The organism is Micromonospora sp. NPDC126480, assembly GCF_040302465.1.
In the GTDB taxonomy this organism is placed as follows: domain Bacteria; phylum Actinomycetota; class Actinomycetes; order Mycobacteriales; family Micromonosporaceae; genus Micromonospora.
Genome location: NZ_JBEORU010000012.1, coordinates 1 through 54,888, shown reverse-complemented (window position 1 = coordinate 54,888; position 54,888 = coordinate 1). Strand labels below are relative to the sequence as shown.

Genomic DNA, 54,888 nt, shown 5'->3' with positions numbered 1-54,888 from the left:
GGACGGCGACTGGTGGTCCCTCGTACCGGCCGACCTGACCGGCATCACCTCGATCCGGTTCCGGGCCGCCTCGGCGACCGACGGCGGTGTCATCGAGGTCCGGGCCGGGGCGGTCGACGGACCGGTGGTCGCCACGGCCACCGTGCCGGGCACCGGCGCCTGGCAGACGTACACCGACGTGACCGCGCCGGTGACCGGCGCGGCGAGCGGAGCGCTCTACTTCGTGGCCCGCGACCCGAGCGGCGGCGCGGGGTCGCTGTTCAACGTCAACTGGGCGGACTTCCTCGGCCGGGGCGTCACCGAGAACGCACCGCCGGTCGTCACCGCCACCGCCACGCCGGCCGCCGGCACCGCGCCGGTCACCGTCGCGTTCGACGGCACCGCCACCGACGCGGAGGGGGACACCCCGCTGACGTACGCGTGGGACTTCGGTGACGGCGCGACGGCGACGACGCTGGACGCCACGCACACCTACCCGACGCCCGGCACGTTCACCGCCACGCTGACGGTGACCGACAGCCGGGGCGCCCGCTCGTACACGTCGCTCCGGGTACGGGTCGACGCGCCGAACACGTCCTGCTTCGGGACACGCTCGGACGACTTCACCGGCACCACACTGGACCGGGACCGGTGGACCAGCGTGGTGCGCGAGAACCAGCTCCTGTCGGTCTCGGACGGGGCGCTGCGCCTGCCCACCGCGGTCGGCGACCTGTACGGCACCCGCAACGACGCCACCAACCTGGTGCTCCAGCCGGCCCCGTCCGGTGCCTGGCAGGCGACCACCCGGGTCACCCTCGCCGCGACGGCCGACTACCAGCAGGCCGGCCTGCTGGTGTACGGCGACGACGAGAACTACGCCAAGCTGGACCTGCTGTACGGCGGCAGCCGGCGGGTGGAGTTCATCCGGGAGACCGCCGGCGCACCCCGCAACGAGGCCGCCGACAGCATCACCGCGCCGGCCGGTGACACCCTGTACCTACGGCTGAACAGCGACGGGACGAACCTGACCGCCGCGGTCTCCACGGACGGGCAGACCTTCACCCCGGTCGGTCGGCCGGCCGCCCTGGCCGGGATCACCGACCCGCGGATCGGCCTGTTCGCGCTCAACGGCGGCACGGCCGCGCCGGTGGTGGAGGCGGCGTTCGACTGGTTCCAGGTCACGCCGGATGCGCCGGACGGGCCGGTCGACCCGTCGGACGAGTTCACCGGTGACGCGCTGGACAAGTGCCGGTGGAACGCGATCCTGCGGGAGGACCCGAGCGGCTACCGGGTCACCGGCGGCGCGCTCCGCATCGACGTGCCCAACGGCGACATCTACGGCTCCGGCAACTCCGGGCCGGCGAACTTCATCCTGCAGACCGCGCCGGCCGGCGACTGGATCCTGGAGACGAAGGTCGACGGCAGCCTGCTGGACGAGCAGTACCAGCAGGCCGGCCTGCTGGTGCACGCCGACGACGACAACTACCTGAAGTTCGACTACATCGTGGACAACCAACCCGGCCAGCCGGTGACACGGCGGATCGAGTTCCGCAGCGAGATCGGCGGCACCGTCCAGGACCCGCAGCCCCAGGCGGCGGACCTCACCGGCTCGGTGTGGCACCTGCGACTGGCCCGCAGCGGCGACACGTTCACCGCGTCGTACTCGGCCGACGGGACCAGCTGGACCGCCCTGCCGGAGCTGACAAGCGCCGCGGTCGGCGCGACCCCGAACGTGGGCGTGTTCACCCTCGGCGGCAACCAGACCGCCTCGAAGACGGCGTCGTTCGACTACTTCCGCCTCACCGCCGGAGCGTCCGACGACACCGCGCCGGTGACCACCGCCGACGTGTCCGGCGCGCCGGTGGAGGGCTGGCACACCGGGCCGGTCACCGTCGCGCTCACCGCCGTCGACGAGGACGGCGGCAGCGGGGTGGCCCGCACCGAGTACCAGCTCGACGCCGCCACCGCCTGGACCGCGTACGCCGCGCCGGTGTCGGTGACCGGGGACGGCGAGCACGAGTTGCGGTTCCGCTCGGTCGACGAGGCCGGCAACGTGGAGACGACGAGGACGCTCGCCGTCCGGATCGACACGACGGCACCGGTGAGCACCGCGGCGTTCGCCCCGGCGAACGACGAGGGCTGGCACGACGGCACCGTCCCGGTGGTGCTCACCTCGACCGACGCCGGCTCCGGGGTGAAGCTGCTGGAGTGGTCGCTGGACGGTGGCGCGTGGACGCCGTACACCGAGCCGGTCGAGATCAGCGGGGACGGGGCCCACGAGCTCCTCTACCGGGCCGGTGACACGGCGGGCAACGCCGAGACGCTGAAGTCGGCGGTGGTGCGGATCGACGGCACGAAGCCGACCCTGCTGGTCTCCGGGATCGCCGACGGCCAACTCTACGGCGACAGCCAGGACGTCCGGGTGTCCTGGCAGGCGGTGGACCCCACCTCGGGCATCGCCACCGTGGTCGGTGAGCTGGGTGGGCGGCCGTACCTGAGTGGCACCCTCCAGGCGATGTACGAGCTGCCGCTGGGCCTGCACGAGCTGACCGTCACGGCGACCGACAAGGCGGGCAACGCCACCGTCACGTCGGTCCGGTTCTTCGTCACCACGTCGTTCCGGGACATGCAGAACCTGCTGGACCGGTTCAAGGCGACGGGGCGGCTCTCGACCAAGGCGCACACGCGGTTGTCCGCCAAGCTCTCCGACGCCCGTACGGCGGAGGCGGCCGGGAAGGACAACCGGGCGATCAAGCAGCTCACCACGTTCCGCGACCTCGCCGGCGACGCCGCGCTGGTCGGCGAGGCGGAGGTACGCGACGTGCTGGTCCGCGACGCCGACGCCATGATCGTCCGGCTCGGCGGCACGGCCAGCACGGACGGCGTACACGCCAACGACGGCGAGCCGGTTACCGGCACCGGCCGGCTCGGCGGCGATCCCACCCGGATCGCTCCCGGCCGTCACCTGTGATCGACGGGGCCCCGTCCGGCACCGGCCGGGCGGGGCTCCTCAGCCCGAGTGGGGAGGCACCTGGAATGCGCATCCGGAAGGCGGTCGCCGCCGCGCTCACCGGCCTGGTCCTGACGATTCTCGCCGGGGCGCCGGCCGCGGCGCACAGCCTGAAGCTCAAGCTCGCGGTGGCCGGCGACGGCGCCGGTGGCGTCACGATCCAGGCGACGTACGCCGACGGCCACCGCCTGGACAAGCTGGTGCGGCTGATCCTCACCGCGGCCGGCTCCGGCGGCCGGACGGTCGGCCCGCTGCAACTGGAACCGGCGGGCGAGGGCCAGGGCTTCTACACCACCGGCCCGATCCTCGCGCCCGGCACCTGGACGGTCCGGGTGGCGGCACCCGCACCGCATTCGGGGACAGCCACCGCGAAGGTGGTGGCGCGGGCGGCGCAGACACCGTCGCTGGCCCCGGTCGCCCGGGACGTGCCGTCGCCACGGGCGGCCCGGTCCGCCTCGGGCGGCGGCACGGCCGGGTGGTGGTGGACGATCTGGGTCGGCGTCGCGGTGCTCGCCGCCGGGGCGCTGACCGTGCCGCTGCTTCGCCGACGCCGGCGCCGGCCGTAGGCCCGGCACCGCGACGGCCGGCATCCGCCGCTTCCGGCGGATGCCGGCCGTCCGGAGCCGGCGAAACCAGGCGGTTCGGCGGCTACCGGTCGAGGACGGCGCGCAGGGCGGCCAGGTCCTCGTCGCTCGGCTGCCAGGCGCCCGCCTCCGCGTTGGCGCGTACCTGCTCGGGCGTGGTCGCGCCGGCGATCACCGAGGTCACCGCCGGTTGGGCGGCGAGCCCGCCGATGGCCACCTGGAGCATCGTGAGCCCCCGCTCGGCGGCGTACGCCTCGATCGCCTCGATCGTGTCCCAGTCGGCGGCGGCGAACCGTGCCGCGTACCGGCCACCGCCGGCGAGGCGGCTGCCGGCCGGTGGCGCCTCGCCGCGCCGGTACTTCCCGGTGAGCAGTCCGTTGGCGAGCGGGAAGAACGGCAGCATGCCGAGCTTGAACCGCTCGCACGCGGGGATCACCTCGACCTCGACGGCGCGCTCCAGGAGCGAGTAGTGGTTCTGCGCGGAGATGAACCTGGTTCGCCCCTGCGAGGTCGCGGTCCAGTCGGCGTCGGCGATCTGCCAGCCGGCGAAGTTGGAGTTGCCGAGGTAGCGGACCTTGCCGGCGGTGACCAGGTCGTCCAGGGCGGCGAGCGTCTCGTCGACCGGGGTGTCCGGGTCCGGCTCGTGCATCTGGTACAGGTCGATGTGGTCGGTGCCCAGCCGGCGCAGCGACGCCTCCACGGCCCGCATGACGTAGCGGCGGGCACCCCGGGCGCCGTGGTCGGGCCCGTTGAGGCCGTGCATGTCCATGCCGAACTTGGTGGCGACCACGACGTCGTCCCGGCGGCCCTTCAACGCCTGACCGAGCAGTTCCTCGGAGCCGCCCTGCGGTTCGCCGTAGATGTCGGCGGTGTCGAAGAAGTTGATCCCGGCGTCGAGTGCCGCCTCCACCACCGCCCGGGTGCCGTCCAGGTCGAGCTTGCGGCCGAAGTTGTTGCAGCCGATGCCGACCACGGACACCACGAGGCCGGAGTCGCCCAACCGGCGGTACGTCATCTCAGTCACGAGATCCACCCTATGCCGGCCGGGATCATCCGACGTCCCAGACCGGCTCCGGCACCTCCACCACCTCGTTGTCACCCCGGAACAGCAGGAACCGGTCGAAGGAGCGGGTGAACCAGCGGTCGTGGGTCACCGCCACCACGGTGCCCTCGAACGCGGCCAGCCCCGCCTCCAGGGCCTCGGCCGAGGCCAGGTCGAGGTTGTCCGTCGGCTCGTCGAGGAGCAGCAGCGTCGCTCCGGACAGCTCCAGCAGCAGCACCAGGAAGCGGGCCTGCTGTCCCCCGGAGAGCGTGCCGAAGCGCTGGTCGCCCTGGCCGGCCAGCTCGTACCGGGACAGTGCCGCCATCGCCGCGTGCCGGTCCATGCCGGCGCGGTGCTCGTCGCCCCGCCAGAGGATGTCGACGAGCGTCCGCTCCATCAGCTCCGGCCGGTCGTGGGTCTGCGAGAAGTGGCCGGGCCGGACCCGGGCGCCGAGCCGGGCCAGCCCGTCGTGCGCGACCGGCACGAGCGCGTGCGCACCGTCCACCGGCCGGTTCGCCGGGTCCGGGTCGGTGCCACCGCGGGCGAGCAGCCGCAGGAAGTGCGACTTGCCGGTCCCGTTCGCCCCCAGCACCGCGACCCGGTCGCCGTACCAGATCTCCAGGTCGAAGGGGTAGGTCAGGCCGTCGAGCTCCAGCCGGTCGCAGATCACCGAACGCTTGCCGGTCCGCCCGCCGGTCAGGCGCATCCGGATGTCCTGGTCCTTCGGGGGTACGGGCGGCGGCCCGGCCTCCTCGAACTTGCGCAACCGGGTCTGCGCGGCCTGGTATCGGGAGGCCATCCCGGAGTTGTACGCGGCCTTCTGCTTGTACATCAGCATCAGCTCGCGCAGCTTCTGGTGCTCCTCGTCCCACCGCCGGCGCTGCTCGTCCAGGCGGTCGTGCCGGGCGAGCCGCGCCTCGTGCCAGCTGGCGAACCCGCCCGGATGCACCCAAGCGCCCCCGCCCTCGACGGCGACCACCCGGTCGGCGGTGTGGGCCAGCAGCTCCCGGTCGTGCGAGACGTAGAGCACCGACTTGCCGGATTCGCGCAGGCACGCCTCCAGCCAGCGCTTTCCGGGCACGTCCAGGAAGTTGTCCGGCTCGTCGAGCAGGAGCACCTCGTCGGGGCCGCGCAGCAGCAGTTCGAGGGCGAAGCGCTTCTGCTGGCCGCCGGAGAGGGTCCGGACGGGACGGTCCCGCGCTGCGTCCCACGGCAGGTCGAGCACGATCGTGGTGACGGTGTCGAAGAGGACCTCCGCGTCGTACCCTCCGGCCTCGCCCCAGGCGGCGAGCGCGTCCGCGTACGCGAGCTGGGCCTTGCCGGCGGCGGTGCTGTACTTGCCGCGTACCTCGGCCTCCCGCATGGCCGTCTCGGTGGCGGCGAGCCGGCGGCCGGCGTCGCGCAGCGTGGGCGGTGCGAGCGAGAGCGCCAGGTCGGCGAGGGTCGACTCGTCGCCGATCATGCCGATGAACTGGCGCATCACGCCGAGCCCACCGATCCGCGCGATCGCGCCGCGCGTGACCGGCAGGTCACCGGCGACCATGCGCAGCAGCGTCGTCTTACCGGCGCCGTTCGGCCCGACGAGCGCGACCTTGGCGCCCTCGCCGACCCGGAACGACACGTCGGCGAAGAGCTCCCGGCCGTCGGGCAGGGTGTGTCCGACCGCTGCCACGTCCACGTATCCCACGCCGGCATCCTGCCGCCAGCAGCGGGCCGGAGCCAAACCGATTACCGGGTGACCCGCAGCACCCGGAAGCCCTTCTGGCTGGCGTGGCGCTCGACCCGCCAGCCCTGCTCGGTCAGCCAACGCTGCAGGGAGTCGCCGCCGAGGTGGCGGGCGACGACCAGCCAGGCCACGCCGTCCGGGGCGAGCCGGGGCAGCCAGCGCAGCAGCAGCTGGTGCAGCTCGTCCTTGCCGATCCGGATCGGCGGGTTGGACCAGATCTGGGTGAAGGTCACCCCGGCCGGTACGCCGTCCGGCGCGACGACGCGCACCCGCTGCGCCGCGCCGACCCGGGCGGCGTTGGCCGCCGTGAGGTCGCGGGCACGCTCGTTGACGTCGACCGCCCAGACGGTGGCGGACGGCGCGCTGCTGGCGAGCACGCAGGTGATCGGCCCGAAGCCGCAGCCGAGGTCGAGCAGGTCGCCGGTGACGCCGGGCGACGGCAGGTCGGCCTTGCGCAACAGCACGGCGGTGCCCGGGTCGAGGCGCGCGGCGGAGAAGACGCCGGCCGAGGAGGCCAGGGTGTATTGGCGTCCGGCGACGTGGAACTCGACCTCGCGCGGCTGGGCGGCAGTCGCGGGTTCGGGGGTGAAGTAGTGGTCGCCGGTCACGCGGCTGATTCTCGCACCGGCCCGTGGCGGGCACGGCGACACCCCGGGTCACTACAATTTCCCATTATTACCCCCTAAAGGGACAATGCCTCCTAGTCTGGGCGACATGGTGTATCGGTACGAGTCCGATGAGGACGCATTCGTGGAGTACCCGGAGCCCGGGTCCGACCTGTCGGTGCTCGGCCCCGGTTCGCCGCCCCAGGCGGGACCCTCCCCGTCCCGCTTCCCCACCCCGTCGCTGCCCCGCGCCACCCGGCGGCCGCTGCCACCACCCGAGCCCGAGCCGGTCCCCGCGGCACCCCACCAGCCGGCCTACCCGCCGCCCGTCCCGCCCGCGGCCGTGGCCGCACCGGTCACGCACGCGTCGGCGGCCGCCGCGACGCCGCCCGCGCCGCCCGCCGCACCTGTGACGCCCGCCGCCGCACCGGTTCCGCCGCCGCGGGGCGGCGGCCGCATGTGGCAGGTGGTGGTCGGGGGCGCCGCGGTGCTGGTCCTGCTCGCCCTCTGCGGGCTCGGCGCGGCAGCCCTGCTCAGCGACCGCGACCTCACCCCGACGACCCCGGCGAACTCGCCGACCGAGCAGCCGGCCGCCGCTGACCGGGGCGGGCCGGAGCCGAGCGACCTCGACTCACGGGACACCGACCAGGCGCCGCTGACCGCCAAGGAGGTCTTCCCCGGCCGGCAGGTCGTGGTCAGCGACGGGCAGCCCGCCTACCAGGTCCTGAAGACGCACTCCAGCGGCAGTTGCGCCGTCGCCGCCACCGGCGAGGTCGCCGACCTGCTGGTGCGGCTCGGCTGCAACCAGGTGATCCGGGCCACGCTGCGCACGGCGGACGGCGACCACCTGGTCACCACCGGCCTGTTCAACCTGACCGACCGCGCGAGCGCCGAGCGCGCCCGCGACCGCATCCGGCAGATGCTCGACGAGCGGCAGGGCCGCTTCCGGGGCCTGGCGGCCGGTGACGACACCGAGGCGATCACCACCGCCCCGGCCCGGGTCGGCTGGCAGGTCCGCGGCCACTACCTGGCGTACGCCCTGGTGACGCGCGCCGACGGTGAGTCGATCCGGTCCGGCGACACGACCGTCCGCGAGATCCTCTTCGACATGATCGAACTGCACCTCAACCAGGGCGTGCTGGAGCGCCGCGCCGACGGCGGCGTGGCCGGCCAACCCACCGCCGGATCCGGCTCCGACACCGAGTCCACCCAGGACTGACACCATCCCGGTCGGTCGTGAGGTCGGCGGGTGGTGTGGCGATCACACCACCCGCCAACCTCATGACCAACGGCGTCAGGCGTCGGGAACCACCCGGAGACGGCGGGTCAGCGTGGCCCGCCGGGCGTACTCGGCCGGATCCTTCGGGTAGCCGACGGCGACCAGGGTCAGACCGTGCGCCGGGGCCACCGTCACCTCGCTGGCCCGCTCGCGGCGGACGAGCAGGCCGGCCGGCCATCCGGCGGGGCGCCGGCCGTCGCCGACGACCAGCATCGCACCGACCAGGCTGCGCACCATCGCCTGACAGAAGGCGTCCGCCTGCACGGTGGCGACGAGGATCCCGTCCGGGTCGCGGCGCCAGTCCAGCCGGGTGACCTCGCGCAACGTCGTGGCGTTCTCCTTACGCCGGCAGTACGCGGCGAAGTCGTGCTCCCCCACCAGCCCGTCCGCCGCGGCGTTGAGCGCCGCCAGGTCGAGCCCCTTCGGCCAGGCCAGGGTGTCGTACCGGCGCAGCGGCTCGGCGCCCCACGGCGCGTCGGTCACCCGGTACTCGTACCGCCGGAAGGTCGCCGAGAACCGGGCGTCGAACTCCGCCGGCACCTCGGTCATCGCCCGTACCCGCACGTCGGCGGGGAGCAGCCGGGCCAACCGCCGCAGCAGCGTGGCGTCGTGCTGCCGCCAGACGGCGGCCGGCAGGTCGAGATGGCAGACCTGGCCGGTGGCGTGCACGCCGGCGTCGGTCCGGCCGGCCACGGTCAGGCCGGTGGCGGTCCCGGCACCGAGCACCAGGTCCAGGGCCTGCACGAGGACCCCGGCGACGGTACGCCGGTCGGGCTGGTGGGCCCAGCCGGAGAAGTCGGTGCCGTCGTACGAGACGTCCAGCCGCAGCCGGATGCCTTCCGCCATCCGTACCCTCCTTCCGCACGCAGCGGGCCCGACACCCCGTGTGGGATGCCGGGCCCGGCAAAGCCTTGTCGATCAGGCCTTGTTCTGCTCGTTGTTCTCCTCGACCGCGAGGTCGCTGTCCTCGCGGGCGGCGGCGGTGTCGCCGGACACCGACACCGGCGGCTCGGCGTCCTGGTCGCCGCTGCCGGAGGCCGGGGCCTCCTCGGCCGGGGCGAGCGCCTCGACCTTGTCCTGCTGGGCGGCCTTGCGGGCGGCGGTCTTCTTGTTGGCCTTCGGCTGCGCGACCTCCAGCTCCTCGACCAACTCGATGATCGCCATCGGCGCGGCGTCACCCTTGCGCGGACCGGTCTTCACGATCCGGGTGTAGCCACCGTTGCGGTTGGCGTACCGCGGCGCGATCTGGTCGAACAGGGCGTAGACCACGTCCTTGTCCTTGACGACGGCGAGCACCCGACGCCGGGAGGCCAGGTCACCGCGCTTGGCCTTGGTGATCAGCTGCTCCGCGAGCGGGCGCAGCCGCCGGGCCTTGGTCTCGGTGGTCTGGATCTTGCCGTGCTGGAACAGCGACGTGGCCAGGTTGGCCAGCATCAGCCGCTCGTGCGCCGGGCTGCCGCCGAGGCGGGGACCCTTGGTGGGCGTGGGCATTCTCGGTGCTCCTCGTTAATCCTCAGCCGCGCTTACAGCTGCTCAGTCTCGCGGTAGTCCTCGGCGTCGTAGTCGGCCTCACCGAAGGCGTCCACGACGTGCGCCGGGTCGAAGTTCGGGGCGGAGTCCTTCAGCCCCAGACCCATCCCGGCGAGCTTCATCTTGACCTCGTCGATCGACTTCTGGCCGAAGTTGCGGATGTCGAGGAGGTCGGCCTCGGTACGCCCGATGAGCTCACCAACGGTGTTGATGCCCTCGCGCTTGAGGCAGTTGTAGGAGCGGACGGTCAGGTCCAGCTCCTCGATCGGCAACGCCAGGTCCGCCGCCAGCTGGGCGTCCTGCGGGGACGGCCCGATGTCGATGCCCTCGGCGGTCTCGTCCAGCTCCCGGGCCAGGCCGAAGAGCTCGACGAGCGTCGAGCCGGCGGAGGCCAGGGCGGTACGCGGACCCATCGACGGCTTGGTCTCGACGTCGATGATGAGCCGGTCGAAGTCGGTCCGCTGCTCGACACGGGTCGCCTCGACGCGGTAGGTGACCTTCAGCACCGGCGAGTAGATCGAGTCGACCGGGATCCGGCCGATCTCGGCGCCCGCCTGCTTGTTCTGCGCAGCCGTCACGTAGCCGCGGCCCCGCTCGACGGTCAGCTCCATGTCGAGCCGGCCCTTGCCGTTGAGGGTGGCGAGCTTCAGGTCCGGGTTGTGCACCGAGACGCCGGCCGGGGGCTGGATGTCACCGGCGGTCACGTCGCCCGGGCCCTGCTTGCGCAGGTACATGCTGACCGGCTCGTCGTGCTCGGAGCTGACGCACAGCTCCTTGATGTTCATGACGAGCTCGACGACGTCCTCCTTGACCCCGGGGATCGTGGTGAACTCGTGCAGCACACCGTCGATTTTGATCGAGGTCACCGCCGCGCCGGGGATGGACGACAGCAGCGTCCGGCGCAGCGAGTTGCCCAGGGTGTAGCCGAAGCCCGGCTCCAGCGGCTCGATGGTGAACCGGGACCGGGTTTCGTTGATCGACTCCTCGGAGAGGGTCGGTCGCTGGGAGATGAGCATGTCTTCTCTTCTCTTCCGGGGCGCCCGCCATATGACGCCCACGACACAAACTGTTCCGGTGGCCCGCCCCGGAGGGCGGGCCACCGCCACGAGCTGCTACTTGGAGTAGAGCTCGACGATCAGCTGCTCCTGGACCTGGGTGTCGATCACCTGGCGGCTCGGGAGCGAGTGCACGAGGATCTTCATCTGGCTCGGGATGGCCTCCAGCCACGCCGGAACGCTCTTGGAGCCGGCCTCGGCCTGCGCCACGATGAACGGGGTGAGCTCCTTGCTCTTGCCCCGGACCTCGATGATGTCGTGCTCCTTGACGCGGTACGACGGGATGTCGACCTTCTTGCCGTTCACCGTGAAGTGACCGTGCTTGACCAGCTGACGGGCCATGTCCCGGGACTTGGCGTAGCCGGCCCGGTAGACCACGTTGTCCAGCCGCGACTCGAGGATCTGCAGGAGGACCTCACCGGTCTTGGCCTGCTTGGCCACGGCCTCCTCGTAGTAACCGCGGAACTGCTTCTCCAGCACGCCGTACACGCGGCGGGCCTTCTGCTTCTCACGGAGCTGGAGCAGGTACTCCGTCTCCTTGGTACGGCCACGGCCGTGCTGCCCGGGCGGGAACGGCCGGGACTCGAACGGGCACTTCGGGCCATCGCACTTGCTGCCCTTGAGGAACAGCTTCATCTTCTCCCGCCGGCAACGGCGGCAGTCAGCACCGGTGTAACGAGCCATCTCTCTCTAACCTCTCAGACCCGGCGACGCTTCGGCGGACGGCACCCGTTGTGCGGCTGCGGGGTCACGTCGGAGATCTGACCGACCTCCAGACCGACGGCCTGCAGCGAACGGATGGCGGTCTCCCGGCCGGAGCCGGGGCCCTTGACGAACACGTCGACCTTGCGCATGCCGTGCTCCATCGCCCGGCGCGCGGCGGCCTCGGCGGCCAGCTGCGCGGCGAACGGGGTCGACTTGCGCGAGCCCTTGAAGCCAACCTGGCCGGCGGAGGCCCAGGAGATGACCGCACCGGTCGGGTCCGTGATGGACACGATGGTGTTGTTGAAGGTGCTCTTGATGTGCGCCTGGCCGTGGGCGACGTTCTTGCGTTCCTTGCGCCGGACCTTCTTGACGGCGGCTCCGGCACGAGCCTTCGGTGGCATAAGTCTGTGCGCTCCTAATTACTTCTTGCCGGGCTTCTTCTTGCCCGCGACGGTCCGCTTCGGGCCCTTGCGGGTGCGGGCGTTGGTCCGCGTCCGCTGGCCGCGCACGGGCAGGCCCCGGCGGTGCCGGATACCCGCGTAGCAGCCGATCTCGACCTTGCGGCGGATGTCGGCGGCGACCTCGCGGCGCAGGTCACCTTCGACCTTGTAGTTGGCCTCGATGTGGTCGCGGAGCTGCACGAGCTCCTCGTCCGTGAGGTCCCGGGCGCGCTTGTCCGGCGAGATGCCGGTGGCGGCGAGCGTCTCCAGGGCGCGGGTGCGACCCACGCCGAAGATGTAGGTGAGCGCGATCTCCATCCGCTTCTCGCGGGGAAGATCCACGCCGGCTAGACGTGCCATGTGCGGGCGTACTCCTCGTGGTGTGGCGGAGGTCTGGACCCGTCCCACCCCGCTACCGACCGGCCCCTGTCCTTCCGGCGCGTCAGCGCCGGCGACCGGGTTCGGTCGTTGCCCGAGCGGGCCCCGGCCTCCGACCGGGGGTCGACCACGATGAGGTACGCGCTGCGCACTCCCGCGGCTGGGACGAGCTCTGTGATGTGTTGTGTCAGGATCTGCGGCCCGGACCGGTCGTCGACCGGCCGCGGTGATCGCGACCGGCCGGAACGGCTCAGCCCTGGCGCTGCTTGTGGCGCGGGTCGGCGCAGATGACGATGACCCGGCCGTGCCGGCGGATCACCTGGCACTTGTTGCAGATCCGCTTGACGCTCGGCTTGACCTTCACGGTTGCCTTACTTCCCATCTGGCCCGGCGACGCGGTGACGCGACTCCGGGCGACGAAGACGGACAGGGACTCCCCCGGCCGTCGTCAGGCTTACTTGTAGCGGTAGACGATGCGCCCTCGGGTCAGGTCGTACGGCGAGAGTTCGACGACGACCCGGTCCTCCGGCAGGATGCGGATGTAGTGCTGCCGCATCTTGCCGCTGATGTGAGCCAGCACCTTGTGACCGTTCGCGAGCTCCACCCGGAACATGGCGTTCGGCAGGGGCTCGATGACCCGGCCCTCGATCTCGATGGCTCCGTCTTTTTTCGGCATGTCCTCCGCTGTCCTGACGTCGGTTGCTCCGGACGGCCCACAACGTCTTACACGGGATGCCTGATCGAGATCAGATGGCCCGCGCCAGCCGCGGCTCCGACGCCCGCCGAAGCGCAGGGCGGGCATGCCGGAGTGGACGCTGTGCGCCGATCAGAAAGTGTACGCCCGCCCGCGCGTAGTCGCCAAACCGACCTCCGATTACCGGCGCGGCAGGCAGGACGGGGCCGGACGTTCAGCCCAATTCGCCAGGAAGTTCCCGGCCGTCCCGCTGGGCGGCCCTCCGCTCCTGCTTACGGGCCCGCTTCTCACGCTTGCGATGCCGCCGGCGTTCCCGCTCGGCCGCCCACCGCGCCGGCTCCCCGGAGGTGATCCCGGACACCGTCCGCACCACAAGCACCGCGCCCCACGGGCCGGCGACCCAGCCGGGCCAGAAGTAGAGAAGATCCGTCGAGAGGAGCGACGTGACGGCCCAGATCGTCACCACGATCGCCACGACCTTCAGCCACGGCTCCCACACCTCGGCGAGCCACCGGGCGGTGACCGCCCGTCCGCCCACCGCCGGCACCCCGGCCACCGCCTCGGGAACGGCCCCGGCCGGGACGGCCAGGCCCGACGCCGCGGGGGCGGCGGGCGCGGGCAGGTCCGCGAGCAGCGAGTCGAGTTCGCCGTACGTCTTGGCGGTGTACGCCCGCTGCAGGCGCTCGTCGTACTCGTGCAGGTCCAGGCGACCCTCGTCGACGGCAGCCCGCAGCCGGTCGGCGACCGCCTGCCGGTCGGCGTCGGCCGCCCGCATTCCGTCGCGTCGCTGCATGCGTTCCAGGATGCCACCGCCTCGCCACCGGCCGCGATCCCGGCGCCACCGGATGTCCGGCCGTTGACCGACTCCCCCGCGGCCGGGGCCGGCTGGCGGGTCAGGCGGCCGGAGCCGGCTGGCGGGCCGTCACCAGGTCGCCGAGGCGCTCCCGGCCGCCGTCCTCGGCGGTCAGCACCCACACCCCGTCCGGCAGCAGTGCCATCGTGTGCTCGACGTGCACCGCCATCGACCCGTCCCGGGTCACCACCGTCCACCCGTCGGCCAACTCCACCGTCCGGGGCGAGCCCATCGTGATCATCGGCTCGATGGCAAGCGCCATGCCCGGCACCAGGCGAGGTCCCTTGCCCGGCCGCCCGTGGTTGAGCACGTGCGGATCCTGGTGCATCTCGGTGCCGATGCCGTGGCCGCCGTACCCGTCGACGATGCCGTACCGGCCACCCTTGCGCACCGCCGTCTCCACGGCGTGCGAGATGTCGGTGAGGCGGCCCTTCCCACTGGCCGCGCCGCGGGCGGCGGCGGCGATGCCGGCCCACATGGCGTCCTCGGCGACGGTCGCCATCCGGAGCAGCGCGGGCTCGACGTCGCCGACGCCCACCGTGATCGCCGCGTCGCCGTGCCAGCCGTCCAGCACCGCCCCGCAGTCGATGGAGATGAGATCGCCGTCGCGGAGCACCTGCGTCGGGGCCGGGATGGCGTGCACCACCTGCTCGTTGACCGAGGAGCAGATCGAGGCGGGGAAACCGTGGTAGCCCTTGAACGACGGGACGGCTCCGGCCTCCCGGATGGTCGACTCGGCGACCGCGTCCAGGTCGGCGGTGCTGACCCCGGGGGCCACCGCCTCCCGCATCCGGCGCAGCGCCTCGGCGACCACCAGCCCCGCAGCCCGCATCTTCTCGATCTGGTCAGGGGTCTTCAGCTGGATGTCCAGCTGGGGACGACGCATCGGTGGTTACCTTTCTCGCCGAAGAGCGGGGCACGTCATCGCGTACCCCGCTCTTCGCACTCTATCCGCCGTGCCGGGCAGCTCAGCCGCCGTACGAACGCAGCGCGTCGATCGCGCGGACGGTGACGTCCTCCACCGGGCCGGTGGCGTCGATCCCCACCAGCTTGCCCTGGGCACCGTAGTAGTCGACAAGCGGCGCGGTCTTGTCCGCGTACTCCCGCAGGCGGGTGGCGATGGTCTCCGGCTTGTCGTCGTCGCGCTGGAACAGCTCGGCGCCGCACCGGTCGCAGATGCCCTCCCGGGTGGTCGGGTCGAACTCGACGTGCCAGATCTTGCCGCAGCCCCGGCAGGTGCGCCGCCCGGAGAGCCGCCGGATCACCTCGTCGTCGTCGACGACCAGCTCCAGCACCAGGTCCAGCGCGGTGCCGAGGTCGGCGAGCAGCTTGTCCAGCGCGGCGGCCTGCGGGGTCGTACGCGGGAAGCCGTCGAGGAGGAAGCCCTCGCTGGCATCCGGCTCGGCGAGCCGGTCCCGCACCATGTTGATGGTCACCTCGTCCGGCACCAGCTCACCGGCGTCCATGTACCGCTTGGCCTCGACCCCGAGCGGGGTGCCCTGCGACACGTTGGAGCGGAAGATGTCCCCGGTCGAGATCTTCGGGACCGCGAGGTGCGCGGCGATGAACTCGGCCTGCGTGCCTTTGCCCGCACCCGGCGGGCCAACCAGAACGAGTCTCATCTACCGCAGGAACCCTTCGTAGTTCCGCTGCATCAGCTGGCTCTCGATCTGCTTCGTGGTCTCCAGACCGACGCCGACCATGATCAGCACAGCGGTGCCGCCGAACGGGAAGTTCAGGTACTGCTGGCGGTCGAGCCAGATGAAGAAGAAGTTCGGCAGGATCGAGACGATGGCCAGGTAGAGCGCACCCGGCAGCGTGATCCGGCTGAGGATGAAGTCCAGGTAGTCGGCGGTCGGCTTGCCGGGGCGGATGCCCGGCACGAAGCCGCCGTACTTCTTCATGTTGTCCGCGACCTCGGTCGGGTTGAACGTGATCGAGACGTAGAAGTACGTGAAGAAGATGATCAGCAGGAAGTAGACCGTGATGTAGATCGGGCTGGTCGGGTCGACCAGGTTGTTCTGGATCCACGCCTGGGTCTTGCCCGGGTCCGTCTGGTCGAAGAACTGAAGCGCCAGCTGCGGCAGGTAGAGCAGCGACGAACCGAAGATGACCGGGATGACGCCGGCCTGGTTCACCTTCAGCGGGATGTAGGTGGAGGTGCCGCCGTACATCCGCCGGCCGATCATCCGCTTGGCGTACTGCACCGGGATCCGGCGCTGCGACTGCTCGATGAAGGTGACCGCGGTGATGATGACCAGGACGAGCGCGATGACCAGGAGGAACTTGCCCCAGCCGCCGGTCTCCTTGATCTGCCAGCCCTCGGCGGGCAGGCGGGCCGCGATCGAGGTGAAGATCAGCACGGACATGCCGTTACCGACACCCCGGTCGGTGATCAGCTCACCGAGCCACATCACCACGCCGGTGCCGGCGGTCATCGTCATGACCAGGATGGTCAGCGTCAGCCAGTCCGGGATGCCGGTCCCCTCGGGAATGATCGGGAACTGGTCGCACTGGTTGTTGAAGAGCTGACCGGAGCGCGCGAGGGCCACGAAGGCCGACGCCTGCAGGACACCCAGCCCCAGGGTCAGGTAGCGGGTGTACTGGGTGATCTTCGCCTGACCGGCCTGGCCCTCCTTGCGGAGCTGCTCCAGCCGGGGGATCACCACGGTCAGCAGCTGCAGGATGATCGACGCGGTGATGTAGGGCATGATGCCCAGCGCGAAGACCGACAGCTGCAGCAGCGCCCCACCCGAGAAGAGGTTGAGCAGGTTCAGCACGCCCGTGGAGCCGTTCTCCAGGGTGTCCAGGCACTTCTGCACGTTGCCGTAGGACACGCCCGGGCTGGGCAGCGTGGCGCCCAGCCGGTAGACGGCGATGATGCCTACCGTGAACAGAATCTTCTTGCGCAGGTCAGGCGTACGGAACGCACTGAGAAAGGCGGACAGCAACTTCTTCCTCCTGCGCGAGGCGGGCCGCCGGTGGTCCCTGGCGGGTCGGGGTGGCCGGGCGAACGCCCGATATCCATGGCTGGGAACGGACTCTAACAGCCCGGTCCCGGTCCGGGCAGGTGTGCCCGGCTACATAAACCGATTCCGATATTACCGGGTGCACACGTCCCAGGTAGACCATGGCGCCCGCCAGTTGACGGACAACTGAACGGGCGCCATGGCGTACATCACTACAGCTCGGTGACCGAGCCGCCGGCAGCGGCGATCTTCTCCTTGGCCGACGCGCTGAACGCGTGCGCCGACACCTGGAGCGCCACCCCACCGAGGTCGCCGGTCCCGAGGACCTTGACCGGCTGGCCCTTGCGGACCGCACCGGCCTCGACCATCTCGACCGGGCCGACCTGGCCGCCGTTCGGGAACAGCTCGGCGAGCCGGTCCAGATTGACGACCTGGAAGGTCACCTTGAACTTGTTCTTGAAGCCCTTCATCTTCGGCAGGCGCATGTGGATGGGCATCTGCCCACCCTCGAACGCCGCCGAGATGTTCTTACGGGCCTTGGAGCCCTTGGTACCGCGACCGGCGGTCTTGCCCTTGGAGCCCTCACCGCGACCCACCCGGGTCTTGGCGGTCTTGGCACCGGGCGCCGGGCGCAGGTGGTGGACCTTGATCGTCATTACTCGACCTCCTCGACCTTCACGAGGTGGTTGACCGTGAAGATCATGCCGCGGATCTCCGGACGGTCCTCCTTGACCACCACGTCGTTGATCCGCTTGAGGCCGAGCGAACGCAGCGAGTCACGCTGGTTCCGCTTGGCCCCGATGTCGGACCGGACCTGGGTGACCTTCAGACGAGCCATCAGGACGCCACCTCCGCCCGCGACGCCAGCATGGCGGCCGGCGCGACGTCCTCGACCGGCAGGCCACGACGGGCCGCGACGGCCTCCGGGGACTCCAGCCCCTTCAGCGCCGCCACCGTGGCGTGCACGATGTTGATCGGGTTGGACGACCCGAGGCTCTTGGAGAGCACGTCGTGGATACCCGCGCACTCCAGCACGGCGCGCACCGGCCCACCGGCGATGACGCCCGTACCGGCCGAGGCCGGCTTGAGCAGCACGACGCCGGCGGCGTCCTCGCCCTGCACCGGGTGCGGGATCGACTGACCGATCCGCGGCACCTTGAAGAAGTGCTTCTTGGCCTCCTCGACACCCTTGGCGATCGCCGCGGGCACCTCCTTGGCCTTTCCGTAGCCCACACCGACGGTGCCGTCGCCGTCGCCCACGATCACCAGGGCGGTGAAGCTGAAGCGACGACCACCCTTCACGACCTTGGCGACGCGGTTGATCGCGACGACCCGCTCGAGGTGCGGGGTCTTCTCGACGGGCGCGTTTCCGCGGCCGCCCTCACGGCGGTTGTCGCGGCGACCACCCTCGTTGCCACCGGACCCGCCGCCACGGCGCTGTTGACCTGGCATCAGCAGCCTTCCTTTTCTCTCGTGACGGGGTTTGTCAGAACTCGAGCCCGGCTTCGCGGGCGGCGTCGGCAAGCGCGGCGACCCGCCCCGCGTACCGGTTGCCACCGCGGTCGAAGACGACCTTGGAGATGCCGGCGGCCTTCGCCCGCTCGGCGATCAGGGCGCCGACCTTGCCGGCCAGGGCGCTCTTGTCGCCCTCGGTGCCCCGCAGCGACGCGTCCAGGGTCGAGGCCGACGCCAGGGTGTGACCCTTGGTGTCGTCCACGATCTGGGCGACGATGTGCCGCAGAGAGCGGGTGACCACCAGGCGGGGACGCTCGGCCGTGCCGCTGATGTTCTTGCGGACGCGGAAGTGCCGGCGCGCACGCCCGACGGCACGCTTGGCGGCGACGCCGCGGCGGCGCTTGAGCAGCGTGGCGCTCACTTCTTACCTGCCTTTCCAGCCTTGCGGCGGATGACCTCGCCCTGGTACTTCACGCCCTTGCCCTTGTAGGGCTCCGGCGGGCGGATCTTCCGGATGTTCGCGGCGACCTCGCCGACCAGCTGCTTGTCGATGCCGGCCACGTGGAACAGCGTCGGCCTCTCCACCGTGAAGGTGATGCCCTCCGGCGCCTGCACCAGGACCGGGTGCGAGAACCCGAGCGCGAACTCCAGGTCCTTGCCCTTGGCGGTGACCCGGTAACCGGTGCCCGCGATCTCCAGGCTCTTGCGGTAGCCCTCGGTGACGCCGACGATCATGTTGGCGACCAGGGTACGGCTCAGGCCGTGCAGTTCCTTGGCCTTGCGCTCGTCGTTCGGGCGGGCGACGTTCAGCTGCCCGTCCTCGGCCTTCTCGATGGTGATCGGCTCGGCCAGGGTGTGCGAGAGCTCGCCCTTGGGGCCCTTGACCTTGACGGTCCGGCCGTCGATCGTGACGTCGACGCCGGCTGGCACCGGGATCGACTTACGTCCAATACGCGACATTTCTACCTGTCTCCCGTTACCAGACGAAGGCGAGGACTTCCCCGCCAACGCTCCGCTTGCGGGCCTGCCGGTCGGTGAGCAGCCCCTGGGACGTCGAAATGATCGCCACGCCCAGCCCGCCGAGCACCCGCGGAAGCTCGCCCGACTTGGCGTACACCCGGAGGCCGGGCTTGGACACGCGCTTGATGCCGGCCAGGCTCCGCTCGCGGTTCTGGCCGTACTTCAGCTCGACGACCAGTCGCTTGCCGACGGCGCCCTCCTCGGGCTCCTCGACCGACCAGGTGGCGATGTAGCCCTCGGACTTGAGGACCTCGGCGATGTTGGCCTTGATCTTCGAGTAGGGCATCGTCACCCGGTCGTGGTACGCCTGGTTGGCGTTACGCAGACGCGTGAGCATGTCTGCGATCGGGTCGGTCATCGTCATTAAACTCGTCAACCTTTCTCGCCGGGGTTCCCGGGCGATCCCGGGCCTACGGCGAAGAGACAGTGCAGCTGACGCGCGGAGCGCGCCGGGCTATTACCAGGAAGCCTTGGACACGCCGGGCAGCTCACCGCGGTGGGCCATCTCCCGGATGCAGACCCGGCAGAGACCGAACTTGCGGTAGACCGCCTTCGGACGCCCGCACCGCTGGCAGCGGGTGTACGCGCGAACCGAGAACTTCGGCTTCGCGGCCGCCTTGAGGATCAGCGCCTTCTTGGCCATCTCAGTTCTCCTTGAACGGGAAGCCCAGGAGCTTGAGCAGCGCCCGGCCCTCGTCGTCGGTCGTGGCGGTGGTGACCACCGTGATGTCCATGCCCCGCTGGCGATCGATCTTGTCCTGGTCGATCTCGTGGAACACCGACTGCTCGGTCAGACCGAACGTGTAGTTGCCGTGCCCGTCGAGCTTGCGCCCGTCGAGGCCGCGGAAGTCGCGGATACGCGGCAGCGCGATCGACAGCAGCCGGTCCAGGAACTCCCACATCCGGTCGCCGCGCAGGGTGACCTTCGCGCCGATCGGCATGCCCTCCCGCAGCTTGAACTGCGCGATGGACTTGGTCGCCCGCCGCACCTGCGGCTTCTGGCCGGTGATGGTCGCCAGATCGCGGACGGCGCCCTCGATCAGCTTGGCGTCCCGGGCGGCCTCGCCGACACCCATGTTGACGACGATCTTGACCAGCCGCGGCACCTGCATCGGGTTGCCGTAGTTGTACTGCTCGCGCAGCTGGGCCACGATCTCGTTGCGGTACCGCTCCTTGAGGCGCGGCATGGTCTTGGTTTCGGTAGCCGTGGTCATCACAGGTCCTTACCGGTGCTACGCGCGATGCGGACCTTCTGGCCGTTCTCGTCGATGCGGTAGCCGACGCGGGTCGGCTTCCCGTCGGAGTCCACGACCATCACGTTCGAGACGTGGATCGGGGCTTCCTGGGTGACGATGCCACCGGTCTTCGCGCCACGCTGGGTGGTGCTGATGCGGGTGTGCTTCTTGACCCGGTTCACGCCCTCGACCAGGACCTTGTCCTGCCGCGGGTAGGCCGCGATGACCTTGCCCTTGGCACCCTTGTCCTTGCCGGCGATGACGACGACCGTGTCGCCCTTCTTGACCTTCACGGTCACAACACCTCCGGCGCGAGAGAAATGATCTTCATGAACCGCTTGTCCCGCAGCTCCCGGCCCACCGGGCCGAAGATACGGGTGCCGCGCGGGTCCCCACCGTCCTTGATGATGACGGCGGCGTTCTCGTCGAAGCGGATGTACGAGCCGTCCGGCCGCCGCTTCTCCTTGGCGGTGCGAACGACGACAGCCTTGACGACGTCGCCCTTCTTCACACCGGCACCCGGGATCGCGTCCTTGACGGTGGCCACGATGACGTCGCCGATGCTCGCGTAGCGCCGACCGGAGCCACCGAGCACCCGGATGCACAGGATCTCCCGGGCACCCGTGTTGTCGGCGACGCGCAGTCGCGACTCCTGCTGAATCACGTCTATCTCCTATGTCTGCCGGTTCTCCGGCCGCACGAGGCGGCCGGAGCCTGGCGGAACCTGCGCCCCCCGGCCTGCGCCGGGTGGGCTTGAGCCTTCGCTACTTGGCCTTCTCGAGGATCTCCACGAGCCGCCACCGCTTCGTGGCCGAGAGCGGCCGGGTCTCCATGATCAGGACCCGGTCGCCGATGCCGGCGGCGTTCTGCTCGTCGTGGACCTTCAGCTTGCTGGTACGGCGCATGATCTTGCCGTACAGCGCGTGCTTGACCCGGTCCTCGACCTCGACGACGACGGTCTTCTCCATCTTGTCGCTGACCACGAGGCCCTCACGCACCTTGCGGCGGGCCCGCGCGCTGGCGGTGGTGTTCTCGCTCATCCTGCAGTCACCTCAGTCGGCGCGGCCGAGAGCCCCAGCTCGCGCTCACGCATGATCGTGTAGATCCTGGCGATCTCCCGACGGATGACCTGCAGCCGCCGGTTGTTGTCCAGCTGCCCGGTTGCGGCCTGCACGCGGAGGTTGAACAGCTCCGCCTTGGCCTCGCGCAGCTTCGTGACCAGCTCCTCCTCGGGGAGCTCACGCAGCTCGGAGGCCTTAACGCCCGCTGCCATCAGGATTCACCCACTTCGCGCGTAACAATCCGGCACTTCATCGGGAGCTTGTGGATCGCGCGGCGCATGGCCTCACGCGCGATCTGCTCGTTGGGGAAGGACATCTCGAAGAGGACCCGCCCCGGCTTCACGTTCGCGACCCACCACTCGGGCGAACCCTTACCGGAACCCATCCGGGTTTCGGCCGGCTTCTTGGTGAGGGCCTGGTCCGGGAAGATCGTGATCCAGACCTTGCCGCCACGCTTGATGTGACGGGTCATCGCGATACGCGCCGACTCGATCTGGCGGTTGGTCACGTACGCCGGCTCGAGAGCCTGGATTCCGAACTCGCCGAACACCACCCGGTTACCACCCTTGGACGCGCCACTGCGGTCCGGGTGGTGCGGCTTGCGGAAGCCCTTCGGGGGCTTGCGCGGCATCAGCATCTGTCAGCCCTCCTGCTGCGTTTCTGCCGCGGCGGCGACGGCGGACGCGTCCACCGGCTCGCCGCTCGGCGTCTCGGCCTGCTGCGCGATGGTGGTCGCGGCGGCCCGGCCGGCCTCGGTGCCACCGGCGGTCGTGCCGGACGAACCGGACCGACCACGGCGCGGCCGCTCGGGGCGGTCGCCGCGCTCACGGCGCGGGCGCGACGGAGCCTCGGCCGGGGTCTCCCGACCCGGCACCGCGTCGCCCTTGTAGATCCAGACCTTCACGCCGATCCGGCCGAAGGTGGTACGGGCCTCGAAGAAGCCGTACTCGATGTTGGCCCGCAGCGTGTGCAGCGGGACCCGACCCTCGCGGTAGAACTCGGTCCGGCTCATCTCGGCGCCGCCGAGACGGCCCGAGACCTGAACCCGGATGCCCTTGCAGACCGGGTTCTTCATCGCGGACTGCATGGCCTTGCGCATCGCCCGACGGAAGCTGACCCGGCTGGACAGCTGCTCGGCCACGCCCTGCGCGACGAGCTGCGCGTCCGACTCGGGGTTCTTCACCTCGATGATGTTGAGCTGGACCTGCTTGCCGGTCAGCTTCTCGAGCTCGCCGCGGATCCGGTCGGCCTCCGCACCCTTACGGCCGATGACGATGCCCGGCCGGGCGGTGTGGATGTCGACGCGGACACGGTCCCGGGTGCGCTCGATGTCGACCTTGGAGATCCCGGCGCGCTCGAGGCCCTTGGACATCATGCGGCGGATCTTGACGTCCTCGCCGATGTAGTCCTTGTAGAGCTTGTCCGCGAACCAGCGGGACTTCCAGTCGGTCGAGATGCCGAGCCGGAACCCGTGCGGGTGAACCTTCTGACCCATTACTCCGCACCCTCCGTCGTGCTCTGCGTCTCGGCCGGCGCAGCCTGCTTCGCCGGGGCCGCCTTCTTCGCCGCCGCCTTCTTCGGCGCGGCCGGGGCGACCGCCTCGACCGCGACCGTGATGTGGCAGGTCCGCTTGCGGATCCGGTACGCCCGGCCCTGCGCCCGCGGCTGGAACCGCTTCATGGTCGGGCCCTCGTCCACGTACGCCTCGCTGACGAGCAGCGCGTCGGGGTCCAGCCGCTCGTTGTTCTCCGCGTTGGCGATCGCGCTCGCGAGCACCTTGTACACCTGCTCGCTCGCGGCCTGCGGCGCGAACTGCAGCACCGTGAGCGCCTCCTTCGCGGGCAGGCCGCGGACGAGGTTGACCACCCGGCGCGCCTTCATCGGCGAGATGCGCACGTACCGCGCAACCGCCCGCGCGCCCGGAAGCACCGGAGCGTCGCCCTTTCCTGGCATCGCTGTAACCCCTTGTTCCTCTATCCGTATGCCCGCGGCGTCAGCGCCGGCGGCTCTTCCGGTCGTCCTTCTCGTGACCCTTGAACGTGCGGGTCAGCGCGAACTCGCCGAGCTTGTGCCCGACCATCGCCTCAGTCACGAACACCGGGACGTGCTTACGTCCGTCGTGCACCGCGATCGTGTGACCCAGCATCTCCGGGGTGATCGTCGAGCGCCGCGACCAGGTCTTGATGACGTTCTTCGTGCCCTTGTCGTTCTGCGTCTCCACCTTCTTGAGCAGGTGGTCGTCGACGAACGGGCCCTTCTTCAGGCTGCGAGGCATGTCTTATCTCCCTCAGCCGCGCTTACGCGTGGCGTAGCGGCGGCGGACGATCAGCCGGTCGCTCGGCTGGCCCTTACGACGGGTGCGGCCCTCGGGCTTACCCTGCGGGTTGACCGGGTGGCGACCACCGGAGGTCTTACCCTCACCACCACCGTGCGGGTGGTCGACCGGGTTCATGGCGACACCACGGACGGTGGGCCGCTTGCCCTTCCACCGCATCCGGCCGGCCTTGCCCCAGTTGATGTTCGACTGATCGGCGTTGCCGATCTCGCCGACGCTGGCCCGGCAGCGCACGTCCACCCGCCGGATCTCACCGGACGGCATGCGCAGGGTCGCGTACGCGCCCTCCCGGCCGAGCAGCTGGATGCCGACGCCGGCCGAGCGGGCCAGCTTGGCGCCACCGCCCGGGCGCAGCTCCACGTTGTGGATCGTGGTGCCGACCGGGATGTTGCGCAGCGGCAGGTTGTTGCCCGGCTTGATGTCGGCGCCCGGCCCGGACTCGACGACGTCGCCCTGCTTCAGGTCCTTCGGCGCGATGATGTACCGCTTCTCGCCGTCCAGGTAGTGCAGCAGCGCGATCCGCGCGGTGCGGTTCGGGTCGTACTCGATGTGCGCGACCTTCGCCGGCACGCCGTCCTTGTCGACCCGCTTGAAGTCGATGATCCGGTACTGCCGCTTGTGGCCGCCGCCGTGGTGCCGGGTGGTGATCCGGCCGTGGGCGTTGCGACCACCCTTCTTCGGCAGCGGAGCCAGCAGCGACTTCTCGGGCGTCGACCGGGTGATCTCGGCGAAGTCGGCGACGCTCGAGCCACGCCGGCCCGGCGTCGTCGGCTTGTACTTACGGATAGCCATTGTCTACACCCCTCAGCTGACCGGGCCGCCGAAGGCCTCGATGCGGTCACCGTCAGCCAGCTTCACCATCGCCCGCTTGGTGTCCTTGCGCTTGCCGAACCCGGTGCGGGTCCGCTTGCGCTTGCCCTCGCGGTTGAGCGTGTTGACCGTCAGGACGCGGACGTTGAAGATCTGCTCGATGGCGATCTTGATCGCGGTCTTGTTCGCGTCCGGGTGCACCAGGAAGGTGTACCAGTTGCGGTTCAGCTCGCTGTAGCTCTTCTCCGAGACGACCGGCGCCACGATGATGTCGCGCGGGTCGGCGATCGTGCTCACTTGCCACCCTCCTCGGTGGTCTCGGCGGGGACGCCCAGGAACTCGTCCAGGGCCTCCTTGGTGAAGACCACGTCGTCGGCCACCAGCACGTCGTACGTGTTGAGCTGGCCGGCTTCGATCAGGTGCACCCGCGGCTCGTTGCGCAGCGACACCCAGTTCAGCTCGTCGGTGCTGCTCAGCACGACCAGCGCCCGGCGGGCGTCGGTCAGCTTCGCCAGCGTGGCCAGCGCGGCCTTGGTCGACGGCTTCTCGCCCGAGACGAACGCCTCGACGACGTGCACCTTGCCCGCGCGGGCCCGGTCGGAGAGAGCGCCACGAAGCGCGGCGGCCTTCATCTTCTTCGGGGTCCGCTGGCTGTAGTCGCGCGGCACGGGACCGTGCACCACGCCACCGCCGGCGAACTGCGGCGCGCGGATCGAGCCCTGCCGGGCGCGACCGGTGCCCTTCTGCTTGTACGGCTTCTTGCCGCCGCCGGCGACCTCGCCGCGGGTCTTGGTCTTGTGCGTGCCCTGCCGGGCCGCCGCGAGCTGGGCCACCACGACCTGGTGCATCAGCGCGACGTTGGCCTGCGTGTCGAAGATGTCGGCGGGCAGCTCGACGGAGCCGGCCTTGGTGCCTTCGACGGTGAGGACGTCAACGGTGGTCACTTGCCCGCACCACCCTTCTTCGCCTTGGCCGCGGTGCGGACCAGGACCAGCGCGCCCTTCGGGCCGGGGATGGCGCCGCGGACGAGCAGGAGGTTGTTCTCGGTGTCGACCGCCTGGACGGTCAGGTTCTGGACGGTGTAGCGCACGCCACCCATCCGGCCGGCCATCCGGGTGCCCTTGAAGACCCGGCCCGGCGTGGCGCAGGCGCCGATCGAGCCCGGCGAGCGGTGCTTGCGCTCGACACCGTGGCTGGCGCGCAGGCCGTGGAAGCCGTGCCGCTTCATCGGGCCGGCGTAGCCCTTGCCCTTGGTCTTGCCGGTCACGTCGACCGAGACACCGGCCGGGAACTGCTCGACCGTGACCTCCTGGCCGAGCGCGTACTCGGCGGCGTCGGTCGTGCGCAGCTCGACGATGTGACGCCGCGGCGCCACGTCGGCCTTCGCGTAGTGACCGCTGATCGGCTTCTTGACCTTGCGCGGGTCGATGGCACCGTACGCCAGCTGGACCGCCGCGTAGCCGTCCTTATCCTGGCTACGAACCTGGCTGACGACGCACGGGCCGGCCTGAACCACGGTCACCGGGACAACACGGTTGTTGTCCCAGACCTGGGTCATGCCGAGCTTCGCGCCCAGGATCCCCTTGACTTGCCTGTCCATTTGTCCGATCCCTACAGCTTGATCTCGATGTCGACGCCAGCCGGCAGGTCGAGGCGCATGAGCGAGTCGACCGTCTTCGGGGTCGGGTCGATGATGTCGATAAGCCGCTTGTGCGTACGCATCTCGAAGTGCTCGCGCGAGTCCTTGTACTTGTGCGGCGAGCGGATGACGCAGAAACGGTTGATCTCCGTGGGCAGCGGCACCGGGCCTGCGACCTGCGCCCCGGTGCGCGTCACCGTCTCGACGATCTTCCGAGCCGAGGAGTCGACGACCTCGTGGTCATAGGCCTTGAGCCGGATGCGGATCTTCTGTCCCGCCATGGTGGCTTCTGTTCCTTCTCTCGATGCCGCTGTATTGCGGGCGCCTGTACCGGCTGGCACAGGCCCACTTCGCCGACCCCCGCGGTCGGGCGTGTCGCGCCCTCGGGTCAGGCTCCGCCCCCGGGTACTGAAGGAGCGATCCTCACCGCGCGGTGGGTCATGACGTCGATCGCACTACCGCGACCTGGACGCCGTGCGAGGGTGGTTGGCGGACTGGCCGCCAACCACCCTACGCCCGACTGGTCCTCCCGCCCGGAGGTTCGGCAAAGCCGAACGCAGGCGGATGAACCGTCGTTACGCAACCTGACTAGTATGCCGCACGACCGGCGGCGGGTCTAATCGGGGTTACCCAGCTCACTTGACGATCTTGGTGACGCGACCCGCGCCGACCGTACGACCACCCTCGCGGATCGCGAACTTGAGGTTCTCCTCCATCGCGATCGGCTGGATGAGCTTCACGGTCATCGTGGTGTTGTCGCCCGGCATGACCATCTCGGTGCCCTCGGGGAGCGTGACGACACCGGTGACGTCCGTGGTCCGGAAGTAGAACTGCGGACGGTAGTTCTGGAAGAACGGGGTGTGCCGGCCGCCCTCCTCCTTGGAGAGGATGTAGACCGTCGCCTCGAACTCCGTGTGCGGGGTCGTGGTGCCCGGCTTGATGACGACCATGCCGCGCTCGACGTCCTCGCGCTTGATGCCACGCAGCAGCAGACCGACGTTCTCACCCGCGCGGGCCTCGTCGAGCAGCTTGCGGAACATCTCGATGCCGGTGCAGACCGTCTTCTGCGACTTCTCGCGGATACCGACGATCTCCACCTCCTCGTTCGGCTTGAGGATGCCGCGCTCGGCGCGACCGGTGACGACGGTGCCACGACCGGTGATCGTGAAGACGTCCTCGATCGGCATGAGGAACGGCTTGTCGGTCTCGCGCTCCGGCTGCGGGATCGCGGTGTCGACAGCGGTCATCAGGTCCATCAGCTTGCCGGTCCACTCGGGGTCACCCTCGAGGGCCTTCAGCGCCGAGACCCGGACGACCGGCAGGTCGTCACCCGGGTACTCCTGCGACGAGAGCAGCTCGCGGACCTCGAGCTCGACGAGCTCCAGGAGCTCCTCGTCGTCGACCATGTCGCTCTTGTTGAGCGCCACGACGATGTACGGAACGCCGACCTGGCGGGCCAGCAGCACGTGCTCGCGGGTCTGCGGCATCGGGCCGTCGGTCGCCGCGACCACCAGGATCGCGCCGTCCATCTGCGCGGCACCGGTGATCATGTTCTTGATGTAGTCGGCGTGACCGGGGCAGTCGACGTGCGCGTAGTGCCGCGCCTCGGTCTGGTACTCGACGTGCGCGATCGAGATCGTGATGCCGCGGGCCTTCTCCTCCGGCGCCTTGTCGATCTCGTCGAACGGCGTGTACGGGTTGAGGTCCGGGTACTGGTCGTGCAGGACCTTGGTGATGGCCGCCGTCAGCGTCGTCTTACCGTGGTCGATGTGACCAATGGTGCCGATGTTGACGTGCGGCTTAGTCCGCTCGAACTTCGCCTTCGCCACTGGTGTCCTCCTGTGGACTTTCTTGGTTCGTTCGCCCCGGTGCGCCGGTCGGCGCTTAGGACTCTGTCGACAGCCTTTCCGACCTGACGGCCGGAGAGCCTTTGTGGGTTCTGCGGCGATGAAGCCTACAGGCCCGGATTCACCCAGTCCGACCGAGGTGGTCGCGGGCGGGAGAACCCTCCCGCGACCGCACCCGGTTCATCGGGTCAGCTCAGGTGAGCGTCACTCACCGGTCGCCTTGGCGATGATCTCCTTGGCCACCGAGGCCGGAACCTCGGCGTAGGAGTCGAACTGCATGCTGTAGCTAGCCCGGCCCTGGGTCTTCGACCGCAGGTCGCCGACGTAGCCGAACATCTCCGACAACGGCACCAGGGCGCGGACGACGCGGGCACCGCCGCGCTCCTCCATCGCCTGGATGATGCCACGGCGGGAGTTGAGGTCGCCGATGACGTCACCCATGTTCTCCTCGGGAGTGGTGACCTCAACGGCCATCATCGGCTCGAGCAGCGCCGGGTCGGCCTTGCGGGCCGCCTCCTTCAGCGCCATCGAGCCGGCGATCTTGAACGCCATCTCGGACGAGTCGACCTCGTGGTACTGACCGTCCACCAGCGTCAGCTTCACACCCACCAGCGGGAAGCCGGCGAGGATGCCGTACTGCATGGCGTCCTGCGCACCCGCGTCCACCGACGGGATGAACTCCCGGGGGATGCGGCCACCGGTGACGGCGTTCGCGAACTCGTAGGTCGGGGCCTCGTTGTCCAGCGGCAGCGGCTCCAGGCTGATGATGACCCGGGCGTACTGGCCGGAACCACCGGTCTGCTTCTTGTGGGTGTACTCGACCTTCTCCACCGGGCGGCGGATGGTCTCGCGGTACGCCACCTGCGGCTTGCCGATGTTCGCCTCGACGTTGAACTCGCGGCGCATCCGGTCCACCAGGATGTCCAGGTGCAGCTCGCCCATGCCGGAGATGACCGTCTGGCCGGTCTCGTCGTCCAGCTTGACGCGGAAGGTCGGGTCCTCCTCGGCCAGCCGCTGGATGGCGGTGCTGAGCTTCTCCTGGTCGGCCTTGGTCTTCGGCTCGATGGCCACCTCGATGACCGGCTCCGGGAAGGTCATCGACTCGAGGATGACCGGGTTCGCCGGGTCGCACAGCGTGTCGCCGGTGGTGGTCTGCTTCAAACCCTGGACCGCGATGATGTCGCCAGCCTTGGCGGAGCTGCGCTCCTCCCGCTTGTTGGCGTGCATCTGGTAGATCTTGCCGATCCGCTCCTTGCGGTCCTTGGTGGAGTTGACCACCTGGGACCCGGACTCGACCACGCCGGAGTAGACCCGGACGTAGGTGAGCTTACCGAGGTGCTTGTCGGTCTGGATCTTGAAAGCGAGACCGGAGAACGGCTCCGAGGTGGACGGCTTGCGCTGCATCGGCGTCTCACCGTCGGTCGCCGTGCCCTCGATCGCCGGGATGTCCAGCGGCGACGGCAGGTAGGCGACCACCGCGTCGAGCATCGGCTGGATGCCCTTGTTCTTGAACGCGGTGCCGCAGAGCACCGGGTTGGCCTTGCCCCCGATGGTGGCGCGGCGGATCGCGGACTGGATGTCCTCGACGGAGAGCTCCTCGCCCTCGAGGTACTTCTCCATCACCGAGTCGTCGACGTCGGCCAGGGTCTCCAGCAGCTTCTCGCGCCACTCGGCGGCGGTGTCCGCCAGCTCGGCCGGGATCTCCTCGATCGCGTAGTCCTCACCCTTCTGGGTCTCCCCGCGCCAGGTGAGGGCACGCATGCCGACGAGGTCCACCACACCGGTGAAGTCGGACTCGGCGCCGATCGGCACCTGCAGGACCAGCGGCGTGGCGTTGAGCCGGTCGATCATCATCTGCACGCAGCGGAAGAAGTCGGCGCCCGTCCGGTCCAGCTTGTTGACGAAGCACATCCGCGGGACGTTGTACTTGTCGGCCTGGCGCCAGACGTTCTCCGTCTGCGGCTCCACGCCGGCGACACCGTCGTAGACCGCGACCGCACCGTCCAGAACGCGCAACGACCGCTCGACCTCGACCGTGAAGTCGACGTGGCCGGGCGTGTCGATGATCTGGATCGTGTGGCCCTTCCACTCGCACTTCGTGGCGGCGGAAGTGATGGTGATACCGCGCTCCTGCTCCTGCTCCATCCAGTCCATGACGGCAGCGCCCTCGTGGACCTCACCGATCTTGTAGGTGATACCGGTGTAGAACAGGATCCGCTCGGTGGTAGTGGTCTTACCGGCATCGATGTGCGCCATGATGCCGATGTTGCGTACGTTGGCGAGCGCGTCTGCGGCGGCCACTTCAATCCCTACTTATCGTCGTCTCGACACAACTGGCGTGGTTCCGGCGCCGGGCGGCGCCGGAACCCTCGGTGTTACCAGCGGTAGTGCGCGAAGGCCTTGTTGGACTCGGCCATCTTGTGCGTGTCCTCGCGCCGCTTGACGGCGGCACCGAGGCCGTTGCTCGCGTCCAGCAGCTCGTTCATCAGCCGCTCGACCATGGTCTTCTCACGCCGGGCGCGGGCGTAGGTGACCAGCCAGCGCAGGCCCAGGGTGGTCGCACGGGCCGGACGGACCTCGACCGGCACCTGGTAGGTGGCGCCACCGACGCGGCGGCTGCGCACCTCAAGGGTCGGCTTGACGTTGTCCATCGCCCGCTTCAGCGTGACGACCGGGTCGGTGCCGGACTTCTCGCGGCAGCCCTCCAGGGCCGCGTACACGATGCTCTCGGCGAGCTGCCGCTTGCCGCGCAGCAGGATCTTGTTCACCAGCTGGGTGACCAGCGGCGAGTTGTACACCGGGTCAGCGACCAGCGGCCGCCGCGGAGCGGGTCCCTTACGCGGCATGTCAGCTCTTCTCCTTCTTCGCGCCGTAGCGGCTGCGCGCCTGCTTGCGGTTGCGGACACCCTGGGTGTCCAGCGAGCCGCGCACGATCTTGTACCGCACGCCGGGGAGATCCTTCACACGGCCGCCACGCACGAGCACGATCGAGTGCTCCTGCAGGTTGTGGCCGACGCCCGGGATGTAGGCGGTCACCTCGATCTGGCTGCTGAGCTTGACGCGAGCGACCTTGCGCAGCGCCGAGTTCGGCTTCTTCGGGGTGGTGGTGTACACGCGGGTGCACACGCCGCGCCGCTGGGGGGACCCCTTCAGCGCCGGGGTCTTCGTCTTGGTCGTCTTGGCCTGGCGGCCCTTTCGGACCAACTGCTGAATGGTGGGCACCGGGTTTCTCCGCTCCCTTCGGCCGCCGCGAGGCGACCGCGCCGTCTGCTCTAGCCGGCCTGATGGACGGCTCTCCTACATTCCAACCAGGGCCACCTGACGGGGGTCCCAGCACCCGCGGTCGGGCGTGTCGCCCGGCTCACGGTCCCCGGGTCGTCGCTCGCGCGCACCCGGGGGTGTCTCACCGGCACGCGGCAGGCCGTGCACCGGGTCCTCTGGCTTTCATCGTGCTGCCGCGGGAACACCGGCGCGACCGGATCCTGCGCACGCACGAACCGCCCGGGCTCGCCCGGGCACAAGGGGAAAGAGTACCTACCACAACCGCGCTGGTCAAAACGGGGCGGCCGCCGGGGGCGCTCTCACCGCCCGCCGATCGGAACCGTCCTGCCCACGCGCCCGCGATGGGCACCCAGGGATACAAGTGTACCGCTTGGGGCGGCACGTGGCCCCTCGGCCCCGGCGGTTGCCCACGGCACCGTGGCGACCCCGGCACCGCCGGTCACGACAGCGACACCAGCAACGCCAGTCCCAGCCCGAGCAGGCTGATCAGCAGACCCGCCGCACCGCAGCTGACCCCCGCGACGGCCAGCCCCCGCCCGGTGAACCGGACCGCCGGCGGGGACACCGGCCGGCGGATCTGCCGCAGCGCCAGCAGACCGGCGCCGACGGCACCCGCCCCGGTCAGGACCGCCAGCACGGTGAAGGCGCCGGCGGCCCACACGCCGTCCCAGTCCGCGCCGGCCACCCCGAAACAGACCACAAGCAGCGAGACCAGGATCGAGGCGATCCCGGCCGCCAGCGATCCCACGGCCGGACCGGAGGCGACCGGCGGCACGTCGAGGTGCACCACGCCGAAGGGCGTGCCGGGCACCGGGTCGACCCGCTTCGGCGCCCGCACCGCGTCCCTGGGCGGGGGCGGTGGCACGGCGGGCAGTGGCGCCCAGCCGGGGGCCACGGTCGGCGGCGTGGCACCCGGGCCGCGGGGAGCGCCCCAGGCCGCACCGGCGGGCGCGACCGTCCCGGCGGGCGGGCCTGCCGGCGCGGCGGCCGGGCGTGCCCACGGGTCGTGCGCCGTAAGGCCCGAGGCCGGCGCGGCCGGCGCAGGCGCGGCCGGTGCAGGCGTGGTCGGCGCAGGCGTGGCCGGAGTCGGCGTGGGCGCCGCGGCCGGAGGACGGGACCAGGGATCGGCCGGCGACGCGGGGCCGACGGACCCGGCCGGCTCCCACCGCCCACCCGCCGTCGAGGCGTCCGGCGGGCCGGGCGCCGTCGGGTCGGTGCCCTGCGGGCGCGCCGGGTCGGTCACGGGTCCTCCTGTCGGCAGTCGGCGTCCACGCGGCGGGCGACGGACACCGGCCAGGCTACCGCCGGCGGGCCAGCCGACGGTGCCCGGTGCGCGCCCGTTCCCCCGAGCCGGTCAGTCCACGTTCGGCGCGAAGTCGTGCCCGTACGGCGCCTCCGCGAGCCGCACCACCCCGATCACCACCGCCGCCACCACGGCCGTCGCGACGAGCACCAGACCGGTCCAGGCCAGGCGCTCACCCTGCCGCAGCCAGGCCGATCCGGTGAGGAAACCCCCCGAGGTGTACGCGTCGCGGCGTGCCTGGCGCGCCAGCACGAGCGCCACGGTGGCCGGCACCACGCCCCCGACGAAGAGGCCGGTCAACGCGCCGATCAGGCCCAGCGCGAAGACCGCCCGCGCCTTCGTGGCCCGCGCCGGATCCGGGTCGAGCGGGTGTCGGGGCGGCTCCGGCGGAGCGACCGGCGCAGGCCCGGAAGCGGTGGTCATGCCCACCATCATGCCCGCCGGCGCCGGGCGACAGCCCGCACACCCGTGCGCGGACACGACGAGGCCCCCGGCGGCTGCCGGGGGCCTCGTGCGTCGCGCTCCTTAGCGGTACGACCCGAAGTCGAAGTCGTCCAGCGGGACCGCCTGGCCGCTGGCCGGCCCGAAGCCGTAGTCGGTCTCCGGGTAGCCGGTCATCGAGTAGACCTTGGCCTTCGCCTCCTCGGTCGGCTCGACCCGGACGTTGCGGTACTTGCTGATGCCCGTACCGGCCGGGATGAGCTTACCGATGATCACGTTCTCCTTGAGACCGATCAACGAGTCGCTGCGGGCGTGGATCGCCGCGTCCGTCAGCACCCGGGTGGTCTCCTGGAAGGAGGCCGCCGACAGCCAGGAGTCCGTGGCCAGCGAGGCCTTGGTGATACCCATCAGCACCGGACGGCCGGCCGCGGGCTCGCCGCCCTCGGACACGAGCCGGCGGTTCTCCGACTCGAACAGCGCCCGGTCGACGAGCACGCCCGGCAGGAACTCGGTCGAGCCGGAGTCGATGACCGTCACCCGCTTGAGCATCTGGCGGATGATGATCTCGATGTGCTTGTCGTGGATGAGCACACCCTGCGAGCGGTAGACCTCCTGGACCTCCTGGGTCAGGTGGACCTGGACCGCGCGCGGGCCGAGGATGCGCAGCAGCTCGTGCGGGTCGACCGTACCGACCGTGAGCTTCTCGCCGACCTCGACGTGGTCGCCGTCGTTGGTCAGGAGCCGGACCCGCTTCGAGATCTTGTCGTAGACGATCTCGTCGCTGCCGTCGTCCGGCACGATGATGATCTTCCGCGACCGCTCGCCGTCCTCGATCCGGACCCGGCCCGGGGTGTCGGCGATGGGCGCCTTGCCCTTCGGGATCCGGGCCTCGAAGATCTCCTGGACTCGCGGCAGACCCTGGGTGATGTCCTCACCGGCGACACCACCGGTGTGGAAGGTACGCATCGTCAGCTGCGTACCGGGCTCACCGATGGACTGGGCGGCGATGATGCCGACCGCCTCGCCGACGTCCACGGTCTTGCCGGTCGGCAGCGAGCGGCCGTAGCACGCACCGCAGACGCCCAGCTTCGACTCGCAGGTCAGCACGCTGCGCACCCGGATGTTCTCCACCCCGGCGGCGACGATCCTGTCGACCAGGATCGAGTTGATGTCCGCGCCCCGCTCGGCGACGACGGTGCCGTCCGGCCCCTTGATGTCGTCGGCCAGCGTACGGGCGTGCACGCTGGTCTCGGCGTGCTCGTGCACGACCAGCTGGCCGTCGCGCCGCTGCCCGATCTGCATCGGGATGGCCCGGTCGGTGCCGCAGTCCTCCTCGCGGATGATGACGTCCTGCGAGACGTCCACCAGACGCCGGGTCAGGTAACCCGAGTCGGCGGTACGCAGGGCGGTGTCCGCGAGACCCTTCCGGGCACCGTGCGTGGAGATGAAGTACTCCAGCACGGACAGACCCTCCCGGTACGACGCCTTGATCGGACGCGGGATGATCTCGCCCTTCGGGTTGGCCACCAGACCACGGATCGCCGCGATCTGCCGGAGCTGGAGCAGGTTACCGCGGGCACCCGAGTTGATCATCTTCCACAGCGGGTTCTCCTGCGGCAGCGCGGTGTCCATCTCCTTGGCGACCTCGTTTGTCGCCTTGGTCCAGATCTCGATGAGCTCGCCGCGGCGCTCCTCGGCCGTCATCAGACCACGCTGGTACTGCTTGTCGATCCGGTCGGCCTCGGTCTCGTACCGGGCCAGGATCTCCGCCTTGCGCGGCGGAGCGATGACGTCCTCCATGCCGATCGTCACGCCGGACCAGGTGGCCCAGTGGAAACCGGCCTCCTTGAGCCCGTCCAGGGTGGCCGCGAGGGCCACCTTCGGGAAGCGCTCGGCGAGGTCGTTGACGATCGCGGAGAGCTGGCCCTTGCGGATCTCGTAGTTCACGAAGCGGTAGCCCGGCGGCAGCGTCTCGTTGAACAGGACCCGACCGAGGGTGGTCTCCACCGTGACCGGGTCGCCCTCGACCCAGCCCTCGGGGGCGGTCCACGGCTCCGCGCCGGGGCCGTTGTCGACGCCGACCAGGCCCCGCAGCCGGATCTTCACCGGAGCCTGCAGGTGCAGCTCGCCGTTGTCGTACGCCATCCGCGCCTCGGCGTCCGAGCTGAACGCCCGGCCCTCGCCGCGCTCACCGGAGGTGAGGTGGGTGAGGTGGTAGAGACCGATGATCATGTCCTGGGTGGGCATGGTCACCGGCTTGCCGTCGGCCGGCTTGAGGATGTTGTTCGACGAGAGCATCAGGATCCGCGCCTCGGCCTGGGCCTCGGCGGACAGCGGCACGTGGACCGCCATCTGGTCACCGTCGAAGTCGGCGTTGAACGCGGTGCAGACCAGCGGGTGGATCTGGATGGCCTTGCCCTCGACCAGCTGCGGCTCGAAGGCCTGGATGCCCAGCCGGTGCAGGGTCGGCGCCCGGTTGAGCAGCACCGGGTGCTCGCCGATGACCTCTTCCAGCACGTCCCACACGACCGGCCGCTGCCGCTCGACCATCCGCTTGGCGGACTTGATGTTCTGCGCGTGGTTGAGGTCGACCAGGCGCTTCATCACGAACGGCTTGAACAGCTCCAGGGCCATCTGCTTGGGCAGGCCGCACTGGTGCAGCTTGAGCTTCGGGCCGACCACGATGACCGAACGGCCGGAGTAGTCGACGCGCTTGCCCAGCAGGTTCTGGCGGAACCGGCCCTGCTTGCCCTTGAGCATGTCGGACAGCGACTTGAGCGGGCGGTTACCCGGACCGGTGACCGGCCGGCCGCGACGGCCGTTGTCGAACAGCGCGTCGACGGCCTCCTGGAGCATCCGCTTCTCGTTGTTGACGATGATCTCGGGCGCGCCGAGGTCGATCAGCCGCTTGAGGCGGTTGTTCCGGTTGATGACGCGCCGGTACAGGTCGTTCAGGTCGGAGGTCGCGAAGCGGCCACCGTCGAGCTGCACCATCGGGCGCAGGTCCGGCGGGATGACCGGGACGCAGTCGAGCACCATGCCGAGCGGCGAGTTGCGGGTGTTCAGGAACGCCGCGACCACCTTCAGCCGCTTGAGCGCCCGGATCTTCCGCTGCCCCTTGCCAGTGCGGATGGTCTCCCGCAGGCTCTCGGCCTCGGCGTCGAGGTCCATGTTCTGGACCAGCGCCTTGATCGCCTCGGCGCCCATGCCGCCGGTGAAGTACTCACCGAACCGGTCGCGCAGCTCCCGGTAGAGCAGCTCGTCGGTGACCAGCTGCTTCGGCTCAAGCTTGCGGAAGGTGTCCAGCACCTCGTCCAGGCGGTCGATCTCGCGCTGGGCCCGGTCGCGGATCTGGCGCATCTCGCGCTCTCCGCCTTCCTTGACCTTGCGCCGGACGTCCGCCTTGGCACCCTCGGCCTCCAGCTCGGCCAGGTCGGCCTCGAGCTTGGCGGCCCGCTTCTCGATCTCCGAGTCGCGGCTGTTCTCGGCCTGCCGCTTCTCGGCCAGGATCTCGTTCTCGATCGTCGAGAGGTCGCGGTGACGCGCCTCCGCGTCCACGCTCGTCACGACGTACGAGGCGAAGTAGATGATCTTCTCGAGGTCCTTCGGGGCGAGGTCCAGCAGGTAGCCCAGCCGGCTCGGCACGCCCTTGAAGTACCAGATGTGGGTCACCGGAGCGGCGAGCTCGATGTGCCCCATCCGCTCACGGCGGACCTTCGACCGGGTCACCTCGACGCCGCAGCGCTCGCAGATGATGCCCTTGAAGCGGACCCGCTTGTACTTACCGCAGTAGCACTCCCAGTCCCGCTGAGGACCGAAGATCTTCTCGCAGAAGAGCCCGTCCTTCTCCGGCTTCAGGGTGCGGTAGTTGATCGTCTCAGGCTTCTTGACCTCGCCGTGGGACCACTGACGGATGTCGTCGGCGGTGGCGAGGCCGATACGCAGCTCGTCGAAGAAGTTGACGTCGAGCACTATGTCCCCTATGTCGTCGTCTGTACTGCTTAGCTAGTGGGGTGGCGCCGGGAGCCGGCGGCGAGCCGGCTCCCGACCGCTCACCTCAGACCTCTTCGACCGAGCTCGGCTCGCGCCGGGACAGGTCGATGCCCAGCTCCTCCGCCGCCCGGAACACCTCGTCGTCGGTCTCGCGCATCTCCAGGGCCACACCGTCGCTGGACAGCACCTCGACGTTGAGGCACAGCGACTGCAGCTCCTTGAGCAGCACCTTGAACGACTCCGGGATGCCCGGCTCGGGGATGTTCTCGCCCTTGACGATCGCCTCGTAGACCTTCACCCGGCCGAGGACGTCGTCGGACTTGATCGTCAGCAGCTCCTGCAGGGCGTAGGCGGCGCCGTACGCCTGCATCGCCCAGCACTCCATCTCACCGAAGCGCTGGCCGCCGAACTGCGCCTTACCACCCAGCGGCTGCTGCGTGATCATCGAGTACGGGCCGGTCGACCGGGCGTGGATCTTGTCGTCGACCAGGTGGTTGAGCTTCAGGATGTAGATGTATCCGACCGCGATCGGGTCGGGCAGCGGCTCGCCGGAGCGACCGTCGAACAGCTGCGCCTTGCCGGACGACCCGATCAGCTGCTTGCCGTCCCGGTTGGGCAGGGTCGACGCGAGCAGACCGGAGATCTCCTCCTCGCGGGCACCGTCGAAGACCGGGGTGGCCACGTTGGTGTCCGGCTCGGACTCGTCCGCGTCGATCGCCTGGAGCTGGCGCTTCCACTCGGCGTCGCCGCCGTCGACCTTCCACCCGGTCTTGGCCACCCAGCCGAGGTGCGTCTCCAGCACCTGGCCGATGTTCATCCGGGAGGGAACGCCGAGCGGGTTCAGCACGATGTCGACCGGCGTGCCGTCCTCGAGGAACGGCATGTCCTCGATGGGCAGGATCTTGGAGATGACGCCCTTGTTGCCGTGCCGGCCGGCGAGCTTGTCACCGTCCTGGATCTTCCGCTTCTGGGCGACGTAGACCCGGACCAGCTCGTTGACGCCCGGGGGAAGCTCGTCGCCGTCCTCCCGGGAGAAGGTACGGACGCCGATGACCGTGCCGGTCTCGCCGTGCGGCACCTTCAGCGAGGTGTCCCGGACCTCACGCGCCTTCTCGCCGAAGATCGCGCGGAGCAGCCGCTCCTCCGGGGTCAGCTCGGTCTCGCCCTTGGGCGTGACCTTGCCGACCAGGATGTCGCCGGGAACGACCTCGGCGCCGATCCGGATGATGCCGCGCTCGTCGAGGTCGGCGAGCATCTCCTCGCTGACGTTCGGGATGTCGCGGGTGATCTCCTCCGGACCGAGCTTGGTGTCCCGGGCGTCGACCTCGTGCTCCTCGATGTGGATCGAGGTGAGCACGTCCTGCTGCACGAGGCGCTGCGACAGGATGATCGCGTCCTCGTAGTTGTGGCCCTCCCAGGTCATGAACGCCACGAGCAGGTTGCGCCCGAGCGCCATCTCACCGTCGTCGGTGCACGGACCGTCGGCGATGACCTGGCCGGCCTCGACGCGGTCGCCCTCGAAGACCACCGGCTTCTGGTTGACGCAGGAGCCGGCGTTGGAGCGGCGGAACTTGTGCAGCAGGTACGTCCGGCGGTGGCCGTCGTCCTGGTGGACGGTGATGTAGTCGGCGCACAGGTCCTCGACCACGCCACCGACCTCGGCGACCACCACGTCACCGGCGTCGACCGCGGCGCGGTACTCCATGCCGGTGCCGACAAGCGGCGACTCGGCCTTGACCAGCGGCACGGCCTGGCGCTGCATGTTCGCGCCCATGAGCGCGCGGTTGGCGTCGTCGTGCTCGAGGAACGGGATCATCGCGGTCGCGACGGAGGTCATCTGCCGCGGCGAGACGTCCATGTAGTCCACGGCCGCCGGCGGGACGTCCTCGGTCTCGCCGCCCTTCCGGCGGACGAGCACCCGGTCCTCGGCGAACGAGCCGTCCGCCTTCAGGGGCGCGTTGGCCTGCGCCTTGACGAAGCGGTCCTCCTCGTCCGCGGTCAGGTAGTCGATCTGGTCGGTGACCCGACCGTCGACGACCTTCCGGTACGGCGTCTCGATGAAGCCGAACGGGTTGACCCGGGCGAAGGTGGACAGCGCGCCGATCAGGCCGATGTTCGGGCCTTCCGGCGTCTCGATCGGGCACATCCGGCCGTAGTGGGACGGGTGCACGTCACGGACCTCGAAGCCGGCCCGCTCCCGGGACAGACCGCCCGGACCGAGCGCGCTCAGCCGGCGCCGGTGGGTGAGACCCGCCAGCGGGTTGGTCTGGTCCATGAACTGGGACAGCTGCGACGTGCCGAAGAACTCCTTGATCGCCGCCACCACCGGGCGGATGTTGATCAGGGTCTGCGGCGTGATCGCCTCGACGTCCTGGGTGGTCATCCGCTCGCGGACGACCCGCTCCATCCGGGACAGGCCGACCCGGACCTGGTTCTGGATCAGCTCGCCGACGGTACGCAGGCGGCGGTTGCCGAAGTGGTCGATGTCGTCGGCCTCGTAGCCCTCCTCACCGGCGTGCAGCCGGCAGAGGTACTCCACGGTGGCGACGATGTCGTCCTCGGTGAGCACGCCCGTGGTGATCGGGACGTCCAGGTTGAGCTTCTTGTTGAACTTGTACCGACCGACCTTGGCGACGTCGTACCGCTTCGGGTTGAAGAAGAGGTTGTCGAGCAGGGTCTGGGCGTTCTCACGGGTCGGCGGCTCACCCGGGCGCAGCTTGCGGTAAATGTCGAGCAGCGCCTCGTCCTGGCCGGCGATGTGGTCCTTCTCGAGCGTGGTCATCATCAGCTCGGACCAGCCGAACCGCTCGCGGATCTGCTCGGCCGACCAACCGATGGCCTTGAGCAGGACGGTGACGGCCTGCCGGCGCTTGCGGTCGATGCGGACGCCGACCGTGTCGCGCTTGTCGATGTCGAACTCCAGCCAGGCACCCCGGCTCGGGATGACCTTGACGCTGGAGAGGTCGCGGTCGGAGGTCTTGTCCGGCTGCTTGTCGAAGTAGACGCCCGGGGACCGGACGAGCTGGCTGACGACGACGCGCTCGGTGCCGTTGATGATGAAGGTGCCCTTCGGCGTCATCATCGGGAAGTCACCCATGAACACCGTCTGGCTCTTGATCTCGCCGGTGGTGTTGTTGGTGAACTCCGCGGTCACGAACAGCGGGGCGCAGTAGGTGAGGTCCTTCTCCTTGCACTCCTCGATCGAGGCCTTGACCTCGTCGAAGCGCGGCGCCGAGAAGGAGAGCGACATGGTGCCGGAGAAGTCCTCAATGGGACTGATCTCGTCGAGGATCTCCGCGAGACCCGAGCGTGCGTGCGGGTCGTCCGCCGACCGGCCCTGCCATGCCTCGTTGCCGACCAGCCAGTCGAAGGACTCGGTCTGGATGGCGAGGAGGTTGGGGACCTCGAGGTGTTCGGTGATCCGGCCGAAGGAAACTCGGCGGGGAGCGAAAGCGCTCGACGTACGACTGGTCTTCGCAGGGCGGGAAGCTGCCAAGATGCGTCCTTCCGAGGACCGGTGCTGCAGAACGGCTGGTACGCGTGCACTCCAATGACCCCACCAGAAATATCCACAAACGGACATTTCCGAGCAGGGGTCAACTCAGAAGGCAGCGCAAACTAGCAGTGTAGCCGAGAGGCTAACCGCTGTCCAGCCCACCCCGCAGGTCGTCGCGGAACGTGCCTCGGGACCTCGACCGGGTCGCACCGGGCCGCTCGGAACGCGACGCTCCCACCGGGCCGCCCGGGTGTCGCAGGCGACGGTGTCGCCGGTGCCATTACCCAAGTGGTGGCCGTTGCAAGCGCGGAAGGTCTTGCTGATGTCAGCGTGCCTGCCCGGGACCGGCCGCGTCAAGGGCCGGTCGCCGGCTCGCCGCGCCTTTCCCACCCCGGGCTACCGCCAGGCATCCGGGCGCGGGTGCCCGGGCGGGCGTCGACGCCCAGCTCACCTGCGCCGCCGCCGGTGCCACCAACGCGGCGGGCGGCGATCCGCTTCCCGGATCGCCGCCCGCCGTGACGTGGTGTGCCCCGGCTCACGTGAGCCGGACGCGCGCCAGTCGGCGCAGGGTCACTTGAGGGTGACCTTGGCGCCCTCGCCCTCGAGCTTGGCCTTGGCCTTGTCGGCGGTCTCCTTGTTGACCTTCTCCAGGACCGGCTTCGGCGCGGCCTCGACCAGGTCCTTGGCCTCCTTCAGGCCCAGGCCGGTCAGCTCACGCACGACCTTGATGACCTGGATCTTCTTGCCACCGTCGGCGTCGAGGATGACGTCGAACTCGTCCTTCTCCGGCTCGGCCTCGGCGGCAGCGCCACCCTGGGCCGGCACGCCGGCGGCCATCGCGACCGGGGCGGCGGCGGTGACCTCGAAGGTCTCCTCGAACTGCTTCACGAACTCGGAGAGCTCGATCAGCGTCATCTCCTTGAACGCGTCGAGCAGCTCTTCGGTGCTGAGCTTCGCCATGTCTGGCGTCCTTTCTCAAATGGTGACTAAGAACGTGGGTGCGCCGGGAGGCCTCAGGCCGCCTCGGCGCCCTCCTTCTCGCGCTTGTCCTGCAGGGCGGCCGCCAGACGGGCGGTCTTGGCGAGCGGAGCCTGGAACAGGGCCGCGGCCTTGCTCAGGTTGCCCTTCATGGCACCGGCCAGCTTGGCCAGCAGCACCTCGCGGGACTCCAGGTCGGCGAGCTTCGTGACCTCGGCCGCGGAGATGGCCTTGCCCTCGAACACACCGCCCTTGATGACGAGCTTCGGGTTGGACTTCGCGAAGTCGCGAAGACCCTTCGCCGCCTCGACGACGTCGCCCGAAACGAAAGTCAGCGCGGTAGGACCGGTGAACAGCTCGTCGAGGCCGGAGATGCCCGCGTCCGCCGCGGCACGCTTGGCCAGCGTGTTCTTCGCGACGGTGTAGCTGGTCTCCGTGCCGAGCGAGCGCCGCAGCTGGGTGAGCTGGGAGACCGTCAGACCGCGGTACTCGGTCAGCACGGTCGCGCCCGCGTTGCGGAAGCTCTCGGTCAGCTCAGCGACGGCCGTGGCCTTGTCGGCCCGGATCGGCTTGTCCGCCATGTCCCTCCTCTCTCGTTGCTCCAGGCTGGTCACCGTCGGCGGCGGAAGCCGTCGACGGGAGCGGAGGAACGCGGCAACGAGAAAGCCCCGGCGCAGGGCGCACGGGGCGAGGGCCGGCCCGGTCGTCGCGGTCGGCGGACCACGGAACGAAGCCGATTTTCGCTTGCCGCCCTGCGCGGGTCGCCCGTCATCGCGGGACCTTCGACCGTGCCGGGGCACGGTGACCAGCGGTCTCTGGGTGGAACTTCGCGCCAAGGTTACGCGACACCCACCGTGACCGCCAAATCGCCCCCGGCGTGCGCCCGCTCACCCCGGCACCCCGGACCTCAGGCGCGCCGGCGGCGGGCCCGGGCGTAGGCGGCCAGGGCCGCCGTCGCCCAGGCCAGTGCCCAGCCGGTCAGCAGCGCGGCGGTCGTGCCCGGTAGCGCGCCCGCCAGGGCCCGCGCGGTGGGCATCAGCGGCGGCACCAGCCACGACAGTGACGAGCCGGAGAGGCCGAGCACCAGCGCGAGGACCGCGCCGACGGTGAGCACGGCGACGCCGTACCCGGCGCTGCGGGTCACCGCCCGGCTGGCCAGCGCACCCAGCGCCACGGCCGCCGGCAGGGCGAGCAGGTGGGCCCAGAGGCCCAGCGCCAGCCCCGCCGGGATCGACCGGTCGCCCGGCCCGGTGGGACCGGACACCCCGCCCACCAGCCACGGGACGGCCAGGGCCACCACGACCAGGCCGAGGCCGGCCGCCGCCGCGGCGAGCAGGCCGGCCGCCCGCTCCCGGGCCGGTCCGACCGTCACCACGGCCAGCCGGCGCTGCACGTCCGGCTCGACGTCCAGCAGGATCTTGGTCTGCCAGGCCAGCACCGGGAAGAGCACCACCGCGGAGACGCCGTACGCCTCCGCCGGCTGGGCCCGGCCGCCGCCGTAGAGGACGCCGAGGGCGAGCAGGCCGGCCAGGACCGGCGCCAGGGCCCGGCCGGTACGCAGGAAGCCGGCGAGCCGGAACCGGACCAGCGCGGTCACCGGGCCACCTCCGACGACGGTCCGGGCGGCGTGGCCGGAGGTGGGGCGGTGTGGTCGCGTACCCGGAGGATCTGATGGCCCTCGGCCCGCAGGCGGGCCACGGTGTCGGTGACCCGCGCGGCGGGGACGCTCAGCTCGACCACCGCGAGCGCCGGACGGTCGGACGGCGCCGGCTCGACGACCGCCCCCTCGGCGACGGTCCAGCGCCGCGCGCCGGGAAGCCGGACCGTCTCGCCGCGGTGGTCGCTGACCAGCACCGCGCCGCCATCGGCCAGCACCTCGTCGATCAGCTCCGGCACCAGCTCGCGGGCCCCGGAGTCCAGGCCCTCCCACGGTTCGTCGAGGACGAGCAGGCCGGGCGGGCGCAGCAGCGCCCGGGCCAGGCCCACCTTCTGCGCGGTGCCCTTCGAGAGCCGGGACAGCCGGACCTCGCGGAACGGGCCCAGCCCGAGCCGGTCGACCCACCGGCTCACCGCGCGGTCGGCCGCGGCACCCGGCAGGCCGGCGACCCGGCCCATCGCGGAGAGGTATCCCCCGACGGTGAACGGCTGGTCGGCGGGGAACCGCTCCGGGACCCAGCCGACCACGGCCGGCCGGTCAACCACCCGGCCCCGGGTCGGGCGGAGGACGCCGGCGACGAGCTGGAGCAGCGTCGACTTGCCGGCGCCGTTGCGGCCGAGCACGACCGTGACCTCGCCGGGCCCGATCTCCACCGTGGTCTCGCGCAGCACCCACCGGCCGTGCCGGTGGTACCGCAGCCAGACGTCCTCCAGCAGCATGCCGCGAGCCTGCCACAGCCGGACGAACGACAGGAGCCCCGCCACGGCTCGTGGCGGGGCCCCTGTGCGGGAATCGTGCTCAGCCCTCGGCCGGGCCCTCCTGGAGGTTCTTCACCAGCTTCGGGTCGACCGGAACGCCCGGGCCCATGGTGGTGGTGAGGGTGACCTTCTTCAGGTACGTGCCCTTGGCCGCCGACGGCTTGGCGCGGAGCACCTCGTCGAGGACCGCCGCGTAGTTGTCGACCAGCTGGGCCTCGGAGAACGAGGCCTTGCCGATGATCAGGTGCAGGTTGGAGTGCTTGTCCACCCGGAAGGTGATCTTGCCGCCCTTGATGTCCGAGACAGCCTTGGCGACGTCCATGGTCACCGTGCCGGTCTTCGGGTTCGGCATGAGACCGCGCGGGCCCAGGATCCGCGCGATCCGGCCGATCTTGGCCATCTGGTCCGGCGTGGCGATCGCCGCGTCGAAGTCGAGCCAGCCGCCCTGGATCCGGGCGACCAGCTCGTCGGTGCCCACCTCGTCCGCACCGGCGGCGGTGGCCTCCTCGGCCTTCGCACCGGCGGCGAACACGATCACGCGGGCGGTCTTACCGGTGCCGTGCGGCAGGTTGACCGTGCCGCGCACCATCTGGTCCGCCTTGCGGGGGTCGACGCCGAGGCGCATCGCGACCTCGACCGTGGCGTCGAACTTGACGGCGGTGGTCTCCTTGGCCAGCTTCACGGCCTCGGCGGGGGTGTAGAGCTTCGACCGGTCGATGACATCGGCGGCCTTGCGGTAGTTCTTGCTGCGCTGCATCTGTAGTTGCTCCTGTGGTCTCTGGCGGGCCCGCGACGCTCGCGCGCCCTCCCACGAACGGGATCGGCTGGTCGGCCGGAGGTCAGTCGACGACGTTCAGGCCCATCGACCGGGCGGTGCCGGCGATGATCTTCTCGGCCTGGTCGAGGTCGTTGGCGTTGAGGTCGGCCATCTTCTTCTCGGCGATCTCCCGCAGCTGGGCGCGGGTGACCTGGCCGACCTTCTCCTTGTGCGGGACGCCCGAGCCCTTCTGCACGCCGGCGGCCTTGATCAGCAGCCGGGCGGCGGGCGGGGTCTTCAGCACGAAGGTGAAGGTGCGGTCCTCGTACACGCTGATCTCGGCCGGGACGATGTCGCCCCGCTGCGACTCGGTCTGCGCGTTGTAGGACTTGCAGAACTCCATGATGTTCACGCCGTGCTGGCCGAGCGCGGGGCCGACCGGCGGCGCCGGGGTGGCCTGGCCCGCCGGCAGCTGAAGCGTGAACGTCTTGACGAGCTTCTTCTTCGGAGGCATGTCTCTTCCTGGGACTTGGATCGGGGATTCGCACCGAACGCGGGCACGCACGGTCAGCGCGCCGCGACGACGGCGACGTTCTAGGGTAGCGCAGCGTCCCGCGACCCGGTCCGCCGAGGTCCGGCTGACGGTCGCTCCCGCGCCGAGACGCGTACGCCGGCGGTGGGCCGTCACCCCCGCCGACGTACCAGGGTCAGATCTTGGCGACCTGGTTGAAGTTCAACTCCACCGGGGTCTCCCGGCCGAAGATCGACACCAGCACCTTGAGCTTCTGCTGGTCGGCGTTGATCTCACTGATCGTCGCCGGCAGGGAGGCGAACGCGCCGTCGGTGACGGTGACCGAGTCGCCGACCTCGAAGTCGAGGACCTTGACCTCGGGCTTGGCCTTCTTCTGCTCGGTTTCGACGGCCGGCGCCAGCCACTTGAGCACCTCGTCGAGGCTCAGCGGCGCCGGACGGTCGGCCCGGTCGGTGGCGCCCACGAAGCCGGTCACGCCCGGCGTGTTGCGCACGCAGGAGTAGGACTCGGCGGTCAGCTCCATACGGACCAGGATGTAGCCGGGGAAGACCTTGGCCTGCACCTGGGACCGCTTGCCGTTCTTGACCTCGACCTCTTCCCGGGTCGGGACCTCGACCTGGTAGATGTAGTCCTCCATGTCGAGGGACGTGATCCGGGTCTCGAGGTTGGTCTTGACCTTGTTCTCGTAGCCGGCGTACGAGTGCACCACGTACCAGTCGCCCGGCGCGTAGCGCAGCTTCTGGCGCAGCTCGGCGACCGGGTCGAACTCCTCGTCCTCGGCTGCCCCGCCGGCGGGGAGCTCCGACTCGCTGGCGGCCTCGACCGACTCGTCACCAGCCGCCGTCGCGACCGTGGACTGCTCGTCCGCGGATCCGGCGGTCTCGTCGTACTCAGGCACGCTCGCTCACTTCCGTCACTATCGGCACGGTCAGCCGGTCAGCTGGGGTTGCCGAAGACCCACAGCACGCCCTTCGCGAAGACGAAGTCCAGGCCGGCCACGATCGCCAGCATCACTGCGACGAACGTGATCACCACGGCGGTGTAGGTCAGCAGCTCCTTGCGGGTCGGCCAAATGACCTTACGCAGCTCGGCCACGACCTCGCGGACGAATCGGACGATGCGCCCGAACAGGCCGACCTTGTCGGTGTCCGAACGGGTCTTCGGCCGGCTGTCGGCGGACTCCGCCTTGGCGCGCGACCGAGTCGCGGTGCCGCCCCGGGAGACCGGCTCCTCAGCGTCGGCGTCGTCGTCGCCGGCGGCGTCGAACTCGTCGTTCAGACGCTCGTCGTCGGCGTCCTCGCCGCGCCGCTTGTTGTCGGCCACTTCGCCCTCCGTCGCGGATGTCGGGTTCGCACGCCGTCGCGGCGTGCGCGGCGTCTGGTCACGCCGGCCGGCCCGACCGTCCCGCGACGGGCCGCGGCCGGCGGATCGAACCGGAGGGCCCGAATGCCTCGGAACCACCCCGCCGATACCACCACCACGGGCCGGACGCCGCCGGACGGCGACGCGACCCACGGGAACGGTCAGGCCTGAGGCGCAGGGGTGACAGGACTTGAACCTGCAGCCTGCGGTTTTGGAGACCGCTGCTCTGCCAATTGAGCTACACCCCTGTGCGGCGAACGGTCACCCCACCCGTCACGCATGGCCGGGCAGGGGTCACGTGCCCCACGGCGGACCAGTGTACGGGTAGTGCCACGACTTTCCCAACCGGTCCACCCCTCGCGCGTCGCGAGATCGTTCAGCGCGCCGTACGGATGGTCGCCTTCGCCTGCGACAACACCTTCTCCCCCAGGCAGGTGGCGGTGACGTCGAGCCTGGTCAGACCCTCCTCGGTCACCTCGCGGACCACCGCGGTCACCTCGATCTCGGTGCCCTGGTCGTCGTCGGGAACCACCACCGGCCGGGTGAACCGCACGCCGTAGTCGACGACCGCGTCGGGGGCGCCGGCCCACTCCGCGACGGCCCGGCCGACCAGCGCCATCGTGAACATGCCGTGGGCGATGACGCCGGGCAGCCCGACCTTTGTGGCGAACCGGTCGCTCCAGTGGATGGGATTGAAGTCCCCCGAGGCGCCCGCGTAGCGGACCAGGTCCGCGCGAGTCACCCGGTACGTCTTGTCCGGCAGCTCCACGTCAGCCCTCCCCGCGTACGACGATCTTCGACCAGACGGTGACCACCGGCTCGCCGGCGGGCGTCGTGACCTCGGTCCGGGTGGTCAGGAAGCCGTGCCCACCACGGTTGCTGACGTCCTCGATGGTGTTGGCGCAGACCAGCTCGTCGCCCGCGACGACCGGACGGGTGTACGCGAAGCGCTGGTCGCCGTGGACGACCCGGCTGTAGTCCACGCCGAGGGCCGGGTCCTCGATGATCTGGCGGCTGGCGGCCATGGTGACCACCACGGGGAAGGTCGGCGGGGCGACCACGTCCGGATGGCCGAGCGCCCGGGCGGCCGCCGGGTCGTGGTGGGCGGGATCGGTGGCGCCGATCGCCGTGGCGAACTCGCGGATCTTCTCTCGGCCCACCTGGTAGGGGGCGGTCGGCGGGTACGTCCGGCCGACGAAGGACGGGTCCAGGGACATGCCGCGAACCTACACGCAGAACACGATCGCCGATCCACCCGACCGGCGGCGGCTCGGAGAGCCACCGCGGGTCCGCGGATCGGCGATCGGAAGGTGCTGGAGCGGGCCGGCCGGGCCGGCGCAGGTCAGCGGGTCTCGCGGTGGAGCGTGTGCCGGCCGTCGCGCGGGCAGAACTTCTTCAGCTCGATGCGGTCCGGGTCGTTACGACGGTTCTTGCGCGTGATGTAGTTGCGCTCCTTGCACTCCACACACGCCAAAGTGATCTTCGGCCGGACATCGGTCGCCTTCGCCACGGCGGAGTGCCTTCCTCGCTAAGGGTGACAACTACGGCGTGTCAGCCTACGCGCTGACCACGCGGACATGCAAAGTGGGCGCCTGTGGCGCCCATCCCATCATCCGCCGGGAGCGGCCCGGTGGACGAGAGTAGCGGTGGCCGGACTTGAACCGGCGACACAGCGATTATGAGCCGCTTGCTCTGCCATCTGAGCTACACCGCCGTGGCGGGTCCAGCCGGACCCTCTGAGCCCCCTTACGGAATCGAACCGTAGACCTTCTCCTTACCATGGAGACGCTCTGCCGACTGAGCTAAGGGGGCCTGCACGATCACTCGGTGGTCGCGCAGAGGTAAGAGTACACGGCCCCATCGCGCAGGTGAAATCGGATCCCCCCGAGGCACGTGCGCCCAGCTCAGGGCACGACTCGGAGGCGGGGCAGCTCGCCCGCGGGCACGGCCTCCGGATCCACCTGCGCGCCGAACCACGCCTCCAGCCGCTCGTACGGCAACGGGCGGCTGAACAGGAAGCCCTGCCCGATCTCGCACCCGATGTCCTGCAGGAGCTCCAGGGTCAGCTCGCTCTCCACACCCTCGGCCACCACGGCGAGACCGAACTGCTGGGAGAGCGTGACCACGGCGTTGACGATCGCGAGGTCGCCCGGGTCGGTCGCCATGCCCTGCACGAACGAGCGATCCACCTTCACCTCGTGCACCGGAAGCCGCCGCAGGTGCGCCAGGGACGAGTCGCCGGTGCCGAAGTCGTCCACCGAGAGGCGGACGCCCAGGTCCCGCAGGCGGCGCAGGGTGGGGATCGGCCGGTCGGTGCCGTCCAGCACCCCGGACTCCTTGATCTCCAGCGTGAGCCGCTGCGGCGGTACGCCGTACTCCTCCAGCAGCTCCTGGACCCGCGCCGGGAAGTGCTGGTCGGTGAGCGTACGCGGGGAGATGTTGACCGCGACGGAGAGCGGGTGGCCCCCGTGCGCCCAGTCCCGGCTGCGCCGCAGGCCCTCCCGGAGCACGAACTCCGTGAGCCGGCCCAACTGGCCGGTGTGCTCGGCGACCGCGACGAAGTCGTCCGGGGCGACCGAGCCGTGCGCCGGGTCGTCCCAGCGGGCCAGGCACTCCACGCCGACCAGCCGCCGGTCCCGCAGGGTCACCTTGGGCTGGAAGTAGACCTCCAGTTCGCCGTCGTCCAGGGCCCGCCGCAGGTCGCCGGCGATGCCCAGCCGGCGCAACGACCGGGACTCCAGCGCCGGGTTGAACAGCTGGACGCTGCCCGGCACGGACTTGGCCGCGGTCGCGGCGAGGTCGACCCGCTGCAGCAGCGCCGCCGGGTCGCTGCCGTGCTCCGGGTGGGTCGCCACGCCCACCGCCGTGTCGACGTCCACGGTGAGCCCGTCGTCGAAGACCATCTCGGCACGGATCTGCTCCCGCATCCGGGCGGCCATCTCCAGCGCCGCCTCGGCGCTCTCCAGGCGCAGCGTGACCAGGAACTCGTCGCCGCCGACCCGGCCGACCAGGGCCGACGACGGGGCCCGGGAGCGCAGCCGCTCGGCCACCTCGATCAGGACCTTGTCGCCGGCGGCGTGCCCGAGCGACTCGTTGACCGAGCGCAACCGGTCGACGTCGAACAGCAGCAGCGCCACCACCTCGCCCGGCGCCCGGATCTTGACGGCCTCCTCCAGCGCCGCGGTGATGCGGCGGCGGTTGGGCAGCTTGGTCAGCGAGTCGTGGTACGCGTCGTGCCGCAGCCGGTCGACGAGGCGCGAATTCTCCAGCGCCACCGCGACGTGCGCGGCGACCGTCTCGAAGACGGGAATGTCGGCGGCCGTGAAGTGGCGGACGTCGCTGAGCCGGTTGGCAACCTCAAGCGTTCCGATCACCGCCTGGCCGGACCGTAACGGCACCACGATGACGTCCTTGATCTTGTCGTCATGCAGTGCTCGACGGGCACCCGGTTCCCCGTCGAAGGCACGACCGACCGCAATGGTCCGACTCTCACTGGCGGCCTGGTCACGCAGACTCGCCGGCGTCCGCACGACATCCAGCAGACCCGCGTCGTCCACTCGGGCGGTCAGCAGCACCTCGGGGTGTCTGCCCTGAGCCGGGAGCCAGAGCGTCGCGTACTCGGCCTGCATCATGCCCCGCACCCGGCCGAGCAGGGCGTCCACCAGGGTCCCGTCCTGGCCGCGTTCGGCGATCGCCCGGGTCAGGTCGTACATCTCGGCCAAGGTCCGGTGCTGGCGGAAGAACTGCGCGTACGACCGGTACACGAGAATGAGCGCGGCGCCCAGGACCGCCAGCAGGATCGCCGACCACCACGTCTCGTTGACGGCGATCAGGATGATCAAGCCCAGACAGACGTTGATCGCCGCCGTCAGCAGGCCGGGGGCACGCAGCGCTTGCCGGCCAGCCTGCCAACCCTGCAGCAGGGTGTGCACGCCGACGATGGCAGAAAGGCTCACCAGGCAGACCGCCTCGGCAGCCGCGAATAGGCTCAGCCAGGTGCCTGGGCCGAGGTTGTTCATCGGTGGAAGCGCCTGGAGGAGAAGCGCCGCCAGCGAGGTGCCGGCCGCCGCCTTGGCCACGTTGAACCAGAACTTCTCCGGTGCGATGCGGTGCCGGGTCTGGGTCGCCATCGAGGCCACCGTGTAGACGACCACGACGGTCAACGGAGGAAGCAGGTAGAACGCGATGACGAGCGGAATCTCGGCCAGCGTGATGCCGAACGCCTGCCGACGGATGACGAAGTTGAGGACCGGCATCCCCAACACGATCATGGCAATCAGCAGAACGACCGCGAGCGGCCACTCCCCGAACGCAGGCCGAGCCACCAGACCGGTGATGGTCGAACATGCGACGGCGACCATCGCCAAGGGTCCTGTGATGAGCCAGGCATGCTGAGTCGAGCGCCGTCGCGCCAGATCACCTCGGGGCATGCCGCTCCCTACGGCCGGGCTGACCGCCGCCACGACCGCGGCCAGTCGGCGAACTCGCGGCCAGTCGGCGAACTCAGCGAAGGACGACGCCGTTCTCGATGCCGAGAGTCCAGACGTAGTCCATCAGGTGAAGGTCACCCTGAAAGTCGCTGACGCCGACGACTGCGACGGCAGAGAGCACGAGGAGCGAGCCAAGCAGCCGGCCCAGCCTTCGACCAGACATGTTTGCTCCTGTCGGGGAAGTGTCACAGGGGTAGGGTTCCACGATCGTGCCACAGAGCCCGGCATCCAGAGAAGCGCTGCGCGTGCCGTCGACCCGGCCGGCGCTCACCTTCCGCCGTTCGGACCAGTCGCCGAACGCGACCGCCCAGATCAGAGGCCTCGCCGGCCAACAGCCATTTCGCAGGTTGCAGATTGCGACTCTTGCCGCATTGCGGCCATCCCCTGACCCGCCGCTCCCCGCCGGGCACCGCCTTCGTCCCGCATAGTTCACGAAGACAGTACATCCGCGGGACATCGGCCGCTATCCCTGTCTTCGCGCTCGTCGGACACCTATCACGTCCGCCCCAACCGACGACAAGGCCCCTGACCAGCATTCATGCTGGCAGGTCGTGCGACCGGACGTCATCCTCCACCCGCATCGGAGAGGTCGGACGCCGGGCAGTCAATCCTGGGTCGAACACTCGGCGACAAGACCAACTCGACGGTGGACCATGTATCGATGCTCGGAGAGGAAGCACTGGTTCGCCTCCAGGACGCCGCCGCCCTGTGGAGCGTCAGCGCGAGCACGGCGGCCGACGTCATCGAGGCCGCCTGCGACTGCCTCGTGGCGGGCGTAGACAGTCCGACCCTCCGGATCGTCGCCGGCCTCTCGCTGGTGAAGGGTAGCGAGAGTGACGAGCTGCGACGTTGGCTTGAAGGCGCCCTGGCGGAGCTCTCGCTGACCTACTACCGGGAAGGCAGCCGAGAGGGCGAAGAGAAAGCCCTCCGGATCATGGCTCACCGACTGCTCGCAGGGACCATCACGCCTCGCGACCTCACGTCCTGGGCGTACCGGTTCATCACCTGGGATGGCACTCCGAAGGCAGCCGAGCTGGTCGGCCTTGACAACACCTACGAATACGTTGATGCCGTCTACGACGGGCATGAGTACACCAGCACCGCGGCTGAGGATGTCGACGCGGACGTGATCGCCGAAGCACGGCGCCTGCTGGACGACGCCACCACAGCCGAGTAGGGCTGACCCCTGCCCTTCCTCCAAGGGCGTCGCCGATCATGTCGTTCATGCTGTCGTCGCCGCCGTCGATGCAGTTGGCGTAGACGCGCAGCCGGATGGCGACGCCTTGGCCCAGGCGCCCGGCGACCTCGTTCGGCGGGCTTGCCCCGGGGTTACCTCCCATAGCCGGCGAAGCCCGCGCGGAGCCCTCAGCAGCGCTGGACGAAGCTGGACCACGCCGGACCAACGACACGGCCCCTGAGCAGCATTCCTGCTGGTCAGGGGCCGTTGGTGCACCTGGTGGCGGGTAGAGGATTCGAACCTCTGTAGCTTTCGCGACGGATTTACAGAGCGCCAAGCCCAAGCCTCTGACCAGCACGAACGCCTTATAGCCCGGAGACGGTGACACAGATGCGACAAAGGCCGCCCGTCTACGTCAAAGCCTCCCGCCTACTCCTCGTACCGCCGACGCCGCCAAACCATGTCCGCGCCCGACCCGATGACTTCCGCTAGGTCGCTCGCGGAACGGACGTAGGCAAGAGCAGCGCCGGGCTCTGGCGCCGTCGCGCCGTGAGCGACTTCGTTTCGAAGCCTCCGAAGCGAGTCGAGAGCAGCGGCTGTCTCGTCCGAAATCACGCCCTGCTCATGCAAAGCCCTGACTACGGGCAAGTACGAGGATCCGCTGCCGAATGGCCTGCGGATGTTCGCCGGAAGGAGATCCGACGCAATGCTCGCCAGGATCTGACCTAGCAGCGACCACGATGCCACCACCGAGTACGACGGGTTCTCGCCTGCCCGAAGCGCGATCTCCTTGAAGCCAGCTTCTAGCCGATCGGTCTCGGCGCTACTGGGTGCCTCCGGCCCGCTCACATCCTCATCCGTCACTGCCCTAGTTGCCTCGGCCTCAATGGCACGGTCTACCTGGCGCTCGGCTTCTCCGAACTCTGCCGCGAAGCTTCCCGCGCTAACCGAACGAAGTTGCTCCATGCGCTTCATGATCGGCTTGCGCAGCACCAGAACCATGACCAGTACCGAGACTGGCCAGGCCAGGTGACCAACAAGGGCGGCAGCGAGTTGAAACCCATCCACCGCATGCATCTTGTCGGAGGGAGTCAACTCGCGTTGTCGCTCCCCCGGTCGATCAGCGCGGCGGCGATCTCGCTCATGCTGGTGACCACCGCGTCCGCCTCGGCGAGCCGGAAGGCGTCGACCCTTCGCCGGTCGATTCGCGTAGCCGATCACCGCGACCCCAGCGGCCCGCGCTCCCTTGACGTCCGAGGGCGAGTCGCCGATCAGCACGCAGCGGGCCGGCAGCTCGCCGAGGGAGCGCACGGCTTGCAGGATCGGTTCCGGGTTGGGCTTCATGCGGCCCGGCTCGGCGTAAGCCCGGCCGATGACCGGCGACACGTGCTCGGCGAGCCGGTGCGCCGCGAGGTAGGCCGTGCCCGAGCTGGAAGCGTTCTTCGGATGCATGTACTACGCCGCGCTGCGGCCCGAAGAGGTGTTCCACCTGCGAGAAGACGAGTACGAGCGCCCGCCCAGCGTGGGGGGTGGGGCGTGCTGCACCTAACCGGCTCAACGGTGGCCGTGGGGCGAGACTGGGGCGACGGAGACGACACCGCCGAGGACCGAGGGCTCAAGCACCGGGCAAAGGCAGCGACCAGGGACGTACCCGTGCCACCGCCGCTCGTACGGCTACTCGATCGCCATATCAAGGAGTACCCGCCAGGAACGAACGGCAAGCTGTTCGTCACCCGGCGCGGCCCCGGTGGCCGGTACGTGCCCACCGCCGGCCAGCCAATCCCGAACAACACCTACGGGAAGGCATGGCGGGACGCGCGGGCAAAGGTGCTCACCCCGGCTCAGCAGCGCTCACCGCTGGCCCGGCGACCGTACGACCTACGGCACGCAGCCGTGTCGCTTTGGCTCAACGCCGGAGTGCCAGCTACCCAGGTCGCCGAGTGGGCGGGGCACAGCGTCCACGTCCTCATGCGGGTCTACGCCAAGTGCGTCTACGGCCAAGAGAAGGCCGCTCGCCGACGGATCGAGACGGCGCTCGGCGTGAGGACCCCCGCGTCCCTGCCGGACGCGGTGACGTCCCATCCGGACCTGACAACGGCACAAATGGACGCGACGATCAACGACATCAACCCGGATCGGGGCAGAGAAGACGGCGCTGCGCATCCTGCGAGACGAGCGTCTGATCGTGACGCGTCAGGGCAGCGGCGCATTCGTCCGCGCACAGACCGAGCGGCCAGTAGGGCTGCGCCCGCACGTCGAGGTCGCTCTTGAGCGTGCCCACGTCACGATTGACTTCGCCGGCTTCTCCGGCGAGACCTGAGGTTCCCCCCGGGATGTGGACACCGGGTTATGCCGCGATCTGGTGCAGCGTAGTCGGTGTGAGGGCTTGTTCGTAGTCGGCGGGGCTGAGG

General features: G+C 70.0%; 62 protein-coding genes, 3 tRNA genes and 3 pseudogenes (1 of these 68 only partly in view). 6 read left to right on the top strand and 62 right to left on the bottom strand.

The features are described from left to right. Window positions 1-2,950, top strand: partial view of a ThuA domain-containing protein gene (locus tag ABTW87_RS13765; RefSeq protein ID WP_350651141.1) — the 3' portion only. The gene continues 2,873 nt to the left of window position 1, outside the view; only the last 2,950 of its 5,823 coding nucleotides appear in the window; its start codon lies off the left edge, out of view; its stop codon occupies window positions 2,948-2,950. A 65-nt stretch (window positions 2,951-3,015) separates the two neighbouring features. After that, window positions 3,016-3,555 (top strand): hypothetical protein, encoded by a 540-nt coding sequence (locus ABTW87_RS13760; protein ID WP_350651140.1) that lies wholly within the window; start codon window positions 3,016-3,018, stop codon window positions 3,553-3,555. 82 nt (window positions 3,556-3,637) lie between these two features. On the opposite strand, the gene ABTW87_RS13755 is transcribed toward ABTW87_RS13760, so the two are convergent. From ABTW87_RS13755 to ABTW87_RS13745, 3 genes are read right to left on the bottom strand one after another with little or no spacing between them, the layout of a single operon-like run. After that, a complete protein-coding gene (locus ABTW87_RS13755; RefSeq protein WP_350651139.1) occupies window positions 3,638-4,606 on the bottom strand; it encodes an aldo/keto reductase in 969 nt (322 codons plus the stop codon). A 16-nt stretch (window positions 4,607-4,622) separates the two neighbouring features. Then, window positions 4,623-6,302, bottom strand: a complete 1,680-nt coding sequence (locus ABTW87_RS13750) for an ABC-F family ATP-binding cassette domain-containing protein (RefSeq protein WP_350651138.1) — start codon at window positions 6,300-6,302, stop codon at window positions 4,623-4,625. A 41-nt stretch (window positions 6,303-6,343) separates the two neighbouring features. Next, complete coding sequence (locus ABTW87_RS13745; RefSeq protein ID WP_350651137.1) at window positions 6,344-6,949, bottom strand: class I SAM-dependent methyltransferase; 606 nt, start codon at window positions 6,947-6,949, stop codon at window positions 6,344-6,346. Window positions 6,950-7,055: 106 nt separating this feature from the next. Between ABTW87_RS13745 and ABTW87_RS13740 the strand changes: the two genes are divergently transcribed. Further along, a complete protein-coding gene (locus tag ABTW87_RS13740; protein ID WP_350651136.1) occupies window positions 7,056-8,165 on the top strand; it encodes a hypothetical protein in 1,110 nt (369 codons plus the stop codon). A gap of 75 nt (window positions 8,166-8,240) precedes the next feature. Here the strand turns inward: ABTW87_RS13740 and truA are convergent, their stop codons facing one another. The 57 genes from truA to ABTW87_RS13455 form a co-directional block, all read right to left on the bottom strand. Then, window positions 8,241-9,071, bottom strand: a complete 831-nt coding sequence (gene truA, locus ABTW87_RS13735; RefSeq protein ID WP_350651135.1) for a tRNA pseudouridine(38-40) synthase TruA — start codon at window positions 9,069-9,071, stop codon at window positions 8,241-8,243. 72 nt (window positions 9,072-9,143) lie between these two features. Next, window positions 9,144-9,716 carry a 50S ribosomal protein L17 gene (gene rplQ / locus ABTW87_RS13730; RefSeq protein WP_350651134.1) on the bottom strand — a complete coding sequence of 191 codons (573 nt, stop codon included), beginning with the start codon at window positions 9,714-9,716 and terminating at the stop codon, window positions 9,144-9,146. Window positions 9,717-9,748: 32 nt separating this feature from the next. Beyond that, window positions 9,749-10,771, bottom strand: coding sequence for a DNA-directed RNA polymerase subunit alpha (locus ABTW87_RS13725; protein WP_350651133.1), 1,023 nt, complete (start codon window positions 10,769-10,771; stop codon window positions 9,749-9,751). 96 nt (window positions 10,772-10,867) lie between these two features. Continuing rightward, window positions 10,868-11,494: a 30S ribosomal protein S4 gene (rpsD, locus tag ABTW87_RS13720; protein WP_350651132.1), complete on the bottom strand. Its 627-nt coding sequence runs from the start codon at window positions 11,492-11,494 to the stop codon at window positions 10,868-10,870. Between the two features lie 14 nt (window positions 11,495-11,508). After that, the gene (gene rpsK / locus ABTW87_RS13715; RefSeq protein ID WP_007073011.1) at window positions 11,509-11,916 is read right to left on the bottom strand and encodes a 30S ribosomal protein S11; all 408 of its coding nucleotides are present in this window, start codon (window positions 11,914-11,916) and stop codon (window positions 11,509-11,511) included. An 18-nt stretch (window positions 11,917-11,934) separates the two neighbouring features. Then, window positions 11,935-12,315 (bottom strand): 30S ribosomal protein S13, encoded by a 381-nt coding sequence (rpsM, locus tag ABTW87_RS13710; RefSeq protein WP_111134434.1) that lies wholly within the window; start codon window positions 12,313-12,315, stop codon window positions 11,935-11,937. A 268-nt stretch (window positions 12,316-12,583) separates the two neighbouring features. Beyond that, the gene (gene rpmJ, locus ABTW87_RS13705; RefSeq protein ID WP_089005225.1) at window positions 12,584-12,697 is read right to left on the bottom strand and encodes a 50S ribosomal protein L36; all 114 of its coding nucleotides are present in this window, start codon (window positions 12,695-12,697) and stop codon (window positions 12,584-12,586) included. Window positions 12,698-12,787: 90 nt separating this feature from the next. Then, window positions 12,788-13,009, bottom strand: coding sequence for a translation initiation factor IF-1 (gene infA, locus ABTW87_RS13700; RefSeq protein ID WP_007073013.1), 222 nt, complete (start codon window positions 13,007-13,009; stop codon window positions 12,788-12,790). A 232-nt stretch (window positions 13,010-13,241) separates the two neighbouring features. Next, the gene (locus tag ABTW87_RS13695) at window positions 13,242-13,820 is read right to left on the bottom strand and encodes a DUF1707 SHOCT-like domain-containing protein (protein WP_350651131.1); all 579 of its coding nucleotides are present in this window, start codon (window positions 13,818-13,820) and stop codon (window positions 13,242-13,244) included. A gap of 100 nt (window positions 13,821-13,920) precedes the next feature. Beyond that, window positions 13,921-14,766 (bottom strand): type I methionyl aminopeptidase, encoded by an 846-nt coding sequence (gene map / locus ABTW87_RS13690; RefSeq protein ID WP_350651130.1) that lies wholly within the window; start codon window positions 14,764-14,766, stop codon window positions 13,921-13,923. A gap of 82 nt (window positions 14,767-14,848) precedes the next feature. Next, a complete protein-coding gene (locus tag ABTW87_RS13685; protein ID WP_350651129.1) occupies window positions 14,849-15,502 on the bottom strand; it encodes an adenylate kinase in 654 nt (217 codons plus the stop codon). Beyond that, window positions 15,503-16,831, bottom strand: a complete 1,329-nt coding sequence (secY, locus tag ABTW87_RS13680; protein WP_350651128.1) for a preprotein translocase subunit SecY — start codon at window positions 16,829-16,831, stop codon at window positions 15,503-15,505. It abuts the gene before it with no gap. Window positions 16,832-17,061: 230 nt separating this feature from the next. Continuing rightward, window positions 17,062-17,505, bottom strand: coding sequence for a 50S ribosomal protein L15 (gene rplO / locus ABTW87_RS13675; protein ID WP_350651127.1), 444 nt, complete (start codon window positions 17,503-17,505; stop codon window positions 17,062-17,064). Further along, window positions 17,505-17,687 carry a 50S ribosomal protein L30 gene (rpmD, locus tag ABTW87_RS13670; RefSeq protein WP_130320427.1) on the bottom strand — a complete coding sequence of 61 codons (183 nt, stop codon included), beginning with the start codon at window positions 17,685-17,687 and terminating at the stop codon, window positions 17,505-17,507. Before rpmD ends, rplO begins: the two co-directional genes overlap by 1 nt. Then, on the bottom strand, window positions 17,687-18,301 hold the full coding sequence (rpsE, locus tag ABTW87_RS13665) for a 30S ribosomal protein S5 (RefSeq protein WP_155330237.1): 615 nt from the start codon (window positions 18,299-18,301) through the stop codon (window positions 17,687-17,689). The genes rpmD and rpsE overlap by 1 nt, the downstream gene beginning before the upstream one ends. 34 nt (window positions 18,302-18,335) lie before the next feature. Next, entirely contained in the window at window positions 18,336-18,725 is a 390-nt protein-coding gene (rplR, locus tag ABTW87_RS13660; protein ID WP_502891577.1) for a 50S ribosomal protein L18, read from the bottom strand. Beyond that, window positions 18,722-19,264 carry a 50S ribosomal protein L6 gene (gene rplF / locus ABTW87_RS13655; RefSeq protein ID WP_350651126.1) on the bottom strand — a complete coding sequence of 181 codons (543 nt, stop codon included), beginning with the start codon at window positions 19,262-19,264 and terminating at the stop codon, window positions 18,722-18,724. Before rplF ends, rplR begins: the two co-directional genes overlap by 4 nt. A 16-nt stretch (window positions 19,265-19,280) precedes the next feature. After that, window positions 19,281-19,688 (bottom strand): 30S ribosomal protein S8, encoded by a 408-nt coding sequence (gene rpsH / locus ABTW87_RS13650; RefSeq protein ID WP_130320431.1) that lies wholly within the window; start codon window positions 19,686-19,688, stop codon window positions 19,281-19,283. Window positions 19,689-19,781: 93 nt separating this feature from the next. Next, complete coding sequence (locus ABTW87_RS13645) at window positions 19,782-19,967, bottom strand: type Z 30S ribosomal protein S14 (protein WP_007073023.1); 186 nt, start codon at window positions 19,965-19,967, stop codon at window positions 19,782-19,784. A gap of 1 nt (window position 19,968) precedes the next feature. Continuing rightward, complete coding sequence (gene rplE, locus ABTW87_RS13640) at window positions 19,969-20,538, bottom strand: 50S ribosomal protein L5 (protein WP_155330234.1); 570 nt, start codon at window positions 20,536-20,538, stop codon at window positions 19,969-19,971. Continuing rightward, the gene (rplX, locus tag ABTW87_RS13635; RefSeq protein WP_012184319.1) at window positions 20,538-20,858 is read right to left on the bottom strand and encodes a 50S ribosomal protein L24; all 321 of its coding nucleotides are present in this window, start codon (window positions 20,856-20,858) and stop codon (window positions 20,538-20,540) included. The genes rplE and rplX overlap by 1 nt, the downstream gene beginning before the upstream one ends. After that, window positions 20,855-21,223, bottom strand: coding sequence for a 50S ribosomal protein L14 (gene rplN / locus ABTW87_RS13630; protein WP_007073026.1), 369 nt, complete (start codon window positions 21,221-21,223; stop codon window positions 20,855-20,857). The genes rplX and rplN overlap by 4 nt, the downstream gene beginning before the upstream one ends. Before the next feature lie 100 nt (window positions 21,224-21,323). Continuing rightward, the gene (rpsQ, locus tag ABTW87_RS13625) at window positions 21,324-21,599 is read right to left on the bottom strand and encodes a 30S ribosomal protein S17 (RefSeq protein WP_168003797.1); all 276 of its coding nucleotides are present in this window, start codon (window positions 21,597-21,599) and stop codon (window positions 21,324-21,326) included. Beyond that, the gene (rpmC, locus tag ABTW87_RS13620) at window positions 21,596-21,832 is read right to left on the bottom strand and encodes a 50S ribosomal protein L29 (protein WP_350651125.1); all 237 of its coding nucleotides are present in this window, start codon (window positions 21,830-21,832) and stop codon (window positions 21,596-21,598) included. Before rpmC ends, rpsQ begins: the two co-directional genes overlap by 4 nt. Continuing rightward, the gene (gene rplP / locus ABTW87_RS13615; RefSeq protein WP_007465292.1) at window positions 21,832-22,257 is read right to left on the bottom strand and encodes a 50S ribosomal protein L16; all 426 of its coding nucleotides are present in this window, start codon (window positions 22,255-22,257) and stop codon (window positions 21,832-21,834) included. The genes rpmC and rplP overlap by 1 nt, the downstream gene beginning before the upstream one ends. Before the next feature lie 3 nt (window positions 22,258-22,260). Further along, a complete protein-coding gene (gene rpsC / locus ABTW87_RS13610; protein ID WP_350651124.1) occupies window positions 22,261-23,115 on the bottom strand; it encodes a 30S ribosomal protein S3 in 855 nt (284 codons plus the stop codon). Next, a complete protein-coding gene (gene rplV / locus ABTW87_RS13605) occupies window positions 23,115-23,573 on the bottom strand; it encodes a 50S ribosomal protein L22 (protein WP_350651123.1) in 459 nt (152 codons plus the stop codon). The genes rpsC and rplV overlap by 1 nt, the downstream gene beginning before the upstream one ends. Window positions 23,574-23,613: 40 nt before the next feature. Next, the gene (gene rpsS / locus ABTW87_RS13600) at window positions 23,614-23,895 is read right to left on the bottom strand and encodes a 30S ribosomal protein S19 (protein WP_350651122.1); all 282 of its coding nucleotides are present in this window, start codon (window positions 23,893-23,895) and stop codon (window positions 23,614-23,616) included. Between the two features lie 12 nt (window positions 23,896-23,907). Beyond that, window positions 23,908-24,747: a 50S ribosomal protein L2 gene (gene rplB / locus ABTW87_RS13595; RefSeq protein WP_350651121.1), complete on the bottom strand. Its 840-nt coding sequence runs from the start codon at window positions 24,745-24,747 to the stop codon at window positions 23,908-23,910. Between the two features lie 12 nt (window positions 24,748-24,759). Beyond that, window positions 24,760-25,062, bottom strand: a complete 303-nt coding sequence (gene rplW, locus ABTW87_RS13590; protein WP_091125159.1) for a 50S ribosomal protein L23 — start codon at window positions 25,060-25,062, stop codon at window positions 24,760-24,762. Beyond that, window positions 25,059-25,709 (bottom strand): 50S ribosomal protein L4, encoded by a 651-nt coding sequence (gene rplD, locus ABTW87_RS13585; protein WP_350651120.1) that lies wholly within the window; start codon window positions 25,707-25,709, stop codon window positions 25,059-25,061. The genes rplW and rplD overlap by 4 nt, the downstream gene beginning before the upstream one ends. Beyond that, entirely contained in the window at window positions 25,706-26,365 is a 660-nt protein-coding gene (gene rplC / locus ABTW87_RS13580; protein ID WP_350651119.1) for a 50S ribosomal protein L3, read from the bottom strand. Before rplC ends, rplD begins: the two co-directional genes overlap by 4 nt. Before the next feature lie 11 nt (window positions 26,366-26,376). Further along, complete coding sequence (rpsJ, locus tag ABTW87_RS13575) at window positions 26,377-26,685, bottom strand: 30S ribosomal protein S10 (RefSeq protein ID WP_007073037.1); 309 nt, start codon at window positions 26,683-26,685, stop codon at window positions 26,377-26,379. Window positions 26,686-27,039: 354 nt separating this feature from the next. Further along, window positions 27,040-28,233 (bottom strand): elongation factor Tu, encoded by a 1,194-nt coding sequence (tuf, locus tag ABTW87_RS13570; protein ID WP_350651118.1) that lies wholly within the window; start codon window positions 28,231-28,233, stop codon window positions 27,040-27,042. Window positions 28,234-28,455: 222 nt separating this feature from the next. Further along, window positions 28,456-30,552: an elongation factor G gene (gene fusA / locus ABTW87_RS13565; protein ID WP_350651117.1), complete on the bottom strand. Its 2,097-nt coding sequence runs from the start codon at window positions 30,550-30,552 to the stop codon at window positions 28,456-28,458. Between the two features lie 74 nt (window positions 30,553-30,626). Further along, entirely contained in the window at window positions 30,627-31,097 is a 471-nt protein-coding gene (rpsG, locus tag ABTW87_RS13560) for a 30S ribosomal protein S7 (protein WP_155330225.1), read from the bottom strand. Window position 31,098: 1 nt separating this feature from the next. Beyond that, window positions 31,099-31,473: a 30S ribosomal protein S12 gene (rpsL, locus tag ABTW87_RS13555; protein WP_007465318.1), complete on the bottom strand. Its 375-nt coding sequence runs from the start codon at window positions 31,471-31,473 to the stop codon at window positions 31,099-31,101. Between the two features lie 499 nt (window positions 31,474-31,972). Then, window positions 31,973-32,344, bottom strand: coding sequence for a hypothetical protein (locus tag ABTW87_RS13550; RefSeq protein WP_350651247.1), 372 nt, complete (start codon window positions 32,342-32,344; stop codon window positions 31,973-31,975). A gap of 543 nt (window positions 32,345-32,887) precedes the next feature. Continuing rightward, window positions 32,888-33,259, bottom strand: coding sequence for a hypothetical protein (locus tag ABTW87_RS13545; protein WP_350651116.1), 372 nt, complete (start codon window positions 33,257-33,259; stop codon window positions 32,888-32,890). A 102-nt stretch (window positions 33,260-33,361) separates the two neighbouring features. Next, window positions 33,362-37,249: a DNA-directed RNA polymerase subunit beta' gene (locus ABTW87_RS13540; RefSeq protein WP_350651115.1), complete on the bottom strand. Its 3,888-nt coding sequence runs from the start codon at window positions 37,247-37,249 to the stop codon at window positions 33,362-33,364. Window positions 37,250-37,334: 85 nt separating this feature from the next. Further along, a complete protein-coding gene (gene rpoB, locus ABTW87_RS13535; RefSeq protein ID WP_350651114.1) occupies window positions 37,335-40,766 on the bottom strand; it encodes a DNA-directed RNA polymerase subunit beta in 3,432 nt (1,143 codons plus the stop codon). Between the two features lie 570 nt (window positions 40,767-41,336). Further along, a complete protein-coding gene (gene rplL / locus ABTW87_RS13530) occupies window positions 41,337-41,726 on the bottom strand; it encodes a 50S ribosomal protein L7/L12 (protein WP_350651113.1) in 390 nt (129 codons plus the stop codon). A 53-nt stretch (window positions 41,727-41,779) separates the two neighbouring features. Then, on the bottom strand, window positions 41,780-42,325 hold the full coding sequence (rplJ, locus tag ABTW87_RS13525) for a 50S ribosomal protein L10 (RefSeq protein ID WP_350651112.1): 546 nt from the start codon (window positions 42,323-42,325) through the stop codon (window positions 41,780-41,782). A 326-nt stretch (window positions 42,326-42,651) separates the two neighbouring features. Continuing rightward, window positions 42,652-43,341, bottom strand: a complete 690-nt coding sequence (locus tag ABTW87_RS13520; RefSeq protein WP_350651111.1) for a hypothetical protein — start codon at window positions 43,339-43,341, stop codon at window positions 42,652-42,654. Further along, window positions 43,338-44,120, bottom strand: coding sequence for an ABC transporter ATP-binding protein (locus tag ABTW87_RS13515; protein WP_350651110.1), 783 nt, complete (start codon window positions 44,118-44,120; stop codon window positions 43,338-43,340). Before ABTW87_RS13515 ends, ABTW87_RS13520 begins: the two co-directional genes overlap by 4 nt. 79 nt (window positions 44,121-44,199) lie before the next feature. Continuing rightward, complete coding sequence (gene rplA / locus ABTW87_RS13510; RefSeq protein ID WP_350651109.1) at window positions 44,200-44,916, bottom strand: 50S ribosomal protein L1; 717 nt, start codon at window positions 44,914-44,916, stop codon at window positions 44,200-44,202. Between the two features lie 82 nt (window positions 44,917-44,998). Then, window positions 44,999-45,430, bottom strand: coding sequence for a 50S ribosomal protein L11 (gene rplK, locus ABTW87_RS13505; RefSeq protein ID WP_350651108.1), 432 nt, complete (start codon window positions 45,428-45,430; stop codon window positions 44,999-45,001). A gap of 193 nt (window positions 45,431-45,623) precedes the next feature. Further along, window positions 45,624-46,346, bottom strand: coding sequence for a transcription termination/antitermination protein NusG (nusG, locus tag ABTW87_RS13500; protein ID WP_350651107.1), 723 nt, complete (start codon window positions 46,344-46,346; stop codon window positions 45,624-45,626). A gap of 38 nt (window positions 46,347-46,384) precedes the next feature. Continuing rightward, entirely contained in the window at window positions 46,385-46,771 is a 387-nt protein-coding gene (gene secE, locus ABTW87_RS13495; RefSeq protein ID WP_350651106.1) for a preprotein translocase subunit SecE, read from the bottom strand. A 214-nt stretch (window positions 46,772-46,985) separates the two neighbouring features. Then, window positions 46,986-47,058: transfer RNA gene (locus ABTW87_RS13490), tRNA-Trp, on the bottom strand. A gap of 128 nt (window positions 47,059-47,186) precedes the next feature. Next, entirely contained in the window at window positions 47,187-47,579 is a 393-nt protein-coding gene (locus ABTW87_RS13485; protein WP_350651105.1) for a MaoC family dehydratase, read from the bottom strand. A gap of 1 nt (window position 47,580) precedes the next feature. Next, window positions 47,581-48,027 (bottom strand): FAS1-like dehydratase domain-containing protein, encoded by a 447-nt coding sequence (locus tag ABTW87_RS13480; protein ID WP_350651104.1) that lies wholly within the window; start codon window positions 48,025-48,027, stop codon window positions 47,581-47,583. Window positions 48,028-48,152: 125 nt separating this feature from the next. Further along, window positions 48,153-48,320: a 50S ribosomal protein L33 gene (gene rpmG, locus ABTW87_RS13475; protein WP_093403583.1), complete on the bottom strand. Its 168-nt coding sequence runs from the start codon at window positions 48,318-48,320 to the stop codon at window positions 48,153-48,155. 131 nt (window positions 48,321-48,451) lie between these two features. After that, window positions 48,452-48,524: transfer RNA gene (locus tag ABTW87_RS13470), tRNA-Met, on the bottom strand. A gap of 25 nt (window positions 48,525-48,549) precedes the next feature. Next, window positions 48,550-48,622, bottom strand: a tRNA-Thr gene (locus ABTW87_RS13465). A 92-nt stretch (window positions 48,623-48,714) separates the two neighbouring features. Next, window positions 48,715-51,240: a putative bifunctional diguanylate cyclase/phosphodiesterase gene (locus ABTW87_RS13460; protein ID WP_350651103.1), complete on the bottom strand. Its 2,526-nt coding sequence runs from the start codon at window positions 51,238-51,240 to the stop codon at window positions 48,715-48,717. Window positions 51,241-51,313: 73 nt separating this feature from the next. After that, on the bottom strand, window positions 51,314-51,463 hold the full coding sequence (locus ABTW87_RS13455) for a hypothetical protein (RefSeq protein ID WP_350651102.1): 150 nt from the start codon (window positions 51,461-51,463) through the stop codon (window positions 51,314-51,316). A gap of 498 nt (window positions 51,464-51,961) precedes the next feature. Between ABTW87_RS13455 and ABTW87_RS13450 the strand changes: the two genes are divergently transcribed. Then, window positions 51,962-52,477, top strand: coding sequence for a hypothetical protein (locus tag ABTW87_RS13450; protein ID WP_350651101.1), 516 nt, complete (start codon window positions 51,962-51,964; stop codon window positions 52,475-52,477). Window positions 52,478-52,906: 429 nt separating this feature from the next. On the opposite strand, the gene ABTW87_RS13445 is transcribed toward ABTW87_RS13450, so the two are convergent. Further along, entirely contained in the window at window positions 52,907-53,479 is a 573-nt protein-coding gene (locus tag ABTW87_RS13445) for a hypothetical protein (protein ID WP_350651100.1), read from the bottom strand. A gap of 89 nt (window positions 53,480-53,568) precedes the next feature. Further along, window positions 53,569-53,902, bottom strand: a pseudogene (locus ABTW87_RS13440) (HAD family hydrolase); the annotation flags it as partial. On the opposite strand from ABTW87_RS13440, the pseudogene ABTW87_RS13435 reads away from it, so the two are divergent. Continuing rightward, window positions 53,895-54,562, top strand: a pseudogene (locus tag ABTW87_RS13435) (tyrosine-type recombinase/integrase); the annotation flags it as partial. The pseudogenes ABTW87_RS13440 and ABTW87_RS13435 overlap by 8 nt on opposite strands. Before the next feature lie 61 nt (window positions 54,563-54,623). Then, window positions 54,624-54,794 (top strand): annotated as a pseudogene (locus ABTW87_RS13430) (GntR family transcriptional regulator); the annotation flags it as partial. Window positions 54,795-54,888: the final 94 nt, after the last annotated feature.

Excerpts from the sequence above, each read along its gene's own strand:
- ABTW87_RS13760 (WP_350651140.1), top strand. The coding sequence starts at position 3,016 with ATGCGCATCCGGAAGGCGGTCGCCGCCGCGCTCACCGGCCTGGTCCTG.
- ABTW87_RS13740 (WP_350651136.1), top strand. The coding sequence starts at position 7,056 with ATGGTGTATCGGTACGAGTCCGATGAGGACGCATTCGTGGAGTACCCG.
- truA (WP_350651135.1), bottom strand. The coding sequence starts at position 9,071 with ATGGCGGAAGGCATCCGGCTGCGGCTGGACGTCTCGTACGACGGCACC.
- rplQ (WP_350651134.1), bottom strand. The coding sequence starts at position 9,716 with ATGCCCACGCCCACCAAGGGTCCCCGCCTCGGCGGCAGCCCGGCGCAC.
- ABTW87_RS13725 (WP_350651133.1), bottom strand. The coding sequence starts at position 10,771 with ATGCTCATCTCCCAGCGACCGACCCTCTCCGAGGAGTCGATCAACGAA.
- rpsD (WP_350651132.1), bottom strand. The coding sequence starts at position 11,494 with ATGGCTCGTTACACCGGTGCTGACTGCCGCCGTTGCCGGCGGGAGAAG.
- rpsK (WP_007073011.1), bottom strand. The coding sequence starts at position 11,916 with ATGCCACCGAAGGCTCGTGCCGGAGCCGCCGTCAAGAAGGTCCGGCGC.
- rpsM (WP_111134434.1), bottom strand. The coding sequence starts at position 12,315 with ATGGCACGTCTAGCCGGCGTGGATCTTCCCCGCGAGAAGCGGATGGAG.
- infA (WP_007073013.1), bottom strand. The coding sequence starts at position 13,009 with ATGCCGAAAAAAGACGGAGCCATCGAGATCGAGGGCCGGGTCATCGAG.
- ABTW87_RS13695 (WP_350651131.1), bottom strand. The coding sequence starts at position 13,820 with ATGCAGCGACGCGACGGAATGCGGGCGGCCGACGCCGACCGGCAGGCG.
- map (WP_350651130.1), bottom strand. The coding sequence starts at position 14,766 with ATGCGTCGTCCCCAGCTGGACATCCAGCTGAAGACCCCTGACCAGATC.
- ABTW87_RS13685 (WP_350651129.1), bottom strand. The coding sequence starts at position 15,502 with ATGAGACTCGTTCTGGTTGGCCCGCCGGGTGCGGGCAAAGGCACGCAG.
- rplO (WP_350651127.1), bottom strand. The coding sequence starts at position 17,505 with ATGACGATCAAGGTCCACCACCTGCGCCCGGCGCCCGGTGCCAAGACC.
- rpmD (WP_130320427.1), bottom strand. The coding sequence starts at position 17,687 with ATGGCTCGTCTGAAGGTCACCCAGGTCCGGTCCGACATCGGGGCCAAG.
- rpsE (WP_155330237.1), bottom strand. The coding sequence starts at position 18,301 with ATGCCAGGTCAACAGCGCCGTGGCGGCGGGTCCGGTGGCAACGAGGGT.
- rplF (WP_350651126.1), bottom strand. The coding sequence starts at position 19,264 with ATGTCGCGTATTGGACGTAAGTCGATCCCGGTGCCAGCCGGCGTCGAC.
- rpsH (WP_130320431.1), bottom strand. The coding sequence starts at position 19,688 with ATGACGATGACCGACCCGATCGCAGACATGCTCACGCGTCTGCGTAAC.
- ABTW87_RS13645 (WP_007073023.1), bottom strand. The coding sequence starts at position 19,967 with ATGGCCAAGAAGGCGCTGATCCTCAAGGCGGCCGCGAAGCCGAAGTTC.
- rplE (WP_155330234.1), bottom strand. The coding sequence starts at position 20,538 with ATGACCACGGCTACCGAAACCAAGACCATGCCGCGCCTCAAGGAGCGG.
- rpsQ (WP_168003797.1), bottom strand. The coding sequence starts at position 21,599 with ATGAGCGAGAACACCACCGCCAGCGCGCGGGCCCGCCGCAAGGTGCGT.
- rpmC (WP_350651125.1), bottom strand. The coding sequence starts at position 21,832 with ATGGCAGCGGGCGTTAAGGCCTCCGAGCTGCGTGAGCTCCCCGAGGAG.
- rplP (WP_007465292.1), bottom strand. The coding sequence starts at position 22,257 with ATGCTGATGCCGCGCAAGCCCCCGAAGGGCTTCCGCAAGCCGCACCAC.
- rpsC (WP_350651124.1), bottom strand. The coding sequence starts at position 23,115 with ATGGGTCAGAAGGTTCACCCGCACGGGTTCCGGCTCGGCATCTCGACC.
- rplV (WP_350651123.1), bottom strand. The coding sequence starts at position 23,573 with ATGCCAGGAAAGGGCGACGCTCCGGTGCTTCCGGGCGCGCGGGCGGTT.
- rpsS (WP_350651122.1), bottom strand. The coding sequence starts at position 23,895 with ATGCCTCGCAGCCTGAAGAAGGGCCCGTTCGTCGACGACCACCTGCTC.
- rplB (WP_350651121.1), bottom strand. The coding sequence starts at position 24,747 with ATGGCTATCCGTAAGTACAAGCCGACGACGCCGGGCCGGCGTGGCTCG.
- rplC (WP_350651119.1), bottom strand. The coding sequence starts at position 26,365 with ATGGACAGGCAAGTCAAGGGGATCCTGGGCGCGAAGCTCGGCATGACC.
- rpsJ (WP_007073037.1), bottom strand. The coding sequence starts at position 26,685 with ATGGCGGGACAGAAGATCCGCATCCGGCTCAAGGCCTATGACCACGAG.
- rpsG (WP_155330225.1), bottom strand. The coding sequence starts at position 31,097 with ATGCCGCGTAAGGGACCCGCTCCGCGGCGGCCGCTGGTCGCTGACCCG.
- ABTW87_RS13545 (WP_350651116.1), bottom strand. The coding sequence starts at position 33,259 with ATGACCACCGCTTCCGGGCCTGCGCCGGTCGCTCCGCCGGAGCCGCCC.
- rplL (WP_350651113.1), bottom strand. The coding sequence starts at position 41,726 with ATGGCGAAGCTCAGCACCGAAGAGCTGCTCGACGCGTTCAAGGAGATG.
- rplJ (WP_350651112.1), bottom strand. The coding sequence starts at position 42,325 with ATGGCGGACAAGCCGATCCGGGCCGACAAGGCCACGGCCGTCGCTGAG.
- ABTW87_RS13515 (WP_350651110.1), bottom strand. The coding sequence starts at position 44,120 with ATGCTGCTGGAGGACGTCTGGCTGCGGTACCACCGGCACGGCCGGTGG.
- rplA (WP_350651109.1), bottom strand. The coding sequence starts at position 44,916 with ATGCAGCGCAGCAAGAACTACCGCAAGGCCGCCGATGTCATCGACCGG.
- rplK (WP_350651108.1), bottom strand. The coding sequence starts at position 45,430 with ATGCCTCCGAAGAAGAAGCTCGTCAAGACGTTCACGCTTCAGCTGCCG.
- ABTW87_RS13480 (WP_350651104.1), bottom strand. The coding sequence starts at position 48,027 with ATGTCCCTGGACCCGTCCTTCGTCGGCCGGACGTACCCGCCGACCGCC.
- ABTW87_RS13460 (WP_350651103.1), bottom strand. The coding sequence starts at position 51,240 with ATGCCCCGAGGTGATCTGGCGCGACGGCGCTCGACTCAGCATGCCTGG.
- ABTW87_RS13455 (WP_350651102.1), bottom strand. The coding sequence starts at position 51,463 with ATGTCTGGTCGAAGGCTGGGCCGGCTGCTTGGCTCGCTCCTCGTGCTC.
- ABTW87_RS13450 (WP_350651101.1), top strand. The coding sequence starts at position 51,962 with ATGCTCGGAGAGGAAGCACTGGTTCGCCTCCAGGACGCCGCCGCCCTG.
- ABTW87_RS13445 (WP_350651100.1), bottom strand. The coding sequence starts at position 53,479 with ATGGTTCTGGTGCTGCGCAAGCCGATCATGAAGCGCATGGAGCAACTT.